Source organism: Streptodolium elevatio, from assembly GCF_040649515.1.
In the GTDB taxonomy this organism is placed as follows: domain Bacteria; phylum Actinomycetota; class Actinomycetes; order Streptomycetales; family Streptomycetaceae; genus Yinghuangia; species Yinghuangia elevatio.
Window position 1 is genome coordinate 115,343 of record NZ_JBEZFP010000002.1, and the last position, 46,301, is coordinate 161,643.

Below are 46,301 nucleotides of genomic sequence, written 5' to 3' on the forward strand. Positions count from 1 at the left end.
GTGTCGAACGTGCGCCGCATCCGCAGCAGGTCCAGGCCCATGGGCAGGCAGGTCACCCACCCTTGCAGGCTGCGGTACGTGGTCGGTTTGCAGTCCATGAGCAGACTCGCGGCCAGTGACCGCACCGCGGCGACTTCGTCGGCCAGTGCCTCGGGGATCGCGGCGTGGACCGCCAGGTACAGCCCGACGCGGAAGAGCTTGCCTTCGCCGCGCGCGACGCGCGCGGACAGGTCGTAGACGTCTTCGGTCGCGGCTTCGACCTGCGGGTCGAGCAGGTTGCCGTGCTCGTAATCGTGGCGGCGCCCCGCCTCCAGGCGGGCGAGTTGCTTCTTGAGGCGTTCGGCGGCCATGGCCGGGTCGATCGGTTCGATGTGCAGCGAGACGTCGACGCGCCCCGGGTAGGTGATGAGCGGTTGCAGCCATCCGGGCTGGACCTCGCGGGGGTAGCCGGTGACAGCGAAGCAGGACACGGATTCTCCTGCCACCTCAAGATGTCGGGGGCTGACCAGCAGGGAATCGGGAGTGAACGCGCCTGCCGAACCGAACGGTTGACTATGGGGCGTACTGTCATGCCGCACGCGCCGCCGACCTGATCGCCATCGGATTCCCATCGGGCTCACCCCGTTCAGTCAGTGGTCCAGATGCCGGATGCGTCCTCATCCCACGTTTCGTCCCGCAGCGGTTTGTTTCCGTGCGGTTCGTCGGGCAAAGTGCCGCTGATGACGTCGCCAGCGGGCGCGAGGGCACCCGAAGGCGGCAGGAAGCTCCCGGGGTTGCACGCGGACGCGAGGATGGCGGTGGCGTGTCCGGCATCAAGTGGGCTCACCGTGATACCTGCGGGCTGAAGGAGGTCCCGGGCTTCGACAAGGCGGCGTCTCAGCCGGGCTTCGGCAGCGCGCTGGAGGCCGTCGCTCTGCTGGCGCCCGCGCGTCGTGTGCCGTGTGGTGCGATGCCTGCGAGGCCACGAAAGCCGTGCCGGGGTTCGGCCGAGTCCGTCAGTGGGACCTGACGGGCGGAGAGGCTCGCGGAGGATGAGCAGAACCTGGTGGCGAAGCAACTCGTGATCTCGCGCGAGCTCTGCGAGGAAGTCAGCGTGCGCGTGCGCGGCGTCTTCGAGTGCCGGGTGGGGTAGTCGGGAGGCGTCTTCGCGTAGCTCGGCAATCTGTGACGAGAGATCGAGACGTTCGGCGCGAACGAGGATTTGCGCGGGGGTGGTGAGCGAGTGCAGGTAGCGGCCGAACGAGACGACGAGGGACTCCTGCTCTTCGGGGGTGCGCAGCGCGAAGTTGACGGTGCTGCAGACGGCGATCGCGGCAACGCCGTCGGCGCCGAGGTCGATCACGCCTGTCTCGCCGACGTCACCGGCTGGCATGCGCAGCGGCGAGGGCGCTTCGCGGGATGACCGACGCGGTTGCGCGGGTGGCTTGGCCCGGCTGGTGAGCCACTGGGGAGCCGCGCTCACCCCTTCCGGGGCCGTGACCAGAACACGCGGCTGCAACCGCCAACGCACCGCCGCCAGCAGGTACCGGTCGAGGGGCAGCCCGTCCCGTTGCCCGAGCGCCACGAGGGTGCCGAGGATCGCAACGGGCGCGGCCAACACGAGCCAGGCCACGGGCGTGATCAAGGGGCGGCTGAGCGACCAACTGCCGTAGAGGATCAGGCCGGTGATGACAAGTACCAGCAGTTGGCGTGCCGTCAGGTTGAGGAGGACGCGGTCCTCGCGGTCGATGTTGGCGGGGATGCGCACCGCCGGCCAAGGTCCATCGGCGTTACGCGTCATCAGTCGCCTCCGTCATGTCCGTCCAGATCGGTGTCTTGCGATCGCCGCGGTGATGGTGCCCGCGGCGGCGGACGCCGGGGCGGTGCTGGTGGACCAACACGCGGAAGGCCGGTACGTGCTGGTGGAGTCGGCGCGGTGTCTCCAGGCGGTCGGGGTTCGGGCGGCGGTGTGATCGGGCGGGGGCGCGGTGTCCCGGCGGCGTCGCCTGCGGCCCGGCGCCGGGAAGCTGGTGACACGGTCGGCCTGCGTTCTGGGGTTCCGGTGGGTCGCGGCGGGATCCGTCCCGCATCGCGTGCCGGAGCTGTGGGCGGGCGCCGGGGCGGCGGGGTTGGTGGGATCCCCCGGGTGACTGGCTGTTGGACTGTGCCGCTGCGCCCCGGTACAGGCGGCGGCGCTCCGCGCGACGGCCGTGCGGGCGTGGTGCCTGGGGTTTGAGGGCGGGCGCGCGGGGGTGTCGGCGGGGATGGTCGAGCCTGGGGCTGCGCCCGTCGAGGGGATGGGGCGGCACGGCGGACGTCACCGCCTGCTGTGCCGTGGTATAGGGGCGCGGACCCTGGCCTACGGGTCGGCGATGGGGGAGTCGTGGCTTCCTTCCCCCGACCCGGTCCCTGCCGGGCTGGGCGGTTGGCGAGCAGATGGCGCGCGATCGCTGCAGAGTGGCTCGCGGGCGGCGGAACTCGCGGAGTGGAAGCCGGTGGTGGTGCAGCGGTTTGGGCCGACCCTGACCGGGTGCGGTTGCGCGGGACCGGGCTCGTGCGACCGCCCGAAGTGCGTGGCGACCCGTCAGCCCTCCGGGCCCCGGTGCCGCGTGAAGGGGCCGCGCGCCCTGGGGTCGTCTGGGTGGGGGAACGCCTGCTCCTATCCGCGCCGCGTCCCACGGAAGACGAAGCGGAACCGGAAAGGGTCCACGGTTCGAACACGGGAGCGGGCGGCGGCCCGTACCCGCTGATCGGGGTCGGCCGGTTGCCGGGAGGTGGCTGCGGTGGCGGAGGCGGCGCGCTGGGGCCAGGGCCCGGTGGTGGATTTGGGCCGCCGCCGGTGATGCGTCGACGCCAATGATCGGGCGGGTACGGCCCGCCGCCGGTGATGCGCCGCGGCCAACTGCGGTGCGGCGGGAAGGGGCCACCTCCGCCGATACGGCGCTTCCAGACGTCTCCCGGCCCCGGACCACCAGAGCGCAGATGACGCTGCCAGGCGCCGGGCGGACGCGGCCCGCCGGGCTGAAGACGCCGCCGCCAGCTCGTCGCTGGGTACGGTCCTCCGGTTACCTGAGCTTGCCAGTTCCGTGCACGCGGCCCGCCGCCGCGGATGCGCGTGCGCCATGCACGACCTGCGCGTCCGCTCTGCCCACTCCCGCTTCCACGGCCGCCCCCGGATCCCGAGCCCACGATGCCTCGGGCGTACGTGAACGCCTGCCGGTACATGGCGTACCGCAACAGCCCGCCGGCGAAGGTCCGATGCCGAGGGACGGACTGGAAGATCATTCGGGTGCCCCACCCGGGGATCTTCAGCAGAATGTAGAACAGGCAAAGCCCGGCGAGCAGCGCGCCGAGTCCACTGGCGGTGGGGAAGCCGAACGCGTTGGTGTTGTCGTCGGCGTAGAACGTGCGCAGCCCCACGATCAATGCGGTGGATTGGGCCACTTGGATGGCCAAGGCCCCGCCGAACGCCCGCCACCACAACCGTGCCAGTCCGTCGGTCGCCGGCGACGCGTGGCAGGCCAGCGCGAGTGGGGCGCAGGCGGCGAGGACCATGACCAGCGCGGTGCGGATCATGAAGCCCAGCAATACGGCGACCAGCACCACCAGGACGATGACGATCATGATGAGGAAGAACAGGCCTGCGCCGGCCGCAGCACCGAGTAGCCCTCCGGCGAGCTGCTTGACGACGCCCCGGCCGTCCACGCCAGCGCCGATGATGTTCAAGGAGATCGCGTTGGCGAGAGTGATCGCGATGTGCATCATCTGCAGCGAAGTCGCTGCTGCGACGAACGCGACGATCAGGCGCGGGACAACTTGCTTGGCCGCGTACCGGGTCTGCACGGTCTCGTGCGTCATGACGAGAATGCCCCCGGCCACGATGAACAGCCCGTAGATGCCGATCGTGATGCCCATCGACGTTGCCCAAACGCCGCGAATCGAGGGGTTCGCTGCCACGTCGGGAGTGCCGAGCAGGGTCTTGCCGAGGATGTCGAGCACGGGCTGCGCGGCTTCTTCGACGAGCTTCGCGAACAGACCGATGATCGCGTTCAGAATCATGCCGGGAAGGTCGAGCATGCCGCCGGATCCGAGGAACCAGCCGCCGATGGTCTTGAACCAGTCTCCGGGGTTCAAGGAAAACGCCGGGTTCAACGGCATGTTGGGGTCGGTCGCCGGGGCCGTCGGGTAAGGCAGCACCGGGCCGGTGACCCCTGGAGCCGGTGTTGCTCCAGGTGGTTGCGTAGACGGCGCTGGAACCGGGGGTGGCGGAGCGGGTGTCGGCTCCCGAGGCACTGCCGCAATCGCCGCGACCGAGTGCTGATGCTCACGGTCACCTGAAGGTGCCGCCGGACTGCTCTGGGCGCATGCACCCGCAAGCAGCAGGACCGCCGCGAACACCGCGCAGCGCGCCACCCACCGGGGGAGTCCGTGGCCTCCCCCGGCCGGCGCATCGTGGGTGTTCATCGCGAGCCACCGGCAACCGGCGGCGCGGGCGGTGCCGTTGGGGCGCCGCCTTCACCGACGATCATCTTGAGGACGTCGAGGATGACCGGCGCGAGGATCGCGAGGACGTAGCCGATTGCGGCCGCCTTCAGCGCGGTCTTGGCTTTCTCCACCTCGCCGGGATCTCCGCCTGCCATGAGGTAGCGCACTCCGCCCACGGTGAGGAACAGCGTGGCCAGTCCCGCCAGGACCCCGACGATCCAGTTCGTCGTGTTGCTGATGACGGTGGGAATGTCGTTGACCGCGAAGGCCGTAGCCGCGCTCGAGACGGTCAACAGCACCGCGAACGCAGTAGCACACAGGCTCCGAGCAGCGAACCGTGGCGAGTTGTCGCGCCGCCCTCGTTCAGGAGCGCGACGGCAGGTCCGTGCTGTCACGGGCGTGCGACGCACCCCTCGCAGCGGGGGCACCGGACGGCCGCTACGGATCAAGCGCATCGACGTACCTCCTGACCGGACGAGGCGGTGGGCGGAGTTCCTCCACGAGAGGAAAGGCCGCGCCTCGGGGCGCCGTTCGACGTCGACTCGCGCGACGATCGGGCACGAGGTTCCTTGGGGGACCCCTGCGTGTCGGTCACAGAGCGTGTTCGAACTCTCGGCCCGTCATCGCCGCAATCCGTGGTCGGCGCCAGGTCAGCTCGGACCTGCGATCCGACCGGGTCCTCACGGTCGGCGTCGCGGACCTCGTCGCGGAGGAAGGCCGCGAGCCGACTCTCGGCCCGACTGCGCGCCTTGTACGCCGCGGCGAGGGTGGTGCGCCGACTCGCCGCCCAGTCGGTGATGGGGACTCGGTCGAGTCGGGTGGTCCCGATCAGGTCCGCCTCGGTCTGGGTGATGACTCCCCAGCGGATTGCTCGTGCGAGCACCAAGTCGGGGTGCCCCCATGGCGGCGGCGGTGGGAATGATCGGTATGCCGATGCGACCGGCGTAGGTGCGTCCAGGGCTTCGTACAGCGCAGCGTGCCCCGCGCGGAACGCGACCCAGCGCATCCGCACGATGATCCCGGGCCGATCCAGATCGGTGGTGGCCAGGCCGCGCAGGAAGCCGGCCATGATCTCGGCGTGGATGTCCGACGGATCACCGGGGAACCGCGCCCCCATCCACCGGCACACCGGTGCCAGCGCCGGCAGCGCCATCCCGACGCAAGCCACGGTCCAGATCCCGCCTGCGGCTCGGGCGCGACTCGCCAAGTGGGCCCAGACCGCGTCACGCGTGGCCAGCGGGCAGCGCCGCCGCAAGAGCAGGTCGCGCAATTCGTCCAAGGCAATGGTGCGTTCCGGCAAACCGGGGAACGCCCGCCCGTCGACGGCCAGGGGCATCGGGCCGGTGATCAAGAGGGTGAAGGCATCCCGGACAATGTCCAGCGGTGAACCGTTTCCCGAGCCGACACGGGCACTGTGCGCGTGGGGGATCTTCGATTCCATCTGACCGCTCCTTGCGGGCGGGGACAGGTACGCCCCCACCGAGACAGAGCGGTGACAAGCGGCGGCCAAGGAACCCGCAAACGTGCCCAGGGCCCTTGGGGCGCTCGACACTGGCGAATGGCGTACGACGCACGTCGTTCGCCTTTCGCATCGTCGACTTCGCGTTCAGATCGACCAGACAGGTCAGGGCCCGCGCTGCGTGAGTGGGCACCCTGACCTGGGGCTTTAGTAGCGCGTTGGGAGTTCCTCAGCCGGTGTTCGGGCTCACGACCCGGGACGGTCGTGGCGGGTGGTCCTGCCTGCCTCCGAAGTCGACCGGGCTCCACACCTACGGCGGATTCAGTCTGAATGTCCGGAAGCACCTTGCTGCTCTTGCTACTTACGTCTTCCGATGACAGTCGGGCTTAGCTGGGCGTTAGGCACTTTTTAGTAGTTCTTATGGAGACTTGCCCGATTGGCCTGTGTGGACACCGATGAGCGCACGCGCAAGGGCCTCCTCACGGAGGCCGGTCAGAGCGGTCTCGTGAAGGCAGTTGTCCAACTGCGCCCGTATGCGGGCCTTCTCTTGTGTCCGAGCGTCACTCGCCGAGTTCTTTCGGAGGACGCATGTCCACGCGTCATGGCCCACCTCGCGGATCGCGTTGCCGCCATCGTCCGCCCTGCGGCAGCGGCGGCGACGGGGCGGCGGCACAGCGTTGCCGGTACGGGAAGCAGCACCCACGCCGCCCGGCTTCGGTGTGGTGGTGGTGTCCGTCTACGGGCGGCGGCAACCTCGACTCGAATGACCAACTCCTCAAGACGCTCGCCCGCGTCATGGCCACGTACGAGCGACCCGGGGACAGCGTCGCGTTCGTCACCCCGTACCCCCTGCCCGACAGCCTCGCCGGACTGCACGACGGGGCGGGAACCGTACCCGGACTCGGTGGCGCGGTCCGATTGTGGATTCTGGACGCCGCCGGCAGTTCGACTGCGGCGCCCCTCGTGAACGGCATCGAGTCGGGAGTCGGACCGCGCGGGAACGGCCGACCGACCGGAGTCGGTCTCGGTCCGGTCGGGGCCGACCGTTCAGCTCCGGCGCGGTCCGTGTACGGATCAGGCGGGTTCGACTTAGCCATCGCCGTCGCAGATGCGCAGCGGACTCAATGGCTCACGGCGATCTCGTGGGGCCAGTTGATGGCCCACGGTGGCATCACGGCCATCGTCACTCCGGGTATCCACGAGACCGCCACGCGGGAGTTCATCGGTCCGCTGATCCGCGTGCTTCGCGAAGCCGGGCTCACGTACCACGACCGCATTGCGGTGGTCTGTGGTGCCGCCCGGGGCGGAGCTGCGGCCGAGTCTGCGGCGCGTTGGTGGGCAGACGTGCTCGTGTTTGTTCGCCGGTCTCGGAGCGAGGGCACGAGGGTGGGGATCGTATGACCGAGCTTCCCTCCGTATGGCTCAGCGGGCAGCGCGACATCGCGACTCAGCTCGCCGTTGGCGGTTACGGGCCGGCGACCGCGCAAGACGACGCCGCGATCCCGCCGGCCATCGCGGCGCGCGCCGTCGGCCAGTACACGCGGCCCGGCGATGTCGTGTTCGACCCCGACTGCGGTGCTGGCACCGTGCTTGCCGAGGCAATGCGCGTTGGCCGCCACGCTGTCGGCGCAACGACGGATCCGCGGTGGTGGCCGATCGCTCGCGCCAACGTCACCCGGGCCAAGCGCGCAGGTGCCGCAGTCGACGGGACTGTGCTCGACGCGGGACCACACAGCCCAGGCACGGCGCAGCTCGACTTGTTCGCTGGGCGTGTCCAGCTGGTCGTGGTCAACGTACGGAACCTGGGAATCGCACGGCGTCGCCGAGGTGCCGTGCTGGTATCCGCCGCGGTATCGGAGGCGGCGGTGGCTGCGCGCCTGACGCGCCTGCTGCGCTGGTGTCGTCCGCTGCTGCGTCCCACGGGCTGCCTGGCCATCACCACCGCGCCGTATTGGTGCGGCGGCGAACTGCTGGATCTGCCCGGCGCCGTTGTCCGCGCGGGCCGCATCGCCGGTTTTCGCCAGGCCGTGTCGGTGCTGGCCTTAACCGCGGAACTCCGCACAGAGCAACTGATCGCCCACACGCCGTTGGCTCAACGTCGTGCCGCAGCCGCGCAAGCGCGTGCGACGGGAAGGCCCGTCAGCCTGACCGCGCACCGGGACGTGGTGATCTTCGCCGCGCCGCAAGCATCGGCTGATGCGCAGATGCTGCAATCGCCGTTGTCGCCCATGGACTTCGATCGCTGCGCAATTCCGTGGGATCCCATCAATAGCGGGGGCGCGCGTGCCGCGTGAGTGCCTTCGACAACCGTCCGGCCGATCCCGGGAGGCCGATGTGATCACCCCGTGGTACGCCGACGACGCCGTGACGCTGTATGCGGGCGACGCGGCCTCGGTGTTGCGCACGCTTGCCCCGGCGAGCGCGGCTTGCGTGGTCACCTCACCCCCGTACTGGGGTCTGCGCGACTACGGCACCGGGCACTGGATCGGCGGGGATCCGATGTGCCAGCATCCCCACAACCGTGCCGCGGCGGACCGGTGCGGGCAATGCGGAGCCGTGCGCCAGGACGGCCAGTACGGGCGCGAGGCGAGCCCCGAGGGGTACGTCGATCACGTGCGCGAGGTGTTCCGGCAACTCGTCCGCGTCTTGGAGCCGACCGGAACCGTCTGGCTGAACCTCGGCGACTCCTACAGCGCATCCCCGCCGGGGCGAACCTCGGCGCCGATGCGTGCCAGCGGTCTGCAAGGCCGCGAAAGCGCTTTGCGCCTACGCGAGTCCGTGCGCAGAGCGCGCATCGACCGAACAGGGGCGGTGCCGCGTAAGAACCTGCTCGGGATGCCCTGGCGCACCGCGTTCGCGTTGCAAGACGACGGCTGGATCCTGCGCAACGCCATCGTGTGGCACAAGCCGAACGCGATGCCCGAATCGGTCCGCGACCGGCTGTCGTGCCGTTACGAGATGCTCTTCCTCTTGGTCCGGCAGGAGCGCTACTTCTTCGACCTCGATCCGATCCGCGAACCCCTCGCCCGCCCCGAAGCACTCGGCAAGGGCGCGATCATCGGCGGTCGCCACAAGGGCGCCCACGCCGGAGTCGGCGCCACCGCCCGTCGCCGCGGCTCCAGTTCGTACGGCGACGCCAAGTACGACGACGATGCCGCCTTCGCGGCCGGGCTGCCGGGCACAGCGTTGCTGCCCACCGGGCGTCGGCACGACGCCACGCACGCGCGGGGCAAGAACCCCGGCGATGTATGGAGGATCAGCACCCGGCCGCTGCGCGCGGCGCACTTCGCGCCGTTTCCGGTTGATCTGCCGCTGCGGTGCATCGCCGCGGGCTGTCGGCCCGGCGGCGTGGTGCTCGACCCGTTCAGCGGGTCGGCCACCACCGGCCTCGCCGCGCGCCAACTCGGGCACCCCTACGTGGGGATCGACCTCAACCCCGACTTCCACACCATCGGCCTGGCGCGCCTCCGGCTCACCTCCGCTGGCCGCGACGGCATCGAACCCTCACAGGAGAGGTCGGCATGACGCGGCGGGCGCAGCGCGGACCCCACGAGCATGGCATCGCCTCGCCTCGTCTCTCGATGGACGAACACGCGTCGGCAAGCCCCTACGTCTGGCACCGAACGGCCGACGTCACCTTGTGCGTCGGCGACGCGCACGACGTTCTGGCTTCGCTCCCGGACGTGTCCGTCGACTGCGTGGTCACCTCCCCGCCGTACTGGCGGTTGCGCGACTACGGCACCGGCCGCTGGAGCGGCGGGGAACCAGGTTGCCTCCACCCCCACGCCGCGGTGGGGATGGCGACGACGGGCACCTGCGTCGACTGCGGTGCGGGCTGGGACGACGTTCAACTGGGCCGCGAACCCACCGCCGCCGAGTACATCGACCGCCTGCGCACGGTGTTCGCCGATCTGGCCCGCGTGCTCGTCCCCACCGGCACCGTCTGGCTGAACCTCGGCGACAGCTATGCCGCCAACAGCGACGGCTACCGCTGCGGACGCCCTGGCCATCCAGGACAACCGAACTACCGCCCGCGCGCGGATCGTTCGGACAAGAACCTGCTCGGGATGCCCTGGCGCACGGCGTTCGCGCTGCAAGACGACGGCTGGATTCTGCGCAACGCCGTCGTGTGGCACAAGCCCCACGCCGTGCCGACGCCAGCGCGCGACCGCCTCGCCTGCCACCACGAGATGCTGTTCCTCCTCGTCCGGCAGGAGCGCTACTACTTCGACCTCGACCCGATCCGCCAGCCGTACACCGGCGACCGCGCGCTCAGCCGACGAGCGCACCGCGGCGGCACCAAACCGACCACCGCCACAGGCACATGGCCACTGCGCGGGCTGGACTCGACCGGTCCTACCCGCGTTCCCGGTCGCAACCCCGGCGATGTTTGGACGCTTCCCACCGGCGCGCCCCACGGCGGCCGCCCGGTGAGTTTCCCCTTGGAGTTGCCGGTGCGGTGCATCGCCGCCGGATGCCCGCCCGGCGGCTTGGTGCTCGACCCGTTCTGCGGTGCCTCCACCACCGGACTGGCCGCCCGCCAGTTGGGCCGAAGATACCTGGGGATCGACCTGAACCCCGACTTCCACGGCATCGCGCTCGCGCACCTGGGCCTGAGCAAGAACGCATCCGAGCCCTCGACGGAAGACCCCTCGCACCGCGGGCCTCCGTGACCGTTGCCCTGAGCAAGGATCCGTCCCGGCCACGCGTCTCGGGCGTCTTTGGGCCCGTCGTCACCAAGACTCCCAAACCGCTTGAATTCGGGCCCGAGCTGGCTAAACTCGCAGCTCCAGCATCACGTTGACGTTGTTTGACCAGCTGTTTTCCGCGGTCGTGCGTGCTGAGTCAGGAAGATCCTGGCCTCGTCCCGTCGGCACGACTGGACCGCATGTTCTCCGCGCACTGGAGGCAGCGCTATGGCGAACCCACCCCCAGAGCCGAAGGCGCACCTGATAGCGGCGGCTCCCGAGCAGACGCCCGCGGCGGCTGCGGAGGAGCGAGCTGTCGATCCGGATCGATCCCTTGAGTTCGTCTTCGAGATTCGGATCGCGGAGGGAGCGGACGGTGCGCGATTGCGGGTCGAACAGGCCCAAGTCTTACGGGAGGTGATGCAGTGGGTAGCCCGGAGGCAATCCGACAGTGGGCAGGGCAACGCCGCGTAGCACAGGCCCGAACAGACGGGGCGCGAGGCGGTGGGGCGGGGTCGGGCGGTGTACTTCGGGTGTCGTTCGCGGGCCGGACGTCGACCGACGACCTGCAAGACCCCACGCTGTCGCTGCCTCGTCAGCTCCGGAACTGCCAGAACGTGCTGCCCGAACACGCGGTGATTGCCGCGCACTTCTATGACGTGGAGTCGGGGCGTCAGGATCTGGCGGCTCGAGGCCGAGGCCACGCCCACGAGCAGTTTGTGATCCCGATCCCACGGGACGGCGGGATCCAGGACCTGCTGGAGGAAGCGGCCCGGCCCGACCGGAGGTTCGATGCGGTCATCTGCGAATCGATCGAGAGGATCGCCCGCCGTACGTACATCGGCACCGCCATCGAGCACCAACTGGAAGTGGCCGGCGTCCTGCTGTTGGCCGCGGACGAGCCGTTCCGTCTGGAGCAGGACGGACGCAGGACGAAGAAGGCCACTCAAGTCCTGACGCGCCGCCTCAAGCAGGGCGTCGCCGAGTGGTACGTGATCGAACTGCTGGAGAAGAGCTGGGACGGCTTCGCGGTCCACACCGAGCACGGCTACAACATCGGCAAGCCCTGCTACGGCTACCGCGCCAACCCCATCCCGCACCCGGTGCCCGCGAAGCGCGCCAAGGGCGTGAAGAAGACCCTGCTGGTCGTCGACCCGGTCGAAGGCGCGGTGGTGCGCAAAGTGTTCCGCTGGCGGGTCGTCGAGCATCTGAGCTACCAGGCGATCGCCGACCGGCTGAACCAGGACCTGACCGCGCATCCGCCGCCGACCCCGGTCGAGCCCGAACGGGCGGCCGGCTGCTGGACGTTCTCCAACGTCCGGGAGATCCTCTCCAACCCGAAGCACACCGGGCACATGGTCTGGAACCGCCGCGCCCGCAAAGGCGCCGTCAAGAACCGCATGAACCCCGTCGAGGCCTGGGTCTGGTCGCCCGAACCCAGCCACGAAGCCCTCGTCGACCTGGAGACGTTCGTGCTCGCGCAGCAGGTGGCCGCCCGACGCGAGCGCTCCCGCACCGCCGCCGGCCCGAACCGGCATCCCGCGACGAAGCGCACCTACCCGCTGCGCAGTTACCTCTTCTGCACCCTGTGCGGCCGGCGCTTCTACGGCAAGACGCCCCACAACACGCCGTACTACGTCTGCGCGCCCAAGAAGGGCTACGAGGGAGCCGGGCACACCAACATGATCTTCGTCCGCGAAGACAGCCTGCTGGACGGACTCAACGACTTCCTCGCCAGGAACGTCTTCGGCGCATACCGCCGCAACGTCCTCGCCGCGGACCAGCGCGGACTCGCCGAAGCCGAGCGCCAAGCGCGTCAGGAACGGCTGGACCTGCTGCGCCGGAGCATCCGCGACGTCGAGGCCAAGCGGAAGCGCCTGATGAGGAGCCTGGAGCTCGCCGAAGACGTCGATGCGGAGATGATCCAGGAGATCAACGAGCGCCGAGCCGAGCTGAAGGCCCGCCAGACGGACCTGGAGCGCGAGCTGAGGGTGGCCGAAGACGAGATCCACCAGGCGCCGAACCCAGAGCTGCTGGACCGCCTGCCCGTGGGGCCGGTGGATCTGGAGGGCATGCCCGACGACCTGTCGCGCCGGCTCTTCGAAGCCCTACGCCTGGAGATCCACTACGACCGCACCACCGACACGGCCCTATGCCGGATCACGCTGACCGCGGAGACCGTGGACGCGGTGGCCCGAGAGACATACAAAAGCGTCGCCGAAGAGGCGCTGACCAGCGATCACGGGGATCAGGAGGGGAGCGAGATGCCCCACAAGCGCAATACTGCGAATGCGACCTTTTGTATCGTGCCCCTGGCAGGATTCGAACCTGCGCACACGGCTCCGGAGGCCGTTGCTCTATCCCCTGAGCTACAGGGGCTCGATGTGCGAGAACACTACCAGTTTGATCGGGGTGGGTGCGCCGGGGTTTTGGTGGGTGGGGGGCGGGGGTGGGGGCGTGTGGGTTCGGGGTGGGGGAGTGGGTGGGGGCGTGGGGGTTCAAGGGGGGTTAAAGGCGGGGTGGGAAGTGGGGTTTTGGCGCGGGGCGGTGGGGTGGGCGCTTAGGGTCGTGGGGTGGGCGGTAGGCCGGGGGTGCGGGCCGGGCGGGTGCTTGTCGTGGATGACGACGAGGTGATCCGGCGGCTGATCAGCGTGAATTTGCAGATGGAGGGCTTCGAGGTCGCCACTGCGGTGGACGGTGAGGAGTGCTTGGGGAAGGTCCACGACGTGCGGCCGGACCTGGTGACTCTGGATGTGATGATGCCGCGGCTGGACGGGATCCGGACGGCGGCTCGGCTGCGGGCGGATCCGCGGACCCGGCATCTGAAGATCGTGATGATAAGTGCGTGTGCGCAGAGCGCGGACATCGCGCGGGCCCGGGAGGCCGGGGTGGACGCGTACCTGACGAAGCCGTTCGATCCGGATCAGTTGATAAGGGTTGTGCGGGGGTTGTCGTTCGGGTGAGACAACTCGGGTGAGGCGGCCCGTGTGAGACGACCTGGGGGGACGCCGGCCTGGGCGCGGGGCTCGTCGGGTTGGGGTGTGGACCGCCGTTCGGGGGATGGCGGGGCGGGGCTGTGGATACCGAGGGGCGTCGGGGGGACGAGGTCGCTTAGGCTTGGGTTCCGTGACCCCCGAAGAACTTTCCCAGGCTGTGTTGTCCGCGGTTCGTGCGTCTGTAGAGGCGGGCGAGCTGGATGTTGCGGTGCCCGAGCACGTGACGGTCGAGCGATCGAAGAACCGTGACCACGGGGACTATGCGACGAATGTGGCGTTGCAGCTGGCGAAGCGTGCGGGGAAGCCGCCGCGGGAGGTCGCCGCGGTTCTGGCCGCGCGCCTGACGGCTGTGGACGGGGTCGCGTCGGTGGACGTGGCCGGGCCCGGGTTCCTGAACGTGACGTTGGACGCGGCGAGCGCGGGTGCGTTGGCGCGGACGATCGTCGAGGGCGGGGCGGCGTACGGGCGGGGCGACAGCCTGCAGGGGCTGAAGATCAACCTCGAGTTCGTGTCGGCCAACCCGACGGGGCCGATCCACATCGGCGGGGTGCGGTGGGCGGCGGTCGGCGACTCGCTGGGCCGGATCCTGCGGGCCGCGGGCGCGGATGTGAGTACGGAGTACTACATCAACGACGCCGGCGTGCAGATCGACAAGTTCGGGGCGTCGCTGATGGCGTCCGCGAACGGTCGGCCGGTGCCCGAGGACGGGTACGTCGGCGAGTACATCAACGACATCGCGGCGGAGATCGTGGCCGCGGAGCCGGATGTGCTCACCAAGCCGGAGGACGAGCAGAAGAAGGTCTTCACGGCGGTCGGGCTGCGGCTGATGGTCGCGGAGATCCAGCGGTCCATGGAGGAGTTCGGCGCGCACTTCGACGTGTGGTTCTCGGAGAAGAGCCTGCACGCGTCGGGTGCCGTGGAGAAGGCCATCGAGCGGCTGCGCGCGCAGGGGCACGTGTACGACGACGGTGGCGCGATCTGGCTGCGGACCACGGACTTCGGCGACGACAAGGACCGGGTCCTCATCAAGAGTGATGGGGAGACGACGTATTTCGCGTCGGACGCTGCCTATTACCTGGACAAGCGCGATCGGGGGAATGAGGTCTGCGTCTACATGCTGGGCGCGGACCACCACGGGTACGTCGGGCGGCTCAAGGCGATCGTGGCGTGCGCCGGTGACGATCCGGAGCACAACATCGAGGTGCTCATCGGGCAGTTCGTGAAGATGCTGCGCGGCGGCGAAGAGGTCCGGATGAGCAAGCGGGCCGGCAACATCATCACGATCGACGACGTGGTGGAGTGGATCGGCGTCGACGCGGCGCGGTATTCGTTGGCGCGGTCGTCCACGGACTCGACGCTGACGCTCGACATCGACCTGTTGACGAGTGCGGCGCGCGAGAACCCGGTCTACTACGTGCAGTACGCCCACGCGCGCACCTGCTCGATCATGAAGAACGCGGCGGCGGCAGGGGTGGACAAGGGGTCCGCCGACCAGTTCAAGCCGGAACTGCTGAGCCACGAGCTGGAGTCGATCCTGCTCGGCGTCCTCGGCGAGTTCCCGCAGGTGGTCGCGAAATCGGCGGAGTGGCGCGAGCCGCACCACGTGGCGCGCTACCTGGAGCAACTGGCCGGGGCGTACCACCGGTTCAACGACAGCAACGACAACCGCGTGCTGCCGATCGGGGACGCCGAGACGACGGACCTCAACCGCGCGCGGCTGTGGCTGGTCGAGGCGACCCGCACGACCATCGCGAACGGCCTTGAGCTGCTTGGGGTTTCCGCCCCTGAGAGGCTTTGAGCGTCCACCCGCACAGGTAAGCAGCGACACCGTCCCGCACCGCGACGCCCCAGGGGAGTCTCCGCACCATGAGCAGGTCCGCACATCCCGCCGGTCCCCGGCACGCCGACGTCCTGCCCGAGGGCCACGCCCTCCCGGCGCCCGAGGACCTCAACGCCCTTGACCCGAAGGTGTGGTCGCTGACGACGAAGCGTGCGGACGACGGCGTCGTGACGGTGGCCGGCATGGACGTACGCGACCTCGCACGCGAGTTCGGCACCCCCGCGTACATCCTCGACGAGGACGACCTGCGGTCCCGGTGCCGCGCCTGGAAGCAGGCGTTCGAGGGCTCCGACGTGTTCTACGCGGGCAAGGCGTTCCTGTGCCGCGCTCTGGTGAAGTGGATCGCCGAGGAGGGCCTGAACCTCGACGTGTGCTCGGGCGGCGAATTGGCCGTCGCGCTCAGCGCGGGCATGGACCCGGCGCGCATCGCGTTCCACGGCAACAACAAGTCGGCCGCCGAGATCGAGCGGGCGATCGAGGTCGGTGTCGGGCGCATCATCGTCGACTCGTACGAGGAGATCGCCCGCGTCGCGTTCGCCGCCGAGCGGCGCGGTGTGACGCAGAAGGTCCTGGTCCGCGTCACGGTCGGAGTCGAGGCGCACACCCACGAGTTCATCGCGACCGCGCACGAGGACCAGAAGTTCGGCCTGTCGGTGAACGACGGCAAGGCGGCCGAGGCGGTACGCCGCGTCCTCAAGCTCGGCTCCCTCGAACTCCTGGGCCTGCACTCGCACATCGGCTCCCAGATCTTCGACACAGCGGGCTTCGAGGTGTCGGCGCGCCGCGTCGTCGCCGTGCTGGCCGCAATTCGCGACGAACACGGCGTCGAACTGCCCGAGATCGACCTCGGCGGCGGTCTCGGCATCGCGTACACGAGCGCCGACGACCCGCAGCAACCGGCTGACATCGCAAGGCAGTTGATCGCGATCGTCGAACGCGAGTGCGCCGCCGCCAACCTGCGCGTGCCGCGCCTGTCGGTCGAGCCCGGGCGCGCGATCGCGGGGCCGAGCACGTTCACGCTCTACGAGGTAGGCACGGTCAAGCACCTCGACGGGCTGCGCACGTACGTCAGCGTCGACGGCGGTATGTCCGACAACATCCGCACGGCGCTCTACGACGCCGAGTACGACGTCGCCCTCGTGTCGCGGGCCAGCGACGCCGAGCCGATGCTGTCGCGCGTCGTCGGCAAGCACTGCGAGTCGGGCGACATCGTCGTACGGGACGCCTACCTGCCCGCCGACCTCGCCCCCGGCGACCTGGTGGCGGTGCCGGCGACCGGGGCGTACTGCCGGTCGATGGCCAGCAACTACAACCACGTGACGCGGCCGGCCGTCGTCGCGGTGAAGGACGGCGCGGGGCGGGTCGTCGTACGCCGCGAGACGGAAGAAGACCTGCTCAGGCTGGACGTCGGCTGACGCGGCGCGGATCGGACCCCACCCGCCGTGACCGGTGCCGACCGGTGACCTGAGCCCGACATGACCGGAACCGGCCGTGACAGGAGCCCAGCCACGACCGGAGCGAACCAAGACCGGAACCGGCCGTGACGGGAACCGCCACAACCGGCCACAACCGGCCCCCGCCGAAAACCGCCCCACCTCACCCCCCTCACCCCGCCCAACCCCCGCAGGACGGGAAAATCTCGCGTGTCCCCCGGGTGTCCCACGCAAGAATTCCCGTCTCGGATCCTGGACGGACGTGGGATCGGCGGGTGATCCCGGCGACACTGGCCGGATCAAGGGCGCCCCACCGCCCGCGCGGTGGGGGCACCCTGAGATAGACGAGAAGTCCTTGATGAAGCGAGGTCGGATGATGCGTACGCAGCCGCTCAAGGTGGCGCTGCTCGGTTGTGGTGTGGTGGGTTCCGAAGTGGCCCGCATCATGACGACGCACGCGACGGACCTCGCCGCCCGCATCGGAGCCCCCGTCGAGCTGGCCGGTGTGGGCGTACGCCGCGCCGGCCGCGAGCGTCCCGGCATCGACCCGCAGCTGTTCACCACCGACTCCGAGTCGCTGGTCAAACGCGACGACATCGACGTCGTCGTCGAGGTCATCGGCGGCATCGAGCCCGCCCGCACCCTCATCCTGACCGCGATGGAGCACGGCGCCTCGGTCGTCTCGGCCAACAAGGCCCTGCTCGCCGAGGACGGCGCGACCCTGCACGCCGCCGCCGCGAAGTACGGCGTCGACCTGTACTACGAGGCGTCCGTCGCCGGTGCGATCCCGCTGCTGCGCCCGCTGCGCGAGTCGCTTGCCGGCGACAAGGTCAACCGCGTGCTGGGCATCGTCAACGGCACCACCAACTTCATCCTCGACCGCATGGACTCCACCGGCGCGGGCTTCGCCGAGGCACTCGACGAGGCCACCCAGCTCGGGTACGCCGAGGCCGACCCCACCGCGGACATCGAGGGCTTCGACGCCGCCGCCAAGGCCGCGATCCTGGCCGGCCTCGCCTTCCACACGCGCGTCACGGCCGCCGACGTCTACCGCGAGGGCATCACCGAGGTCACCGCCGCCGACGTGGCGAGCGCCAAGAGCATGGACAGCGTGGTCAAGCTGCTCGCTATCTGCGAGCGCAGCGCCGACGGCACGTCCGTCAGCGCCCGCGTGCACCCGGCGATGATCCCGCGGTCGCACCCGCTGGCGTCGGTGCGCGAGGCGTACAACGCGGTGTTCGTGGAGTCCGAGGCGGCCGGCAGCCTGATGTTCTACGGCCCGGGCGCGGGCGGTGCGCCGACCGCGAGCGCCGTGCTCGGCGACCTGGTGGCCGTGTGCCGCAACAAGCTCTCCGAGACCACAGGCCCGGGGGAGTCGGCGTACGCCAACCTCGAAGTGCGTCCCGTCGGACAGGCGGTCACCCGCTACCACCTGAACCTCGACGTGGCGGACAAGCCCGGTGTGCTGGCCGCGGTCGCGGCCGTCTTCGCGAAGCACGATGTGTCGATCGACACCGTCCGGCAGCAGGGCCGCGACGGTGATGCGACACTCGTCATCGTCACGCACAGCGCAACCGACGCCGCCTTGTCGGCGACGGTGGACGAGCTGCGCGGACTCGACATCGTCCGTGACATCGCCGGCATCATGCGGGTGGAAGGGGAATGACGACCGTGAGCGCGGTGGACAACGCGGTGAACCCGGAGACCGGAGCCGCACGCGCCGGACAGACCCGTCAGTGGCGCGGGGTCATCGAGGAGTACCGGGACCGCCTCCCGGTGTCCGCGTCGACCCCCGTCGTCACCCTCCGCGAGGGCGGTACGCCGCTCGTGCCGGCCCAGGTGCTCTCCGAGCGCACGGGCTGTGAGGTGCATCTCAAGGTCGAGGGCGCCAACCCGACCGGGTCCTTCAAGGACCGCGGCATGACGATGGCGATCTCGCGGGCCAAGGAGGAGGGCGCGCGGGCGGTCATCTGCGCGTCGACCGGCAACACGAGCGCGTCGGCGGCGGCGTACGCGGTGCGCGCCGGCATGGTCTGCGCCGTCCTCGTGCCGTCCGGCAAGATCGCGCTGGGCAAGATGGGCCAGGCCCTCGTGCACGGCGCGCGCATCCTGCAGGTGGACGGCAACTTCGACGACTGCCTGACGCTGGCCCGCGACCTGGCCGACAAGTACCCGGTGGCACTGGTGAATTCGGTCAACCCGGTGCGCATCGAGGGCCAGAAGACGGCGGCGTTCGAGATCGTCGACATGCTCGGCGACGCGCCCGACATCCACGTCCTGCCGGTCGGCAACGCGGGCAACATCACCGCTTACTGGCGGGGCTACCAGGAGTACGCGAAGGACGGCCTCGCGGCCCGTCGTCCGCGCATGTGGGGCTACCAGGCGGCCGGTTCGGCGCCGATCGTGAACGGCGCCCCGGTCACGTCGCCGCAGACGATCGCGACCGCGATCCGTATCGGCAACCCGGCGTCGTGGGACTTCGCGCTTGCCGCGCGGGACGAGTCCGGCGGCCACATCGACTCGGTGACGGACCGTCAAATCCTTTCTGCGTACCGGCTGTTGGCCTCGCAGGAGGGTGTCTTCGTCGAGCCTTCGTCGGCGGCGAGCGTCGCGGGTCTGCTCAAGGCCGCGGAGCTCGGACTCGTCGACCGGGGGCAGCGCATCGTCTGCACCGTGACAGGCAACGGCCTCAAGGACCCGGACTGGGCGGTCGCGGGTGCGCCGAAGCCGGTCGTCGTGCCGGTCGACGCGGGTGCCGCGGCGGCGCAGCTCGGCCTGGACGGCTGAGCGGCCGACCGCTCGACCTCGGCCCGGCCCGACCCTGGCATCGACCTCGGCCCAGCCTCGACTTCGGCATCGACTTCGGTCCCGGCCCCGGTCGCGGCCGTGACAAAACCCTGCCGACACCCGCGGCCGGAAAGCGACGCCGGGCGGTGGCCGCGGGAGCGGTACGGATGACCGCAGGAGGGGTACGCGGGAGCGCCCGCTTACCCCTCCCAGCCGTCCGCGGCCTCCGCGCACCGCCCTGACCTGCCGGTCCGCCCGGTCGCGTCGACAGGGCGACAGGACGGGAAATCGAGAAAATCCCCCGGGCGCGGCGTGCCGCAGGCAAACGACCTTTCGCTACGCTGAACCCTTGACGCGGCTCTGCGACCGTATGCACGGTCCGCGCCCGTCGCATCTGCCGTTCCCCAGTTGCCGGACGCGGCCCACCGTTCACCGTGTCCTTCGAGGCGTCTGCCGGGACCCCCACGAGGAGGAGTGTCCACAGCTGATGGCCGGTCCTGCTTTCCGCGCCGCCCCCGTGCGGGTGCGCGTGCCCGCGACGAGTGCCAACCTCGGCCCCGGATTCGACGCCTTCGGGCTCGCCCTCGGCCTCTACGACGACGTCGTCGTACGCATCGCCGACCGAGGGCTCTCGATCGACATCGCGGGCGAGGGCGCCGACAACCTGTCGCGCGACGAGAACCACCTGGTCGTACGCGCCTTGCACGCCACCTTCGAAGCGCTCGGCGGCCGTCCCGCCGGCCTCGAGGTCGTGTGCGCCAACCGCATTCCGCACGGCCGCGGCCTCGGTTCGTCGGCCGCCGCCATCTGTGCCGGCGTGGTCGCCGCCCGGGCGCTGACGATAGGCGGCGCCGAGCGCCTGGACGACGCCGCCGCACTTGGCGTCGCGAGCGCGCTCGAAGGCCACCCGGACAACGTGGCGGCCTGCCTGTACGGCGGCTTCACCACCGCCTGGACCGACGAAGACGGCCCGCACGCGGTACGCACGCAGCCGCACGCGGACATAGCCCCCGTGGTCTTCGTCCCGTCCACCCCGCTTTCCACCGAGGTCGCCCGCGGGCTGCTGCCCGCCCAGGTGCCGCACGCCGAGGCCGCGATCAACGCGGGCCGTGCCGCCCTCCTGGTGACCGCGCTCACCACCCGCCCGGACCTCCTGCTGCCCGCCACCGAGGACCGGCTGCACCAGGACTACCGTTCGCCCGCGATGCCCCACAGTGCCGAGCTGGTCGGTAAACTTCGAGGTCAGGGACATGCCGCCGTGATCTCCGGGGCCGGCCCCACCGTGCTCGCCCTGGTGACCGCCGAACGGGTGGACGAGGTCATCGGTGCCGCGGACTCCGCCTGGGGCGCGACCCGGCTCGACGTCGACACGGAGGGGGCCGGCGTCCTCCCGCTCGGGTAACCCACGAGATGGTTGCTCGTTGGCAAGGGTGCCGTACCACGCGACGCGGTTCGCCTGCGGCTCGTTCGGCCGGTCCGGCTTGCCTCCTTGGCCCGCCAGGCTCCGGTCGGCACGGCTATGGCGGGTCTGGCCAAATGGCCGACACACCGACTCGGAGGCGCCACGGGGTGGGGGAATGTCGTGTGGGTCCGGTAGTGTTAATGTCACCACCGCACCAGGAGTCCAGCCCTCATCGGGCCGGGCCAGTTCGGTGCCCGGTTTCGTTTTCCGTGGCCACGGTCCTACGGGAGCTCCCCCTCCTGCCTGTCCCTCGTGACGAAACGTGGCTCCCCGAAGCCGATCGGCGTCCTCCCGACGCCGTACCGCGAGAATTCCCGGGGCCCCGAGGACTAACTCCCCGCAGATGATCGTGAGCCCGATCCCGACCGCGCCGGACGCAGTTTCGACGATTCCCGCCGCAAGGCGGACCACCGCACCGGATCCGTACCCGGACCATCAGGGCCCGGGACCCGGGCCGGACAGCACAACCGGTCGCCGCGCCGTATCAAGGCCGACGCCCGCTCCAGGGAAGGACCCTTCGTGAGCGACACCACCGATCTCATGGACCAGGCCGCAGACCAGGCCGGGTCCGCCTCCAGTGACGCCACCGCCGCCGCTCCCCGGCGCCGCCGCGCCGCCGGGGGCGGCCTGAACGGCATGGTGCTGGCGGAGTTGCAGCAGGTTGCCGCCGGTCTCGGGATCAGCGGGACCGGCCGTATGCGCAAGAGCCAGCTCATCGAGGCCATCCAGGCCAAGCAGGGTGGCGGCGAGCAGCCGTCGTCCGCCGAGGCCGCTCCCGCACCGGCCGCCGCCTCGCGCGGCACCCGGGCCGCGAAGGCCGCCGCCGAGGCGGCTGCCGAGGCCCCCGCGCCGGAGGCTCCGGCGGCTGCCGCCGAGGCCGCGCCGGCCGCCGAGGCGGAGGCGCCCACGCGTACCCGCCGGGCCGCCCGCCGCGGCGTCACCGACGTCGCGCAGCAGCAGTCGATCGACATCCCCGGCCAGGCCGCGAACGAGGGCGCGCCGACGACGCGCTCGCGCCGTGCCGAGGCCGCCGAGGACGAGCAGCAGCCCGCCAAGGGCCGCCGGGCCGCCGCCGACCGTGCGGCCGCCGACAAGGACGCCGAGGCGCCCGCCGACGACACGCAGTCGGGTGGCGGACGCGGCGAGGGCGGCGAGCGCGAGAGCCGCCGCGACCGTCGCGAGCGCGGCCAGGGCCGCCGTGAGCGCGGCGACGGCGAAGCGCAGCGCGGCGAGCGCACCGACCGGACCGAGCGTGCCGAACGCGGTGAGCGCGGCGAGCGCGGTGAGCGCTCCGGCCGTGCCGAGCGCGGCAACCGTGCCGACCGTGCCGACCGCGGTGAGCGGGCCGGCGGCGGCGAGCGCGGCGACAACCGCGGCGACAACCTCGGTCCGCAGGACGACGACGACTTCGAGGGCGGCGGCCGCCGGCGCCGGGGCCGTTACCGCGACCGCAACCGTCGCCGCGGCCGTGACGGCTTCGAGGCGAACGAGCCCGTGGTCGCCGACGACGACGTCCTGATCCCCGTCGCGGGCATCCTGGACATCCTCGACAACTACGCCTTCGTGCGGACCTCCGGCTACCTGCCCGGCCCGAACGACGTGTACGTCTCCCTCGCCCAGGTCCGCAAGAACGGCCTGCGCAAGGGCGACGCCATCGTCGGCGCGGTGCGCCAGCCGCGGGACGGCGAGCGCCGCGAGAAGTTCAACGCGCTCGTCCGGCTCGACACCGTCAACGGCTCCGAGCCCGAGCACGCCCGCCAGCGCGCGGACTTCTCCAAGCTGACGCCGCTGTACCCGCAGGAGCGCCTGCGCCTGGAGACCGAGCCGAACATCCTGACGACCCGGATCATCGACCTGGTCGCCCCGATCGGCAAGGGCCAGCGCGGCCTCATCGTCTCGCCGCCCAAGGCCGGCAAGACGATGGTGCTCCAGTCGATCGCCAACGCGATCACGCACAACAACCCCGAGTGCCACCTCATGGTCGTCCTCGTCGACGAGCGGCCCGAAGAGGTCACCGACATGCAGCGCTCGGTCAAGGGCGAGGTCATCTCCTCGACCTTCGACCGGCCGGCCGAGGACCACACGATCGTCGCCGAGCTCGCGATCGAGCGCGCCAAGCGCCTGGTCGAACTGGGCCACGACGTCGTGGTGCTGCTGGACTCGATCACCCGTCTGGGCCGCGCGTACAACCTCGCCGCGCCCGCGTCGGGCCGCATCCTGTCCGGTGGTGTCGACTCGACCGCGCTCTACCCGCCGAAGCGCTTCTTCGGTGCGGCGCGCAACATCGAGAACGGCGGCTCGCTGACCATCCTCGCCACCGCGCTGGTCGAGACCGGCTCGCGCATGGACGAGGTGATCTTCGAGGAGTTCAAGGGCACCGGCAACATGGAGCTCAAGCTCGACCGCAAGCTCGCCGACAAGCGGATCTTCCCGGCGGTGGACGTCGATGCGTCCGGCACCCGCAAGGAGGAGATCCTCATGGCGCCGGAGGAGCTCGCGATCGTGTGGAAGCTGCGCCGCGTGCTGCACGCGCTGGAGCAGCAGCAGGCGATCGAGCTTCTTCAGGACAAGATGAAGAAGACGAAGAGCAACGCCGAGTTCCTCATGCAGATCCAGAAGACGACCCCGATGCCGAACGACTGACGGTCCGTCCGTCGGCCGGTTCCCGGAACCGCCTTCACGACGGAGGGCCTCGCCGACCGCCTCGCGCGGCGGCGGGGCCCTCCGCCTGTGCCCGCGGCCTGTCGCCCACGTGCGCCGCTCATGTGCGTCACGCGTGCGGCAACCGGTGGGCGGGGCACCCGATTTTGGTCGTACCGCCCCCTGCTGGCACACTGGTATGTCGGCCCCGGTTCACGTCCGCCCCTTCCTGATGGTGGCGACCCGGTGCCCTCCCGATTCGTCAAGGAGACCCCTGTGAAGCCCGAGATCCACCCGGAGTACGTGGAGACCGTCGTCTCTTGCACCTGCGGTGCCACGTTCACCACCCACAGCACGGCCACGAGCGGCAAGATCAACGCCGACGTGTGCTCGCAGTGCCACCCGTTCTACACGGGCAAGCAGAAGATCCTCGACACCGGCGGCCGCGTCGCCCGCTTCGAGAAGCGCTTCGGCAAGGGCCCCGGCGCGGGCAGCAAGTAGCGACTTTCGACGCCGGAGGGGCGCGCAGGGCTCGGTCGAGTCCTGCGCACTCCCTCCGGCGTCGTTCGTTTGTCCGCGCCCTTTCGTACGCCGTCACCGCACCGGTCCCGTGCCCCGAGCCGCGCGACCGCTCCCGCACTTCCGTCGTTTCCGGCCCATCCGCACGCTGACCCGCCGCGGTCCACTGACAGGAGCACCCCGTGTTCGAGGCGATGGACGACCTGCTCGCCGAGCACGCCGACCTGGAGCGCCGGCTCGCCGACCCGCAGGTCCACGCCGACCAGGCGCGGGCACGCACCCTCGGGCGCCGGTACGCCGAGCTGAGCCCCATCGTCGACACCTACCGCTCGTGGGTGCAGGCCGGTGACGACATCGCCGCGGCCCGCGAACTCGCCGCCGAGGACCCGGACTTCGCCACCGAGGCGGACGAGCAGGAACTGCGCCGCGAGCAGCTCGCCGAGAAGCTGCGGCACCTCCTGGTCCCGCGCGACCCCGCGGACGACAAGGACGTGATCCTGGAGATCAAGGCCGGCGAGGGCGGCGACGAGTCCGCGCTGTTCGCCGGCGACCTGCTGCGCATGTACCTGCGCTACGCCGAGCGGGCCGGCTGGAAGACCGAGATCATCGACGCCAACGAGTCCGACCTCGGCGGCTACAAGGATGTCTCGGTCGCCGTGAAGGCCAAGGGCGTCCCCGCCCCCGGCGAGGGCGTCTTCGCGCGCCTGAAGTTCGAGGGCGGCGTCCACCGCGTGCAGCGGGTGCCCGCGACCGAGTCGCAGGGCCGCATCCACACCTCCGCCGCCGGCGTGCTGGTGCTGGCCGAGGCCGAGGACGTCGACGTCGAGATCAACCCCAACGACCTGCGCATCGACGTCTACCGCTCGTCCGGCCCGGGCGGCCAGTCGGTCAACACCACCGACTCCGCGGTCCGCATCACGCACCTGCCCACCGGCGTCGTGGCGTCCTGCCAGAACGAGAAGAGCCAGCTCCAGAACAAGGAGCAGGCAATGCGTATCCTGCGATCGCGGCTGCTGGCCGCGGCGCGGGAGGAGGCCGAGAAGGAGGCCGCGGACGCGCGCCGCAGCCAGGTGCGCACGGTCGACCGGTCCGAGCGGATCCGCACGTACAACTTCCCGGAGAACCGGATTTCCGACCACCGGGTGGGCTACAAGGCGTACAACCTCGACCAGGTGCTCGACGGCGACCTCGACGCGGTGGTGCAAGCGTGCGTCGACGCCGACATGGCCGCCAGACTGGCCCACAGCGGCTGACCCGGCGGCGCGTCGGCGGCCCAATCCACGCCTCTACGGCTTCCCCGTGCACACGGGGACTGCGGACGGAGAAAGATGAACCTGCTGCTCGCCGAGGTGGCCCAGGCCACCCTGCGACTGGCCGACGCGGGCGTCCCCTCGCCGCGCTTCGACGCCGAGGAGCTCGCCGCGTACGTGCACGGCGTCAAGCGGGGCGAGTTGCACACCGTCGCCGACGGGGACTTCGACGCGCGGTTCTGGGAGGCGGTGGCGCGCCGGGAGGCGCGGGAGCCGCTGCAGCACATCACCGGGCGGGCGTTCTTCCGCTACCTCGAACTCGAGGTGGGGCCGGGAGTGTTCGTGCCGCGCCCGGAGACCGAGGTGGTCGTGGGCTGGGCCATAGAGGCGCTGCGCGCCATGGACGTCGCCGAGCCGCTGGTCGTGGACCTGTGCACCGGGTCCGGCGCGATCGCGCTCGCGGTGGCGCAGGAGGTGCCGCGGTCCGTGGTGCACGCGGTGGAGCTGGACGAGCGGGCCTTCGCGTTCGCCGCGCGCAACGCCGCCGGGTCGCGGGTGCACCTGCACCAGGGCGACGCGCTCGCCGCGCTGCCGCAGCTGAACGGCACCGTCGACCTGGTGATCAGCAACCCGCCCTACATTCCGCTCGAGGAGTGGGAGAACGTCGCCCCCGAGGCACGTGACCACGACCCCGAGATGGCGTTGTTCTCGGGGCAGGACGGCCTCGACGTGATCCGCGGGCTGTCGCGTACCGCCTACCGCCTGCTGCGTCCGGGAGGCGTCGTGGTGGTCGAGCACGCGGACACCCAGGGCGGCACGGTGCCATGGATCTTCAACGAGGAATCCGGTTGGGTCGACGCCGCGGACCACCGCGACCTCAACAACCGCCCGCGGTTCACGACGGCCCGCAAGGTGGGGGCGTGAGGGCCGGGGGTCCGGGGGTTGCCCCCGGGATGGCACAGCATCAGGAGTCCGGCCGCAAGGGGCCGGTGCACAGTCTGGAGGGACAGTCCCGATGAGCCGACGCTACGACTGCTCCGACACCCTGGACCGCGGGCTGGGGCTGCGCGAGGCGGCCAGTGCCGTGAAGCGGGGCGAGCTGGTGGTCCTGCCGACCGACACGCTCTACGGCATCGGCGGCGACGCGTTCTCCCCGCACGCCGTCAAGGCGCTTCTGGACGCGAAGGGCCGCGGCCGCAACATGCCTTCCCCGGTCCTCGTCGGCTCGCCCACGACCCTGCACGGGCTCGTGACGGGCTTCCCCGAGCTGGGCTGGGAACTGGTCGACGCCTTCTGGCCGGGCGCGCTGACGATCGTCGCGTTCCACCAGCCGTCGCTGCAGTGGGACCTGGGTGAGACGCGCGGCACCGTCGCCGTACGCATGCCGCTGCACCCGGTCGCCATCGAACTGCTGAACGAGACCGGCCCGATGGCGGTCAGCAGCGCCAACCGCTCCGGCAACCCGCCGGCGACGACCGTGGACCAGGCGGTGGACCAGCTCGGCGAGTCCGTCTCCGTGTACCTCGACGGCGGCACCTGCCCGGCGACTGTGCCCTCCTCGATCATCGACCTGACCGCGGGCCGCCCGCGCCTGCTCCGCGAGGGCGCGCTGTCCCTGGAGACCCTGCGCGAAGTCGTGCCCGATTTGGAGGGCGTCAATTGACGCCGTTTCCCCCCGGGTCCGCGATGGCAGGTGCGGGCCCGTTCCGCATCCTGTTCGTCTGCACGGGCAGCATCTGCCGCTCTCCCATCGCGGAGCGGCTGGCGCGGCTGGGCCTGTCGCGGCGGCTGGCGTCGTACGAGTCCGACCGCATCGAGGTGGCGAGCGCCGGCACCTGGGGCCACGAGGGTGCCTCGATGGAGCCGTTCGCGGCCGAGGTGGTGCGCGAGTTCGGCGGCGACCCGGGGGACTTCAAAGGGCGTGAGCTCCAGGACGAGCACGTCGCGGAGGCCGACCTCGTCCTCACCGCGACCCTCGACCACCGGGCGCACGTGGTCTCGATGGGGCACGCGTCGGGCCTGCGTACCTTCACGCTGAAGGAGTTCACCCGTCTGGTCGCCGTCCTGGAGCGTTCCGCGGTGCCCGACGGGGACCTGGTCGAGCGGGGCCGCTTCCTGGTCCGGGCCGCCGCCGCGCTGCGCGGCCGGATGGCCGCTCCCGGGCCGGAGTGGGACGAGGTCGCCGATCCGTACGGTTCGCCGCTGAACGTCTTCCGGGCCTGCGCGTCCGAGATCAACACCGCGATCGACCCCATGTTGACGGCGCTGACGGCGCGCACAGGGATGTGATGTAGGTCTCTCCGACCTACAGTGGAGGGTGCCTCCCTCCGTCCAAAGGAGTTGTGCCATGGGCACGACCGACGTCCCCTTCTGGGGCCCGGACTTTTCGCTGCTCCAGCGGACCGACCCCGACATCGCCGATGTTGTCCTCGGCGAGCTGGCACGCCAGCGGGCCGGACTCCAGCTCATCGCCAGCGAGAACTTCACGTCACCCGCTGTGCTCGCCGTGCTCGGCAGCACGCTGTCGAACAAGTACGCCGAGGGGTATCCCGGGAGGCGTTACTACGGCGGCTGCGCCCAGGTCGACCGCGCCGAGGAGATCGGTCTGCGCCGGGCCCGCGAGCTGTTCGGCGCCGAGCACGCCAACCTCCAGCCGCACTCGGGCGCGTCGGCGAACCTCGCGGCGTACGCGGCGCTGCTCGTCCCCGGCGACACGGTGCTCGCGATGTCGCTCCCGCACGGCGGTCACCTGACCCACGGTTCGCGGGTGAACTTCTCCGGACGCTGGTTCGGCACGGTCGCCTACGGCGTGCGCGAAAAGGACGAAACGATCGACTACGACCAGGTCAGGGACCTGGCGTTGCGGCACCGGCCGAAGATGCTGATCTGCGGCGCGACGGCCTATCCGCGACTTGTCGACTTCGCGCTCTTTCGAGAAATCGCCGACGAAGTGGGCGCCTACCTGGTCGTCGACGCGGCGCACTTCATCGGCCTGGTGGCCGGGGGCGCGGTTCCGTCGCCCGTTCCCTACGCAGATGTCGTCACATGTACGACGCACAAGGTTCTGCGCGGCCCACGCGGCGGCATGATCCTGTGCCGCGAGGAGTTGGCCGAGCGAATCGACAAAGCGGTCTTCCCCTTCTGTCAGGGCGGTCCGCTCATGCACGCCGTCGCGGCCAAGGCGGTCGCGTTGCGCGAGGCCGCGCAACCGGCTTTCGCGTCGTACGCACGCCAGGTCGTCGCCAACGCCCAGGCCCTCGCGGCCGGCCTGGAGGCGGAGGGCATGCGCGCGGTCTCCGGTGGCACCGACACCCACCTCGCGCTGCTCGACCTGCGCGGCCTCGGGGTCAGCGGCCGCGACGCGGAGACGCGCTGCGAACGGGCCGGCATCACGCTGAACAAGAACGCCATCCCGTTCGACCCGGCGAAGCCGATGATCGCGTCCGGCATCCGGGTGGGCACCCCCGCGGTGACCACCCAGGGGATGACGGAGGGTGACATGAAGGAGATCGCGACGTTGGTCGGGAGGGCGGTGCGGGACACCGACGGCAGCGCGGCGCGGGACATCGCGGCGGTGGTCGCGGACCTGGTCGCGACGCATCCGGCGTACCCCGAGCGGTGAACCGGCGGGGCGGTTCGCAGCGTCTGTCCTTGTGTCGGACGCTTCGTCCGTCGCCGGGTCGGTCGGGGCGCGTCGGTCCGTGGGGGCGCAGTGCCCCTGACGGAGCAACCCGCCTCCGAAGATAAGGGCGCCCTGAAGGGCGAGTGCCGGAACGGTGGTTCTATCGTGAGCGCAGAGCGCGCGGGGGCGGATGTGGCGTCTGCGGCGCGCGGTGCCGGTGGCCCGCAGGGTGTCCACTGTGCGATCGTTTCCCGCCGGGAAGTCGATGACCTCTAGTGTGCTGCGTGTGCGGCGAAATGCAGAGTCCGGGGACGGTGGCTGAGTCTTGCGCGAGTACCTGCTGACGCTGTTTGTCTCGGCAGCAGTCACGTACCTGCTCACCGGCGCCGTACGACGCTTCGCGATCGCCGCCGGGGCGATGCCCGAGATCCGCGCGCGCGACGTGCACAAGGAGCCGACGCCCCGCCTCGGTGGCATGGCGATGTTCGGCGGCCTGTGCGCGGGCCTGCTGATCGCCCGTCAACTGCCCGGCATGGAAGTCGTGTTCACCGACTCGACCGACGTACAGGCGTTGCTGTCCGGCTGCGCGCTGATCTGTCTGCTGGGTGTCATCGACGACAAGTGGGGCGTCGACGCCGTCATCAAGCTGCTCGGCCAGGCCCTCGCGGCCGGCGTCATGGTGTGGCAGGGCATCGTCATCCTGTGGCTGCCGATCCCGGGCCACGGCACCTACAGCCTGAGCCCCACGCAGGGCGCGATCCTGACCATCGCGGTCGTCGTGATCACCATCAACGCGGTGAACTTCGTCGACGGGCTCGACGGTCTCGCGGCCGGCATGGTGTGCATCGCGGGCCTGGCGTTCTTCGCGTACGCGTACCGGCTCTGGTTCGGCTACGGCATCGACGGTGCGGCCGCGCCCACGATGTTCACCGCGTTGTTGATCGGTGTTTGTGCGGGCTTCCTGCCGCACAACCTGCACCCCGCGCGCATCTTCATGGGCGACTCGGGCTCGATGCTGATCGGCCTGATGCTCGCCGCCGCGGCGATCACCCTCACCGGCCGTCTCGATCCCGACGTGATCTCCGCGCAAAGTGGCTCACAGACGTTCGCGACGCACAAGTTGGTGCCCGTCTACATTCCGCTGGTGCTGCCGTTCGCGGTGCTGATCGTGCCGCTGATCGACCTTGTGATGGCCGTCACGCGGCGTGGCTGGGCGGGCCAGTCGCCGTTCGCCGCGGACAAGGGCCACCTGCACCACCGGCTCCTGGAGATCGGCCACTCGCACAGCCGGGCCGTCATGATCATGTACTTCTGGTCCGGCCTGATCGCGTCGTTCACCGTGCTCATCTCGGTGCGCCCGGCCCGCCGCCCCATCGTGTACGCGGGGCTCGGCTTCATGGCGCTCGGCCTGATCGTGCTGCTGCTCCCGTGGTTCCGCCCGCATGTGCCGCGCTGGTTGTACGCCGTGGTCCCGCCCCGCTACCGTGGCCGGGGCCGCCGGAGGGCCGCCGACGGGGAGCAGGACATAGCTCACGACGCCCTCCGCAATATGGACGAAGCAGACGAACAGCCTTGGCATGAGCGGGAATCGGCCACTCGGCCGGTAGCGCGAAGCGGCTCACGGGCCCAGAGGGGACCGCTGTGAGGTTGGGCACAGGGCTGGGTAAAGCTCTGCTCAAATAGTTTGTGATACCGTTCACGAACCAGGCATTAAGGGCCGATGGACCCAGGGGAGTCAAGCTCAGACTCCCGCCAACTGCCGTAAGTCCGGGGGACGTCGACCCCAAGGCCGTCCTGGTGAGACCCCAGCACCCCCCGACTCTTGCCGGAGACACCGACATGCAGGCCAATGACGCACGGCTTCTGCGCGGCTCGGCCATCCCCACGGCCGCCGTCGCGATCGTCGCGATGATCGTGGGCACGATTGTCGCCGGAACCGAGGGACTCATCGGCGCGGCCTTCGCGTCCGCCGTCGTCCTCGTCTTCTTCTCGCTGGGCCAGATCGCCATCGGAAAGATCACCAACGGGAATCCGTTCATGATCATGAACATGGCGATGCTGACCTATCTCGCCCAGGTGGGCGGCGTGGCGATCCTGCTCTTCGCGTTCGCCGACGCCACCTGGTTCGACACCAAGGTCTTCGCCCTGGTGATCCTCGCCGCGACCCTCGTGTGGATCGCCGCGCAGGTCCGCGTCTTCAGCAAACTGAAGATCGCGTACGTCGAACCGGACGGGAAACGATGACGTATGACACGGCGCGTTCTCCCCGCGTTCACCGGCGTTCCCAAGATCGACGGCCCGGGTGCGGTAACCCCGGGGGCCGCCTGCTATCGTCCGGTGCGTCATGAGCGAGAGTGGACGATCGAGCGGTCCGGAAAGTTCCCGGGACAGGGGACCGAAGGACGGCGGTCTCACCGATGCCGCGTGGTCGAGCATCAGCTACATCCTTGGCGGGATGGCCTTCTACGGAGGGCTGGGCTGGCTGATCGACCGGTGGACGGGACACTCCACGCTGTTCCTGCCGATCGGCGTGATCGTCGGAGTCGCTCTGGCCCTGGTTCTTGTGTATTTCCGCCACGGCAGGTCCTGACCGGGCCCTGCTGCGTGCCGCTCCGCGGTCCCGCACCGCGCCGACACACTGAGGTTGCCGTAAAGATGCTTCACGACGAAGGAGTCGATGGTGGCTGCCGCTGACGTCGAGCTCGCCAGCAGCTGTCACCTGTTTGACGCCGGCTGCGGCTTCCCCTCGCCCGGGCTGAACATCTACGAGTTCAAGCCGATCTTCTCGATCGGCAGCTTCGACTTCACCAAGCCGATGCTGCTCTGCCTGATCTCGGTGCTCATCGTGGTCGGCTTCTTCTGGAGCGCGTTCGCGAAGCCCAAGCTGGTGCCGCGCGGTGTCCAGAACGTCGGCGAGCTGGGCTACCTGTTCGTCCGCGACCAGATCTCCCGCGAGACGATCGGCAAGAAGGGCGACCACTTCGTCCCCTTCCTGGTCTCGATCTTCTTCTTCGTGTGGATCATGAACCTGATGTCGATCATTCCGATCGCGCAGTTCCCGGTCACCTCGCGGATCGCCTTCCCGGCCTCGATCGTCGGCATGGTGTGGCTCACGTACATGTACCTGGGCATCAAGCACCAGGGCTTCGTGGGCTACTTCAAGAACATGATGTTCCCGCCCGGTCTGCCGAAGTGGCTGTACTTCCTCCTCGCGCCGATCGAGTTCCTGTCGAACGTCATCGTCCGGCCCTTCACCCTGGCCGTCCGGCTCTTCGCCAACATGTTCGCCGGCCACATGCTGATCGTGACCTTCAGCGTCGCGGCCTGGTACCTGCTCGGCCCGACCATCGGCGCCCTGTACTCGGCGACCTCGTTCATCGTGGTCGTGGCGCTGGTCGCCTTCGAGCTGCTGATCCAGGGGCTGCAGGCGTACATCATCACGCTCCTGACCGCCTCGTACATCTCCAGCTCGCTCGAAGCCGAGCACTGAGAGACACCAGACCATCCCCTCCTCAACCGTCGTCCGGTGGAAAGTCCACCGGCCTCGAAAAAAGGAAAGCCCCAATGCTTCTCGCTGAAGTTACCGGCAGCCTCGGCTCCATCGGTTACGGCCTCGCGGCGATCGGCCCCGGCGTCGGCATCGGCATCATCTTCGGTAACGGTGTCCAGGCGATGGCCCGCCAGCCGGAGGCCACCGGCCTCATCCGCCAGAACATGCTGCTCGGCTTCGCGCTCGCCGAGGCCCTGGCCCTCATCGGCGTCGTCATGCCGTTCGTCTTCGGTAAGTGACGCTTCACTTCCCAACGGAGGTTCCCACCGTGATCTACCTCGCCAGCGGCGAAGAGGAGATGAACCCTCTTCTCCCGCCGCTCGACGAAATCATCATCGGTGGCGTGGCGTTCCTCATCGTCTTCTTCTTCCTCGGCAAGGTCCTCCTGCCGAAGATCAAGAAGACGCTGGAAGAGCGTACGGACGCCATCGAGGGCGGCCTTGCTCGTGCGGAAGAGGCCCAGGCGGAAGCCCAGGCCGAGCTCGAGCGCTACCGCGCCCAGCTGATCGACGCCCGTCGCGAAGCAGGCCGCCTCACCGAGGACGCCCGTGAGCAGGGTGCCGCGGCACTCTCCGAGATGCGCGCCGAAGGCGCCCGCATCAAGGACGAGATCGTCGCGTCCGGCCACGCGCAGATCGAGGCCGACCGCAAGCAGGCCTCCACGGTGCTGCGGCAGGACATCGGCAAGCTGGCCACCGAACTGGCCGGCCGCATCGTCGGCGAATCGCTCGAGGACGAGGCGCGTCAGCGCCGCATCGTCGACCGCTTCCTCGACGAGCTCGACGCGCGTGCCGCCGAAGGCACCTCTGCCCAGACCTCCGGGCAGGTGCGCTGATGCAGGGCGCCAGCCGGGATTCGATCGCCGCGGCGCGTGAGCGCCTCGACGCGCTCGCGCAGTCGACGGGCGCCGATATGCCGGTGCTCGCCGAGGACCTGCACTCCGTCGTGCTGTTGCTCGACCGCACGGTGGTCCTGCGTCGGGTCCTGACGGACCCGGCGCGGTCCGGGGAGTCACGGGCCGCCTTCCTGGCCCAGCTCCTCGACGGACAGATCGGCGGCGAGACCGCCGATCTGCTCGGCGGCCTGGTCCGGGCGCGCTGGTCGCGCCCGCGTGACCTGGTCGACGCGATCGACGAACTGTCGATCGAGGCCGAGCTCATCGGGGCGGACCGGGACGGTTCCCTCGACGACCTCGAGGACGAGCTGTTCCGCTTCGGCCGCATCGTGGCCGGACAGCGCGAGCTGCGGTCCACGCTCGCCGACCCGTCCATCACGGACGGTCGCAAGGCCGAGCTGGTCTCCGGACTGCTGGAGGGACGGGTCCGGCCCGTCACCCGGCGCCTGGTGACCCGCCTGGTCGCACACCCGCGGAGCCGTAGCCTGGAAGCGGGACTCGAGGCGTACGCCCGGCTCGCCGCCGAGCGTCGGCGCCGGGTGGTCGCCCTGGTCACGGTGGCCCTGCCCCTCACCGAGGAGCAGAACACCCGCCTGGCGGCGGCCCTCGGCCGGATCTACGGCCGGCAGGTGCACCTCAACGTCGAGATCGACGCGGAGGTCATCGGGGGCGTCCGAGTGCAGATCGGTGACGACGTCATCGACGGCACCGTGGCCACCCGCCTCGAAGAGGCCGGGCGGCGACTGGTCCGTTGACCGCGCGGTCGACGAGCAGCGTAAACGACAGACAGCAGCATCGCGGTTCCGAGATCGCCGTCACCGACGGCGGACCGTAACCCCACCACCTAGGAGAGCAGGGACACCAGATGGCGGAGCTCACGATCCGGCCGGAGGAGATCCGGGACGCGCTGGAGCGCTTCGTCGACTCGTACGAGCCGGACACGGCGTCGCGCGAGGAAGTCGGCACGGTCAGCGAGTGCATGGACGGCATCGCCAAGGTCGAGGGCCTGCCCTCGGTCATGGCCAACGAACTCCTGAAGTTCGAGGACGGCACCCTCGGCCTCGCGCTGAACCTCGACGTCCGCGAGATCGGTGTCGTCATCCTCGGTGACTTCAGCTCGATCGAAGAGGGCCAGACGGTCCGCCGGACGGGCGAGGTCCTGTCGGTGCCGGTCGGCGACGGCTACCTCGGCCGCGTGGTCGACCCCCTCGGCAACCCGATCGACGGCAAGGGCGAGATCGAGAGCGAGGGCCGCCGCGCCCTCGAACTCCAGGCCCCCGGCGTCATGATGCGCAAGTCGGTCCACGAGCCGATGCAGACCGGCATCAAGGCGATCGACTCGATGACCCCGATCGGCCGCGGTCAGCGCCAGCTGATCATCGGCGACCGCCAGACCGGCAAGACCGCGGTCTGCGTCGACACGATCATCAACCAGGTCCAGAACTGGAAGTCGGGCGACCCGAAGAAGCAGGTCCGCTGCATCTACGTCGCCATCGGCCAGAAGGGCTCGACGATCGCGGGCGTGCGCCGCTCGCTCGAAGAGGCCGGCGCGATGGAGTACACCACCATCGTCGCGGCCCCCGCGTCCGACCCGGCCGGCTTCAAGTACCTGTCGCCGTACACCGGTTCGGCCATCGGCCAGCACTGGATGTACCAGGGCAAGCACGTCTTGATCGTCTTCGACGACCTGACCAAGCAGGCCGAGGCGTACCGCGCCGTGTCGCTGCTGCTGCGCCGCCCGCCGGGCCGCGAGGCGTACCCCGGTGACGTCTTCTACCTGCACTCCCGTCTGCTGGAGCGCTGCGCGAAGCTGTCCGACGACCTCGGCGCGGGCTCGATGACCGGTCTGCCGATCATCGAGACCAAGGCGAACGACGTGTCGGCGTACATCCCGACCAACGTCATCTCCATCACCGACGGCCAGTGCTTCCTGGAGTCGGACCTGTTCAACCAGGGTGTCCGCCCGGCGGTCAACGTCGGTATCTCGGTCTCCCGCGTCGGTGGCTCGGCCCAGACCAAGGCCATGAAGTCGGTCTCCGGCCAGCTGCGTCTGTCGCTCGCCCAGTACCGCGAGCTGGAGGCGTTCGCCGCCTTCGGCTCCGACCTGGACGCCGCGTCGAAGTCCTCGCTGGAGCGCGGCGCGCGCATGGTCGAGCTGCTCAAGCAGGGCCAGTACTCGCCGTTCCCGATGGAGGAGCAGGTCGTCTCCATCTGGGCCGGCACCACCGGCCGCCTGGACGACGTCCCGGTCGAGGAGATCCGCCGCTTCGAGCGTGAGTTCCTGGACAACCTGCGCATCTCGCGCAAGGAGATCCTGACCACCATCGCGGAGACCGGCAAGCTCGAGGACTCCACGATCGAGTCGATGATCGACGCCCTCGCCGCGTTCAAGCAGACCTACACCCTGGCCGACGGCTCGCCGCTGGTCACGGATGTCGCGGTCGAGAGCATGGACAAGGACGAGGTCGGTCAGGAGACCATCAAGCGCCACGTCAAGTCCGGCAACTGAGAACGGAGAGACCTGACCCATGGGAGCCCAACTTCGGGTCTACCGGCGTCGGATCCGTTCCGTGTCGGCGACCAAGAAGATCACGCGCGCCCAGGAGCTCATCGCGGCGTCGCGGATCGTCAAGGCGCAGCAGCGCGTCGCGGCGGCGAAGCCGTACGCCGACGAGCTGACCCGCGCCGTCTCCGCGGTCGCCACCTTCTCCAACGCGAAGCACCCGCTGACCGAGGCGAAGCCGGGCGCGAGCCGTGCCGCGGTGCTGCTGGTCACGAGTGACCGCGGTTTCGCGGGCGCGTACAACTCCAGTGCCATCAAGGCCGCCGAGCAGCTCATCGAGCTGCTCAGCGGTGAGGGCAAGGACGTGGACCGGTTCGTCATCGGTGCCAAGGGCATCGGCTACAACCGGTTCCGCGGCCGCGACCTCGCGGGCGAGTGGAGCGGGTTCTCCGACAACCCGGAGTACACCGACGCGAAGAAGGTGGCCGGCGCGTTGATCGACGCGTTCGTCCTGCCGACGGAGGACGGCGGTGTGGACGAGATCCACATCGTCAGCACCGAGTTCGAGTCCATGCTGACGCAGAACGCGGTCGCGAAGCGGGTGCTCCCGCTCGTGGTCGAGGACTCGTACGAGGAGCCGTCCGGCGGCGCCTTCCCGCTCTACGAGTTCGAGCCTTCGGCCGCGGGGGTGCTCGACGCCCTGCTGCCGCGGTACGTCGAGAGCCGCATCTACAACGCCCTGCTCCAGTCCGCCGCCTCCGAGCACGCGGCCCGGCGCAAGGCGATGAAGTCGGCGACCGAGAACGCCGAAGAGCTCATCCGTACTTTGACGCGGCTTGCGAACAACGCCCGTCAGGCCGAGATCACCAACGAAATCAGCGAGATCGTCGGCGGCGCGGACGCCCTGGCCGACGCGACCGCGGGGAGTGAATGAGAATGACTGCCACTGCAACGCCGGCCCTGGCCACGGGCCGGGTCGCCCGGGTCATCGGCCCGGTCGTCGACGTGGAGTTCCCCGTCGACGCGATGCCGGAGATGTTCAACGCGCTGCACGTCACGGTCGACCTGACCGGTCAGGGCGAGGGTGAGGGCGAGGGCAAGAAGCTCCTCACCCTGGAGGTCGCCCAGCACCTCGCGGACGGCATGGTCCGCGCGATCTCGATGCAGCCGACCGACGGCCTGACCCGCGGTTCGATCGTGTCCGACACCGGCTCGGCCATCTCCGTGCCGGTCGGCGACGGCACCAAGGGCGTGGTGTTCAACGCCCTCGGCGAGCCGCTGAACGTGCCGAAGTCGGAGTTCACGGTCACCGAGCGCTGGCCGATCCACCGCAAGGCCCCGGCCTTCGACCAGCTCGACTCGAAGACCGAGATGTTCGAGACCGGCGTCAAGGTCATCGACCTGCTGACCCCGTACGTCAAGGGCGGCAAGATCGGTCTCTTCGGTGGTGCGGGCGTCGGCAAGACGGTCCTCATCCAGGAGATGATCGTCCGTGTCGCGCGCAACCACGACGGTGTGTCGGTGTTCGCGGGCGTCGGCGAGCGTACCCGTGAGGGCAACGACCTCATCGACGAGATGAAGGAATCGAACGTTCTGGACAAGACCGCGCTGGTCTTCGGCCAGATGGACGAGCCGCCGGGCACCCGCCTGCGCGTCGCCCTGTCGGGTCTGACCATGGCGGAGTACTTCCGCGACGTGCAGAAGCAGGACGTGCTTCTGTTCATCGACAACATCTTCCGCTTCACGCAGGCCGGTTCCGAGGTCTCCACGCTGCTCGGCCGCATGCCGTCGGCGGTCGGCTACCAGCCCACGCTGGCGGACGAGATGGGTGTGCTCCAGGAGCGCATCACCTCGACCCGCGGTCACTCGATCACCTCGATGCAGGCGATCTACGTCCCCGCGGACGACCTGACCGACCCGGCCCCGGCCACGACGTTCGCGCACCTCGACGCCACGACGGTGCTCTCGCGACCGATCTCGGAGCTCGGCATCTACCCGGCCGTGGACCCGCTGGACTCGTCGTCCCGCATCCTCGACCCGCGGTACATCTCGCAGGAGCACTACGACTGCGCGACCCGCGTCAAGGGGATCCTGCAGAAGTACAAGGACCTGCAGGACATCATCGCGATCCTCGGTATCGACGAGCTCTCGGAAGAGGACAAGCTCGTCGTGCACCGCGCGCGTCGCATCCAGCGGTTCCTGTCGCAGAACACCCACGTCGCGAAGCAGTTCACCGGTCTCGACGGATCGGACGTCCCGCTCTCCGAGACGATCGAGGCGTTCAACGCGATCGCGGACGGCAAGTACGACCACGCCCCGGAGCAGGCGTTCTTCATGCTCGGCGGTCTCGACGACCTCGAGAAGAAGATCGCCGAGCTCGCCAAGGGCTGAGGCGGCACGTTGTGAGGCGCGAGGGGCGGTCCGGTACGGGCCGTCCCTCGCCCTACGCGGACGGCATCCGTTCTTGGGGCGGGTTCCGTGCGCACCGCGACTCGCCTTCGGGCGGGTCCGTCGCGGACCCGGATTCGCCTCCGGGCGGGCCGGATTCGCCCAGGCGGGCCCGGCGGCCGCGGTCCCGGTTGGAATCGGGGTCCGCGGGACCGATATTCTGACAGCATCCCGCTCCGGAGATCCGGTGCCGGGACACGGGCAGGCGCGCGGCGTCCGTCCGTACGACCTGAGGAGCCACGTTGGCTGAGCTGCACGTCGAGCTGGTCGCGGCCGACCGCAAGGTGTGGTCGGGCGAGGCCACGATCGTGGTCGCCCGGACCTCCGATGGCGACACCGGTATCCAGCCCGGACACACCCCGGTCCTCGGAGTGCTCCAGTCCGGCCCGGTGACCATCCGCCAGGCGGACGGCACCACCATCGTCGCCGCGGTCCACGGCGGCTTCGTCTCGTACGCGAACAACGAACTGTCGCTGCTCGCGGAGATCGTCGAGCTCGCCGACGAGATCGACGTCGCCCGTGCCCAGCGCGCTCTCGAGCGGGCCGGTCACGAGAAGGACCTCGCCGCCGAGCGCCGGGCGGACACGCGCCTGCGCGTCGCCGGCGTAGGCGTCGGGCACTGACGCCGGAACGCCGGAACGAACCCAGGCGTCGGCCGAGACCGGTACGCGGAACACGAGGAGGTCTGACGAGATGGTCCTCGTGCTGCTGATTGTGGTCGTGGCCGTCGTCGTGGCGACCGCCGCCGCGATCGGCGCGTTCGCCGTACGGCGCCGACTGGTCCAACGTCCCGGCGGGACGTTCGACTGTTCGCTGCGCCGTCTGCCAGATGTACGCGCCGCCTCCCCGGACGACGGGGAGGCGGGGCCCGCCGCGGCGTCGTCCGGGAGCTCGGTCCCGGAGGGCGCCGCTGCTGATTCCCCCGGACTTGCCGGAGCCGCGGGTCCGTCGGCCGCCGGGGAGTCCGGCGGCGACGCGGAGCCGCCGCTCGCGGTGCCGCCCCTGGACCACGGCAAGGGCTGGGTGTTCGGCATCGCGCGGTACAACGGGGACCGCATCGAGTGGTTCCGGGTCTTCTCCTACTCCCCGCGCCCGCGCCGGGTGCTGGAGCGCCACGACATCGTGGTCATCGAACGCCGCCTGCCGGTGGGCCAGGAGGAACTGGCACTGCTCGCCGGGTCGGTGGTGCTGGTCTGTAGCCACAACGGCGTGCTGCTCGAACTCGCGATGAGCGAGGACGCGCTGACGGGGTTCCTGGCCTGGCTCGAGGCCGCCCCGCCCGGTCAGCGCGTCAACGTCGCCTAGGCAGGTCGCCTACGCGGTGTCCTCCGACACGGCCGAACCGCGGCTCAACGGTTCGCGCCGGGCACCCACAGGACGTCGCCCTGCTCGCGGTTGGCGTGCCGGGCGAGGATGAACAGCAGGTCGGACAGCCGGTTCAGGTACTTCGCGGTGAGCGGGTTCATGGTCTCGCCATGCGTCTCCAGGGCCGCCCAGGTGCTGCGCTCGGCGCGGCGGGCGACCGTGCGGGCCTGGTGCAGCAGGGCCGCGCCGGGGGTGCCGCCGTTGAGGATGAAGCTGCGCAGCTTCGGGAGTTCCTCGTTGTAGCGGTCGCACGCCGCCTCCAGGGCGTCCACGTACGACTCCTCGACGCGGAGCGGCGGGTACTTCGGGTCCGGCACGATCGGCGTGCACAGGTCCGCGCCCACGTCGAACAGGTCGTTCTGGATGCGGGTCAGGAGGGCGACCACGTCCTCCTCCAACGCGCCCGTCGCCAGGGCGACTCCGATGACCGAGTTCGTCTCGTCGACGTCGGCGTACGCGGCGAGCCGGAGGTCGTTCTTGGACGTACGGCTCATGTCCCCGAGCGCCGTCGTGCCGTCGTCGCCGGTGCGCGTGTAGATGCGTGTCAGATTGACCATGCGCCCAAACCTACGCGGCGTGTCAGCAAATGAACGCGGGGGTGTCACCAGGTTGCGACATGCGTTCGGTGGGGCTCGTGTGAGCCCATACGATGCCGTGATGGACAGGTTCCGGGTGACCGGCGGGGCGAGGCTCGCCGGCGAGGTGCGTATCACGGGCGCGAAGAACAGCGCGCTCAAGCTCATGGCCGCCGCATTGCTGGCGGAGGGGGAGACCACCCTTGAGGAGGTCCCCCGGATCCTCGACGTGCAGATCATGAGCGAACTGCTGCGCCGCCTCGGCTGCGTGGTCGAGGGGGAGACCAGTGGGACGGTGCGCATCGACGTGCCGGCGTCGCCGGGGTACGAGGCGGACTACGACCTCGTGCGCAGCATGCGCGCGTCCATCTGCGTCCTGGGGCCGCTGCTCGCCCGCTGCGGCGAGGTTCACGTGGCGTTCCCGGGCGGCGACGCGATCGGCTCGCGCGGGCTCGACATGCACATAGACGGGCTCGTCAAGCTCGGTGCGACGGTCGAGAACGAGCACGGCTACCTGATCGCGAAGGCCCCCAAGGGCCTGGTCGGGACGCCGGTGTGGCTGGACTTCCCCAGCGTCGGCGCGACCGAGAACATCCTCATGGCGGCGGTGCTGGCGAAGGGCACCACGGTCATCGACAACGCCGCGCGCGAGCCGGAGATCGTCGACATCTGCACGATGCTGACGGAGATGGGCGCGAAGATCGAGGGCGCGGGCAGTTCGACGATCGAGATCCACGGGGTCGAGGGCCTTTCGCCGATCGTGCACCGCACGGTGCCGGACCGGATCGTGGCGGGGACCTTCGCGGTGGCCGCGGCGGTGACGCACGGGGACGTGACGGTGCGCAACGCGCGGCCGGAGCACCTGGAGATCGCCCTCGACAAGCTGACGGTGTCGGGCGCCTCGGTCACCTCGACCGACGACGGCTTCCGTGTCGTGATGGACCGGCGGCCGGGGGCGGTCGACGTGGTGACGCTGCCGTACCCGGGGTTCGCGACGGACATGCAGCCGCAGTTCGCGGTGCTCAACGCGGTCTCGGACGGGCACGCGATGATCACCGAGAACATCTTCGAGGCGCGCTTCGTCTTCCTCCAGGAACTGCTGCGCCTGGGGGCGTCGATCCGCACGGACGGCCACCACGCCATCGTGCGCGGCGTCGACCGGCTCTCCGGCGCCCCGGTGCTGGCGACGGACGTGCGGGCGGGTGCGGGGCTGGTGCTGGCGGGTCTGGTCGCGGACGGCGAGACGCTGGTGAGCGGGGTGCACCACATCGACCGCGGCTACGACGACCTGGTGAACCAGATCACCGCGTTGGGCGGCTCGGTCCTACGTGAGCCGGAGCCCGAGTCGCGCTTCTGAGGGCCGCGTACGGCCATCTGATGGCCCGTCAGTTGAATTGCGGGGGTGGGGGCCGCCGTCAGTCCGGATAGCGCGTCAGGGCCAGCCTGGCGGCCTCCTCGTCCGGCGGCCACACCATCACCCGCAGGCCGTCGGTGGTCTCGACGAGGGTGCAGCGGATCCCGTCCGTGGTCAGGGCGCGGCACAGGCGCCTGCCGTGGGTCCGGTCGGCGGGCGAGGCGACGGCGACGAGCAGGCCGTAGTCGTCTTCCGTACCCTGCTTCGGCACGCGCGGGACGAGCGAGTGCCCGCGCCCGAAGGCCCAGCGCAGCAGCAGGACGAGCACCGCCATGACGGCCAGTCCCACCAGCGGCGTGAGCAGGTACGAACGGTCCATTTCGCCTCCCCTCCAAGACTGCCGCACCAGGCCTGCGAGGTACCAGCGGCGTCGGCCGATCGAGTGGCCGTTACCCTCGCGAGGAGGAGTGCCCGTCAGCGCAGGCAGGATCGTATCCGCGGCCGTGCGAGCGACGGGGGCACGTTCGCATGTACGAGAGAGGTTCGACGTGACGAAGAAGATCGCCGTCATCGGTGCCGGGCTCATGGGAGCCGGCATCGCCCAGGTGTCGGCCCAGGCCGGGTACGAGGTCACGCTGCGCGACGTCACCGACGCCGCGCTGGAGCGCGCACAGGGCGGCATCCGCTCCTCGTACGAGAAGTTCGTCGCCAAGGGCAGGATGTCCGCCGAGGACGCCGAGGCGGCCCTCGCGCGGCTCACCGTGACGACCGACCTCGAGGCGGTCGCGGACGCGGACCTGGTCGTCGAGGCGGTCTTCGAGAAGATCGAGATCAAGCAGGAGGTGTTCCGCGAGCTGGACCGGGTGGCCAAGGACGGCGCGGTGCTGGCGTCCAACACCTCGGCGCTCCCGATCACCCAGATCGCGGCCGTGACCTCGCGTCCCGAGCAGGTCGTGGGCACGCACTTCTTCTCGCCCGTCCCGCTGATGCAGCTGTGCGAACTGGTGCGCGGCTACAAGACGTCCGACGAGACGCTGGCGGTGGCGCGGGCGTTCGCCGAGGGCGTCGGCAAGACCTGCATCGTGGTCAACCGCGACGTCGCGGGCTTCGTGACGACGCGCCTGATCACCGCGCTGACCACGGAGGCCGTACGCCTGTACGAGGCGGGCGTCGCGACCGCGGAGGACATCGACGTCGCGTGCAAGCTGGGCTTCGGCCACGCGATGGGCCCGCTCGCGACCATCGACCTGACCGGCGTCGACATCATGCGCAATGCGACCGGCAACATCTACGAGGAGACGAAGGACGAGAAGTTCGCCCCGCCGGAGCTGCTGAACCGCATGGTCACCGCGGGCGACCTCGGCCGGAAGAGCGGCAAGGGCTTCTACTCGTACGAGTGAGCCGTCCGGTGATCCGCCGCGATTGATCCGCGTGAATTCCACAAGGTCAGTTTGCGCGGAACTGCCTTGTGGCAGATGAGATGTAGGCGACACGTCGGCGAAGGCCGGTCCGGGAATGATTCCGGACCGGCCTTTGTCGCTGAAAGGGGTGAATTTCCTCAAGAATTTGGAGCAATCGGCAACCCCGATGGTCTGATGAGGAATCAAAAGAATACGAGAGACCCTGCGAGCAGTCCCGATCGGAGGAGGCGGCATGCATGTCTGGGGCGACGACCGCGAACTGCACCTGCGCGGCACGTTGGACGTCCACTCCGCGGCGGACGTCCGGCAGCGCGTGCACGCCGCCGTCGACGGGGCCGACGGCGATTTCGTGCTGGACGTCTCCGGAGTCGACGCGCTCGACGCCACCGGCTTGGGCCTCATTGTCGCCATACACCGCCGGGCCGGCCGCCGAGAACGCCGCTTCGTCCTGCGCGGCGTGACACCCCCCGTGCACCGCGTCCTGGTCATCACCCGCCTGCACCGAATCCTCGCCCTGGAAAACGCCATCGCCGCCTGACAGCGTCCGGGAGCAGCCGCCCGCGACACTCCGGGGCCGCCGACGGGGCGGAGGCCGACCTTGGGGGCCGTCCTGGGGCCGTCACGAGGGCCGCGAACGGGCTTGGTGCCACATTCCGGTGGAGGGCGAGCCGCGGCGGGGCCGACAGTTTGTCAGGTGGGGGGTCCGATATGTGGCGGGGCACACTCTGCCCAAGCTCCATTACCCGTCAGTACACTCCGAGGTAAGCAGGGCCGCGCCGGGTGCGGCGCGCGCCGGACCCCAGAGGATGTGCGGGGCCGGTAGCCGTCGCGGCCGTCGGGGCCCGGAACCCTCCCGGAGGTCCCCCGTGGCGAGCCAGACGCCCTCAGCTCAGCCTTCCCCCGACCGGCCGACGCGTGACCGCCCTTGGGTCATGCGTACGTACGCGGGCCACTCCTCGGCCAAGGAGTCGAACTCCCTCTACCGGCGCAACCTGGCCAAGGGTCAGACCGGCCTGTCCGTCGCGTTCGACCTGCCGACGCAGACCGGGTACGACCCGGACCACGAACTCGCCCGCGGCGAGGTCGGCAAGGTCGGCGTACCGGTCTCGCACATCGGCGACATGCGGCAGCTCTTCGACGGCATCCCCCTGGAGGGGATGAACACGTCGATGACCATCAACGCGGTCGCGCTGTGGATGCTCGCGCTGTACCAGGTCGCGGCGGAGGAGCAGGGCGCGGACATCGCCAAGCTCAACGGGACCACGCAGAACGACATCATCAAGGAGTACCTGTCGCGGGGGACGTACGTGTTCCCGCCGGGGCCGTCGCTGAAGCTGATCACCGACACGGTGGCGTACACCGTCTCGAACATCCCGAAGTGGAACCCGATAAACATCTGCAGCTACCACCTGCAGGAGGCCGGGGCCACGCCGGTGCAGGAGATCGCGTACGCGATGTGCACGGCGATCGCGGTGCTGGACGCGGTGCGCGACAGCGGGCAGGTGCCGCAGGAGCGCATGGGCGAGGTCGTGCAGCGCATCTCCTTCTTCGTGAACGCCGGTGTGCGTTTCGTCGAGGAGATGTGCAAGATGCGGGCGTTCGTCGAGTTGTGGGATGAACTGACGCGCGAGCGCTACGGCGTGCAGGACGCCAAGCAGCGCCGGTTCCGCTACGGCGTGCAGGTCAACTCGCTCGGTCTGACCGAGGCGCAGCCCGAGAACAACGTGCAGCGGATCGTGCTGGAGATGCTCGCGGTGACGCTGTCCAAGGACGCGCGGGCGAGGGCGGTGCAGCTGCCGGCGTGGAACGAGGCACTGGGACTGCCGCGTCCGTGGGACCAGCAGTGGTCGCTGCGCATCCAGCAGGTGCTCGCCTATGAGTCGGACCTGCTGGAGTACGACGACATCTTCACCGGCTCGGTTGTCGTCGAGCGCAAGGTCGCCGAACTCGTCGCGGGCGCCAAGGCGGAGATCGACCGCGTGCAGGCGATGGGCGGCGCGGTCGCGGCCATCGAGTCGGGCTACATGAAGTCGCAGCTGGTCGGCTCGCACGCGGCCCGCCGCGCGCGCATCGAGGGCGGCGACGAAATCGTCGTGGGCGTGAACAAGTTCGAGACGACAGAGCCGAACCCGCTGACGGCCGACCTGGACACGGCGATCTTCGTACCGGACGCGGCGGTGGAGTCGGCGGCGGCCGAGGCCGTGCGTGCCTGGCGTGCGGAGCGCGACCAGGCCGCGGCGGACGCGGCACTCGACCGGCTGCGCGTGGACGCGCGGGCGTGGAAGGCGACCGGCACCAACGCCGCCGTGAACCTGATGCCGGCGACGCTGGAGTGCGTACGGGCCGGTGTCACGACGGGTGAGTGGGCGGGGGCGCTGCGCGACGAGTTCGGCGAGTACCGGGCGCCCACCGGGGTCTCCGGGGTGGTCGGCGTGCAGGAGGGCGGCGCGGAACTGACCGCCGTACGCGAGGCGGTGCGCACGACCGGTGAGGAACTCGGCGGCCGCCTGCGCCTGTTGGTCGGAAAGCCCGGGCTGGACGGGCACTCCAACGGGGCGGAGCAGATCGCCGTGCGGGCCCGCGACGTCGGGTTCGAGGTCGTCTACCAGGGCATCCGGCTCACGCCGGCGCAGATCGTGGCGGCGGCGGTCGAGGAGGACGTGCACTGCGTGGGGCTGTCGATCCTCTCGGGCTCGCACCTCGAACTGATCCCCGACGTCCTGGAGCGCATGCGCGCGGCGGGCCTCGACGACGTTCCCGTGGTGGTCGGCGGCATCATTCCGGCGGCCGACGAGACCGCGCTGCTCGCGCAGGGCGTCGCCGCGGTCTTCACGCCCAAGGACTTCGGCATCACGGAGATCATGGGCCGCATCGTCGCGGAGATCCGGAAGGCCAACGATTTGGCGGTGTGATGCCGCGTGTTCGGCGTGTTCGGCGTGTTCGGCGTGTTCGGCGTGTTCGGCGTGTTCGGCGTGTTCGGGCGCCGACGTCGGTGGCGGCCCCGTGGCGCGTTCCCGACCACGGAACGTG

Annotated in this window: 39 protein-coding genes, 1 tRNA gene and 2 pseudogenes (1 of these 42 cut by a window edge); 34 read left to right on the plus strand and 8 right to left on the minus strand. The window is 70.1% G+C overall.

Annotated features, from left to right (window positions below; genetic code table 11):
* Together AB0C36_RS01565 and AB0C36_RS01570 are read right to left on the minus strand one after the other, a co-directional pair.
* On the minus strand, positions 1 to 470 hold the start of the coding sequence (locus AB0C36_RS01565; RefSeq protein WP_358347575.1) for a VirB4 family type IV secretion system protein. 1,300 nt of this gene lie to the left of the window's left edge; the window shows 470 of its 1,770 coding nt (coding positions 1-470); its start codon is at positions 468 to 470; the stop codon falls past the left edge of the window.
* A gap of 155 nt (positions 471 to 625) precedes the next feature.
* Positions 626 to 1,780 carry a PrgI family protein gene (locus AB0C36_RS01570; protein ID WP_358347578.1) on the minus strand — a complete coding sequence of 385 codons (1,155 nt, stop codon included), beginning with the start codon at positions 1,778 to 1,780 and terminating at the stop codon, positions 626 to 628.
* A 49-nt stretch (positions 1,781 to 1,829) separates the two neighbouring features.
* Between AB0C36_RS01570 and AB0C36_RS01575 the strand changes: the two genes are divergently transcribed.
* Positions 1,830 to 1,952: a hypothetical protein gene (locus tag AB0C36_RS01575; RefSeq protein ID WP_358347581.1), complete on the plus strand. Its 123-nt coding sequence runs from the start codon at positions 1,830 to 1,832 to the stop codon at positions 1,950 to 1,952.
* A gap of 1,186 nt (positions 1,953 to 3,138) precedes the next feature.
* On the opposite strand, the pseudogene AB0C36_RS43360 reads toward AB0C36_RS01575, so the two are convergent.
* The 3 genes and pseudogenes from AB0C36_RS43360 to AB0C36_RS01590 form a co-directional block, all read right to left on the minus strand.
* Positions 3,139 to 4,443: pseudogene (locus tag AB0C36_RS43360) on the minus strand (TrbL/VirB6 family protein); the annotation flags it as partial.
* The gene (locus tag AB0C36_RS01585) at positions 4,440 to 4,763 is read right to left on the minus strand and encodes a pilin (RefSeq protein WP_358347586.1); all 324 of its coding nucleotides are present in this window, start codon (positions 4,761 to 4,763) and stop codon (positions 4,440 to 4,442) included. The gene AB0C36_RS01585 and the pseudogene AB0C36_RS43360, both read right to left, overlap by 4 nt.
* Positions 4,764 to 4,909: 146 nt before the next feature.
* Complete coding sequence (locus AB0C36_RS01590; protein ID WP_358347588.1) at positions 4,910 to 5,905, minus strand: hypothetical protein; 996 nt, start codon at positions 5,903 to 5,905, stop codon at positions 4,910 to 4,912.
* Between the two features lie 1,415 nt (positions 5,906 to 7,320).
* Between AB0C36_RS01590 and AB0C36_RS01595 the strand changes: the two genes are divergently transcribed.
* The 4 genes and pseudogenes from AB0C36_RS01595 to AB0C36_RS01610 all read left to right on the plus strand — a co-directional run.
* The gene (locus tag AB0C36_RS01595; protein ID WP_358347591.1) at positions 7,321 to 8,217 is read left to right on the plus strand and encodes a DNA methyltransferase; all 897 of its coding nucleotides are present in this window, start codon (positions 7,321 to 7,323) and stop codon (positions 8,215 to 8,217) included.
* Positions 8,218 to 8,257: 40 nt separating this feature from the next.
* Positions 8,258 to 9,448, plus strand: coding sequence for a DNA-methyltransferase (locus AB0C36_RS01600; protein ID WP_358347594.1), 1,191 nt, complete (start codon positions 8,258 to 8,260; stop codon positions 9,446 to 9,448).
* On the plus strand, positions 9,445 to 10,596 hold the full coding sequence (locus AB0C36_RS01605; RefSeq protein WP_358347597.1) for a DNA-methyltransferase: 1,152 nt from the start codon (positions 9,445 to 9,447) through the stop codon (positions 10,594 to 10,596). The genes AB0C36_RS01600 and AB0C36_RS01605 overlap by 4 nt, the downstream gene beginning before the upstream one ends.
* Before the next feature lie 1,196 nt (positions 10,597 to 11,792).
* Positions 11,793 to 12,263, plus strand: a pseudogene (locus tag AB0C36_RS01610) (recombinase family protein); the annotation flags it as partial.
* A gap of 655 nt (positions 12,264 to 12,918) precedes the next feature.
* Here the strand turns inward: AB0C36_RS01610 and AB0C36_RS01615 are convergent.
* Positions 12,919 to 12,990: transfer RNA gene (locus tag AB0C36_RS01615), tRNA-Arg, on the minus strand.
* A gap of 227 nt (positions 12,991 to 13,217) precedes the next feature.
* Between AB0C36_RS01615 and AB0C36_RS01620 the strand changes: the two genes are divergently transcribed.
* From AB0C36_RS01620 to AB0C36_RS43175, 25 genes are all read left to right on the plus strand, one after another.
* Entirely contained in the window at positions 13,218 to 13,574 is a 357-nt protein-coding gene (locus tag AB0C36_RS01620; RefSeq protein WP_358347600.1) for a response regulator, read from the plus strand.
* 190 nt (positions 13,575 to 13,764) lie between these two features.
* The gene (argS, locus tag AB0C36_RS01625) at positions 13,765 to 15,405 is read left to right on the plus strand and encodes an arginine--tRNA ligase (RefSeq protein WP_358347674.1); all 1,641 of its coding nucleotides are present in this window, start codon (positions 13,765 to 13,767) and stop codon (positions 15,403 to 15,405) included.
* A gap of 68 nt (positions 15,406 to 15,473) precedes the next feature.
* Positions 15,474 to 16,862: a diaminopimelate decarboxylase gene (gene lysA, locus AB0C36_RS01630; RefSeq protein ID WP_358347603.1), complete on the plus strand. Its 1,389-nt coding sequence runs from the start codon at positions 15,474 to 15,476 to the stop codon at positions 16,860 to 16,862.
* 391 nt (positions 16,863 to 17,253) lie between these two features.
* Positions 17,254 to 18,546 (plus strand): homoserine dehydrogenase, encoded by a 1,293-nt coding sequence (locus AB0C36_RS01635; RefSeq protein WP_358347677.1) that lies wholly within the window; start codon positions 17,254 to 17,256, stop codon positions 18,544 to 18,546.
* Complete coding sequence (thrC, locus tag AB0C36_RS01640; RefSeq protein WP_358347606.1) at positions 18,543 to 19,667, plus strand: threonine synthase; 1,125 nt, start codon at positions 18,543 to 18,545, stop codon at positions 19,665 to 19,667. The genes AB0C36_RS01635 and thrC overlap by 4 nt, the downstream gene beginning before the upstream one ends.
* A 487-nt stretch (positions 19,668 to 20,154) precedes the next feature.
* A complete protein-coding gene (gene thrB, locus AB0C36_RS01645; protein WP_358347609.1) occupies positions 20,155 to 21,069 on the plus strand; it encodes a homoserine kinase in 915 nt (304 codons plus the stop codon).
* A 579-nt stretch (positions 21,070 to 21,648) separates the two neighbouring features.
* The gene (gene rho, locus AB0C36_RS01650) at positions 21,649 to 23,772 is read left to right on the plus strand and encodes a transcription termination factor Rho (protein ID WP_358347612.1); all 2,124 of its coding nucleotides are present in this window, start codon (positions 21,649 to 21,651) and stop codon (positions 23,770 to 23,772) included.
* A gap of 273 nt (positions 23,773 to 24,045) precedes the next feature.
* Positions 24,046 to 24,270 carry a 50S ribosomal protein L31 gene (rpmE, locus tag AB0C36_RS01655; RefSeq protein WP_358347614.1) on the plus strand — a complete coding sequence of 75 codons (225 nt, stop codon included), beginning with the start codon at positions 24,046 to 24,048 and terminating at the stop codon, positions 24,268 to 24,270.
* A gap of 200 nt (positions 24,271 to 24,470) precedes the next feature.
* Positions 24,471 to 25,541, plus strand: coding sequence for a peptide chain release factor 1 (gene prfA / locus AB0C36_RS01660; RefSeq protein WP_358347616.1), 1,071 nt, complete (start codon positions 24,471 to 24,473; stop codon positions 25,539 to 25,541).
* A 75-nt stretch (positions 25,542 to 25,616) separates the two neighbouring features.
* Positions 25,617 to 26,462: a peptide chain release factor N(5)-glutamine methyltransferase gene (prmC, locus tag AB0C36_RS01665; RefSeq protein WP_358347619.1), complete on the plus strand. Its 846-nt coding sequence runs from the start codon at positions 25,617 to 25,619 to the stop codon at positions 26,460 to 26,462.
* 91 nt (positions 26,463 to 26,553) lie between these two features.
* Positions 26,554 to 27,201: an L-threonylcarbamoyladenylate synthase gene (locus AB0C36_RS01670; protein WP_358347621.1), complete on the plus strand. Its 648-nt coding sequence runs from the start codon at positions 26,554 to 26,556 to the stop codon at positions 27,199 to 27,201.
* Positions 27,202 to 27,224: 23 nt separating this feature from the next.
* Positions 27,225 to 27,827 carry an arsenate reductase/protein-tyrosine-phosphatase family protein gene (locus AB0C36_RS01675; RefSeq protein WP_358347680.1) on the plus strand — a complete coding sequence of 201 codons (603 nt, stop codon included), beginning with the start codon at positions 27,225 to 27,227 and terminating at the stop codon, positions 27,825 to 27,827.
* Positions 27,828 to 27,885: 58 nt separating this feature from the next.
* On the plus strand, positions 27,886 to 29,160 hold the full coding sequence (glyA, locus tag AB0C36_RS01680) for a serine hydroxymethyltransferase (protein WP_358347623.1): 1,275 nt from the start codon (positions 27,886 to 27,888) through the stop codon (positions 29,158 to 29,160).
* A 325-nt stretch (positions 29,161 to 29,485) separates the two neighbouring features.
* Positions 29,486 to 30,805, plus strand: a complete 1,320-nt coding sequence (locus tag AB0C36_RS01685) for an MraY family glycosyltransferase (RefSeq protein ID WP_358347626.1) — start codon at positions 29,486 to 29,488, stop codon at positions 30,803 to 30,805.
* Positions 30,806 to 30,999: 194 nt separating this feature from the next.
* Complete coding sequence (locus AB0C36_RS01690) at positions 31,000 to 31,404, plus strand: Cg1360 family ATP-synthase-associated protein (protein ID WP_358347629.1); 405 nt, start codon at positions 31,000 to 31,002, stop codon at positions 31,402 to 31,404.
* Positions 31,405 to 31,504: 100 nt separating this feature from the next.
* On the plus strand, positions 31,505 to 31,750 hold the full coding sequence (locus tag AB0C36_RS01695) for an AtpZ/AtpI family protein (RefSeq protein WP_358347632.1): 246 nt from the start codon (positions 31,505 to 31,507) through the stop codon (positions 31,748 to 31,750).
* A gap of 87 nt (positions 31,751 to 31,837) precedes the next feature.
* On the plus strand, positions 31,838 to 32,650 hold the full coding sequence (atpB, locus tag AB0C36_RS01700) for a F0F1 ATP synthase subunit A (protein WP_358347634.1): 813 nt from the start codon (positions 31,838 to 31,840) through the stop codon (positions 32,648 to 32,650).
* 74 nt (positions 32,651 to 32,724) lie between these two features.
* Positions 32,725 to 32,949, plus strand: a complete 225-nt coding sequence (atpE, locus tag AB0C36_RS01705) for an ATP synthase F0 subunit C (RefSeq protein WP_345673097.1) — start codon at positions 32,725 to 32,727, stop codon at positions 32,947 to 32,949.
* Positions 32,950 to 32,978: 29 nt separating this feature from the next.
* The gene (locus AB0C36_RS01710; protein WP_358347637.1) at positions 32,979 to 33,545 is read left to right on the plus strand and encodes a F0F1 ATP synthase subunit B; all 567 of its coding nucleotides are present in this window, start codon (positions 32,979 to 32,981) and stop codon (positions 33,543 to 33,545) included.
* Complete coding sequence (locus AB0C36_RS01715; protein ID WP_358347640.1) at positions 33,545 to 34,360, plus strand: F0F1 ATP synthase subunit delta; 816 nt, start codon at positions 33,545 to 33,547, stop codon at positions 34,358 to 34,360. Before AB0C36_RS01710 ends, AB0C36_RS01715 begins: the two co-directional genes overlap by 1 nt.
* A 110-nt stretch (positions 34,361 to 34,470) precedes the next feature.
* Positions 34,471 to 36,114: a F0F1 ATP synthase subunit alpha gene (gene atpA, locus AB0C36_RS01720; protein WP_358347642.1), complete on the plus strand. Its 1,644-nt coding sequence runs from the start codon at positions 34,471 to 34,473 to the stop codon at positions 36,112 to 36,114.
* Between the two features lie 19 nt (positions 36,115 to 36,133).
* Entirely contained in the window at positions 36,134 to 37,042 is a 909-nt protein-coding gene (locus tag AB0C36_RS01725; RefSeq protein ID WP_358347645.1) for a F0F1 ATP synthase subunit gamma, read from the plus strand.
* Positions 37,043 to 37,044: 2 nt separating this feature from the next.
* Positions 37,045 to 38,499: a F0F1 ATP synthase subunit beta gene (atpD, locus tag AB0C36_RS01730; RefSeq protein ID WP_358347648.1), complete on the plus strand. Its 1,455-nt coding sequence runs from the start codon at positions 37,045 to 37,047 to the stop codon at positions 38,497 to 38,499.
* Between the two features lie 299 nt (positions 38,500 to 38,798).
* The gene (locus AB0C36_RS01735) at positions 38,799 to 39,179 is read left to right on the plus strand and encodes a F0F1 ATP synthase subunit epsilon (RefSeq protein ID WP_358347651.1); all 381 of its coding nucleotides are present in this window, start codon (positions 38,799 to 38,801) and stop codon (positions 39,177 to 39,179) included.
* A 70-nt stretch (positions 39,180 to 39,249) separates the two neighbouring features.
* Positions 39,250 to 39,861, plus strand: coding sequence for a DUF2550 domain-containing protein (locus AB0C36_RS43175; RefSeq protein ID WP_435838959.1), 612 nt, complete (start codon positions 39,250 to 39,252; stop codon positions 39,859 to 39,861).
* A 44-nt stretch (positions 39,862 to 39,905) separates the two neighbouring features.
* Here the strand turns inward: AB0C36_RS43175 and AB0C36_RS01745 are convergent, their stop codons facing one another.
* A complete protein-coding gene (locus AB0C36_RS01745; RefSeq protein WP_358347654.1) occupies positions 39,906 to 40,478 on the minus strand; it encodes a cob(I)yrinic acid a,c-diamide adenosyltransferase in 573 nt (190 codons plus the stop codon).
* Positions 40,479 to 40,578: 100 nt separating this feature from the next.
* On the opposite strand from AB0C36_RS01745, the gene murA reads away from it, so the two are divergent.
* On the plus strand, positions 40,579 to 41,853 hold the full coding sequence (gene murA, locus AB0C36_RS01750) for a UDP-N-acetylglucosamine 1-carboxyvinyltransferase (RefSeq protein ID WP_358347656.1): 1,275 nt from the start codon (positions 40,579 to 40,581) through the stop codon (positions 41,851 to 41,853).
* A gap of 58 nt (positions 41,854 to 41,911) precedes the next feature.
* Here the strand turns inward: murA and AB0C36_RS01755 are convergent, their stop codons facing one another.
* Positions 41,912 to 42,229: a hypothetical protein gene (locus AB0C36_RS01755; RefSeq protein ID WP_358347659.1), complete on the minus strand. Its 318-nt coding sequence runs from the start codon at positions 42,227 to 42,229 to the stop codon at positions 41,912 to 41,914.
* 169 nt (positions 42,230 to 42,398) lie between these two features.
* On the opposite strand from AB0C36_RS01755, the gene AB0C36_RS01760 reads away from it, so the two are divergent.
* From AB0C36_RS01760 to AB0C36_RS01770, 3 genes are all read left to right on the plus strand, one after another.
* Positions 42,399 to 43,250, plus strand: a complete 852-nt coding sequence (locus AB0C36_RS01760; RefSeq protein WP_358347661.1) for a 3-hydroxyacyl-CoA dehydrogenase family protein — start codon at positions 42,399 to 42,401, stop codon at positions 43,248 to 43,250.
* Between the two features lie 253 nt (positions 43,251 to 43,503).
* On the plus strand, positions 43,504 to 43,809 hold the full coding sequence (locus AB0C36_RS01765) for an STAS domain-containing protein (RefSeq protein ID WP_358347663.1): 306 nt from the start codon (positions 43,504 to 43,506) through the stop codon (positions 43,807 to 43,809).
* 394 nt (positions 43,810 to 44,203) lie between these two features.
* Complete coding sequence (locus tag AB0C36_RS01770) at positions 44,204 to 46,183, plus strand: protein meaA (RefSeq protein ID WP_435838960.1); 1,980 nt, start codon at positions 44,204 to 44,206, stop codon at positions 46,181 to 46,183.
* The last annotated feature ends 118 nt before the right edge of the window (positions 46,184 to 46,301 follow it).

What these genes read in the sequence shown, in the direction of transcription:
- AB0C36_RS01570 (WP_358347578.1), bottom strand. Translation starts at nt 1,780, where the DNA reads ATGACGCGTAACGCCGATGGACCTTGGCCGGCGGTGCGCATCCCCGCC.
- AB0C36_RS01590 (WP_358347588.1), bottom strand. Translation starts at nt 5,905, where the DNA reads ATGGAATCGAAGATCCCCCACGCGCACAGTGCCCGTGTCGGCTCGGGA.
- AB0C36_RS01595 (WP_358347591.1), top strand. Translation starts at nt 7,321, where the DNA reads ATGACCGAGCTTCCCTCCGTATGGCTCAGCGGGCAGCGCGACATCGCG.
- AB0C36_RS01605 (WP_358347597.1), top strand. Translation starts at nt 9,445, where the DNA reads ATGACGCGGCGGGCGCAGCGCGGACCCCACGAGCATGGCATCGCCTCG.
- lysA (WP_358347603.1), top strand. Translation starts at nt 15,474, where the DNA reads ATGAGCAGGTCCGCACATCCCGCCGGTCCCCGGCACGCCGACGTCCTG.
- AB0C36_RS01635 (WP_358347677.1), top strand. Translation starts at nt 17,254, where the DNA reads ATGATGCGTACGCAGCCGCTCAAGGTGGCGCTGCTCGGTTGTGGTGTG.
- thrC (WP_358347606.1), top strand. Translation starts at nt 18,543, where the DNA reads ATGACGACCGTGAGCGCGGTGGACAACGCGGTGAACCCGGAGACCGGA.
- thrB (WP_358347609.1), top strand. Translation starts at nt 20,155, where the DNA reads ATGGCCGGTCCTGCTTTCCGCGCCGCCCCCGTGCGGGTGCGCGTGCCC.
- prmC (WP_358347619.1), top strand. Translation starts at nt 25,617, where the DNA reads ATGAACCTGCTGCTCGCCGAGGTGGCCCAGGCCACCCTGCGACTGGCC.
- AB0C36_RS01670 (WP_358347621.1), top strand. Translation starts at nt 26,554, where the DNA reads ATGAGCCGACGCTACGACTGCTCCGACACCCTGGACCGCGGGCTGGGG.
- AB0C36_RS01675 (WP_358347680.1), top strand. Translation starts at nt 27,225, where the DNA reads ATGGCAGGTGCGGGCCCGTTCCGCATCCTGTTCGTCTGCACGGGCAGC.
- glyA (WP_358347623.1), top strand. Translation starts at nt 27,886, where the DNA reads ATGGGCACGACCGACGTCCCCTTCTGGGGCCCGGACTTTTCGCTGCTC.
- AB0C36_RS01690 (WP_358347629.1), top strand. Translation starts at nt 31,000, where the DNA reads ATGCAGGCCAATGACGCACGGCTTCTGCGCGGCTCGGCCATCCCCACG.
- AB0C36_RS01695 (WP_358347632.1), top strand. Translation starts at nt 31,505, where the DNA reads ATGAGCGAGAGTGGACGATCGAGCGGTCCGGAAAGTTCCCGGGACAGG.
- atpB (WP_358347634.1), top strand. Translation starts at nt 31,838, where the DNA reads ATGGTGGCTGCCGCTGACGTCGAGCTCGCCAGCAGCTGTCACCTGTTT.
- atpE (WP_345673097.1), top strand. Translation starts at nt 32,725, where the DNA reads ATGCTTCTCGCTGAAGTTACCGGCAGCCTCGGCTCCATCGGTTACGGC.
- AB0C36_RS01715 (WP_358347640.1), top strand. Translation starts at nt 33,545, where the DNA reads ATGCAGGGCGCCAGCCGGGATTCGATCGCCGCGGCGCGTGAGCGCCTC.
- atpA (WP_358347642.1), top strand. Translation starts at nt 34,471, where the DNA reads ATGGCGGAGCTCACGATCCGGCCGGAGGAGATCCGGGACGCGCTGGAG.
- AB0C36_RS01725 (WP_358347645.1), top strand. Translation starts at nt 36,134, where the DNA reads ATGGGAGCCCAACTTCGGGTCTACCGGCGTCGGATCCGTTCCGTGTCG.
- atpD (WP_358347648.1), top strand. Translation starts at nt 37,045, where the DNA reads ATGACTGCCACTGCAACGCCGGCCCTGGCCACGGGCCGGGTCGCCCGG.
- AB0C36_RS43175 (WP_435838959.1), top strand. Translation starts at nt 39,250, where the DNA reads ATGGTCCTCGTGCTGCTGATTGTGGTCGTGGCCGTCGTCGTGGCGACC.
- AB0C36_RS01745 (WP_358347654.1), bottom strand. Translation starts at nt 40,478, where the DNA reads ATGGTCAATCTGACACGCATCTACACGCGCACCGGCGACGACGGCACG.
- murA (WP_358347656.1), top strand. Translation starts at nt 40,579, where the DNA reads ATGGACAGGTTCCGGGTGACCGGCGGGGCGAGGCTCGCCGGCGAGGTG.
- AB0C36_RS01755 (WP_358347659.1), bottom strand. Translation starts at nt 42,229, where the DNA reads ATGGACCGTTCGTACCTGCTCACGCCGCTGGTGGGACTGGCCGTCATG.
- AB0C36_RS01765 (WP_358347663.1), top strand. Translation starts at nt 43,504, where the DNA reads ATGCATGTCTGGGGCGACGACCGCGAACTGCACCTGCGCGGCACGTTG.
- AB0C36_RS01770 (WP_435838960.1), top strand. Translation starts at nt 44,204, where the DNA reads ATGCGTACGTACGCGGGCCACTCCTCGGCCAAGGAGTCGAACTCCCTC.